Source organism: Blastomonas sp., from assembly GCF_030373265.1.
GTDB lineage: Bacteria > Pseudomonadota > Alphaproteobacteria > Sphingomonadales > Sphingomonadaceae > Blastomonas.
The window spans coordinates 1-57,671 of record NZ_JAUCZC010000012.1 but is presented as its reverse complement, the minus strand read 5'-3'; the positions used below and the strand labels follow the sequence as shown (position 1 = coordinate 57,671).

General features: G+C 66.1%; 45 protein-coding genes and 1 tRNA gene (1 of these 46 running past the window's edge). 28 read left to right on the top strand and 18 right to left on the bottom strand.

Going from position 1 to position 57,671, the window contains the following annotated elements:
* The 3 genes in view from QUV11_RS09025 to QUV11_RS09015 are tightly spaced (at most 4 nt apart) and all read left to right on the top strand, a layout consistent with a single transcriptional unit that may run on beyond the window.
* Positions 1-1,139, top strand: the 3' portion of a protein-coding gene (locus QUV11_RS09025; protein ID WP_300881819.1) for a TIGR03087 family PEP-CTERM/XrtA system glycosyltransferase. It extends 85 nt beyond the left edge of the window; 1,139 of the gene's 1,224 nt are visible here — the last part of the coding sequence; the start codon falls outside the window, past its left edge; its stop codon occupies positions 1,137-1,139.
* Position 1,140: 1 nt separating this feature from the next.
* Complete coding sequence (gene xrtA, locus QUV11_RS09020) at positions 1,141-2,685, top strand: exosortase A (protein WP_300881817.1); 1,545 nt, start codon at positions 1,141-1,143, stop codon at positions 2,683-2,685.
* A gap of 4 nt (positions 2,686-2,689) precedes the next feature.
* Positions 2,690-4,579 (top strand): XrtA/PEP-CTERM system amidotransferase, encoded by a 1,890-nt coding sequence (locus tag QUV11_RS09015; protein ID WP_300881815.1) that lies wholly within the window; start codon positions 2,690-2,692, stop codon positions 4,577-4,579.
* A gap of 160 nt (positions 4,580-4,739) precedes the next feature.
* Here QUV11_RS09015 and truA read toward each other — a convergent pair whose 3' ends face one another.
* Together truA and fmt are read right to left on the bottom strand one after the other, a co-directional pair.
* Positions 4,740-5,480: a tRNA pseudouridine(38-40) synthase TruA gene (gene truA, locus QUV11_RS09010; RefSeq protein WP_300881813.1), complete on the bottom strand. Its 741-nt coding sequence runs from the start codon at positions 5,478-5,480 to the stop codon at positions 4,740-4,742.
* A complete protein-coding gene (gene fmt, locus QUV11_RS09005; RefSeq protein ID WP_300881811.1) occupies positions 5,477-6,529 on the bottom strand; it encodes a methionyl-tRNA formyltransferase in 1,053 nt (350 codons plus the stop codon). The genes truA and fmt overlap by 4 nt, the downstream gene beginning before the upstream one ends.
* A gap of 56 nt (positions 6,530-6,585) precedes the next feature.
* Between fmt and recR the strand changes: the two genes are divergently transcribed.
* Positions 6,586-7,182 carry a recombination mediator RecR gene (gene recR, locus QUV11_RS09000; RefSeq protein ID WP_054134310.1) on the top strand — a complete coding sequence of 199 codons (597 nt, stop codon included), beginning with the start codon at positions 6,586-6,588 and terminating at the stop codon, positions 7,180-7,182.
* Between the two features lie 117 nt (positions 7,183-7,299).
* Here the strand turns inward: recR and QUV11_RS08995 are convergent, their stop codons facing one another.
* Positions 7,300-8,214 (bottom strand): metal-dependent hydrolase, encoded by a 915-nt coding sequence (locus QUV11_RS08995; RefSeq protein ID WP_300881804.1) that lies wholly within the window; start codon positions 8,212-8,214, stop codon positions 7,300-7,302.
* 60 nt (positions 8,215-8,274) lie between these two features.
* On the opposite strand from QUV11_RS08995, the gene QUV11_RS08990 reads away from it, so the two are divergent.
* The gene (locus tag QUV11_RS08990) at positions 8,275-8,871 is read left to right on the top strand and encodes a TetR/AcrR family transcriptional regulator (RefSeq protein ID WP_300881801.1); all 597 of its coding nucleotides are present in this window, start codon (positions 8,275-8,277) and stop codon (positions 8,869-8,871) included.
* Positions 8,872-8,878: 7 nt separating this feature from the next.
* On the opposite strand, the gene QUV11_RS08985 is transcribed toward QUV11_RS08990, so the two are convergent.
* Entirely contained in the window at positions 8,879-9,826 is a 948-nt protein-coding gene (locus QUV11_RS08985) for a complex I NDUFA9 subunit family protein (protein WP_300881798.1), read from the bottom strand.
* A 228-nt stretch (positions 9,827-10,054) separates the two neighbouring features.
* Here QUV11_RS08985 and QUV11_RS08980 point away from each other — a divergent pair.
* The 3 genes from QUV11_RS08980 to QUV11_RS08970 all read left to right on the top strand — a co-directional run bounded on the left by QUV11_RS08980 (position 10,055) and on the right by QUV11_RS08970 (position 14,914).
* A tRNA-Leu gene (locus tag QUV11_RS08980) sits at positions 10,055-10,141 on the top strand.
* Positions 10,142-10,417: 276 nt separating this feature from the next.
* A complete protein-coding gene (locus QUV11_RS08975; protein WP_300881796.1) occupies positions 10,418-13,534 on the top strand; it encodes a helicase-related protein in 3,117 nt (1,038 codons plus the stop codon).
* A 117-nt stretch (positions 13,535-13,651) separates the two neighbouring features.
* The gene (locus tag QUV11_RS08970) at positions 13,652-14,914 is read left to right on the top strand and encodes a sorbosone dehydrogenase family protein (protein WP_300881794.1); all 1,263 of its coding nucleotides are present in this window, start codon (positions 13,652-13,654) and stop codon (positions 14,912-14,914) included.
* Positions 14,915-14,948: 34 nt separating this feature from the next.
* Here the strand turns inward: QUV11_RS08970 and QUV11_RS08965 are convergent, their stop codons facing one another.
* Together QUV11_RS08965 and QUV11_RS08960 are read right to left on the bottom strand one after the other, a co-directional pair.
* Positions 14,949-16,652 (bottom strand): amidohydrolase family protein, encoded by a 1,704-nt coding sequence (locus QUV11_RS08965; protein WP_300881792.1) that lies wholly within the window; start codon positions 16,650-16,652, stop codon positions 14,949-14,951.
* A 36-nt stretch (positions 16,653-16,688) separates the two neighbouring features.
* Complete coding sequence (locus QUV11_RS08960; protein WP_300881790.1) at positions 16,689-17,273, bottom strand: helix-turn-helix domain-containing protein; 585 nt, start codon at positions 17,271-17,273, stop codon at positions 16,689-16,691.
* 182 nt (positions 17,274-17,455) lie between these two features.
* On the opposite strand from QUV11_RS08960, the gene QUV11_RS08955 reads away from it, so the two are divergent.
* The 7 genes from QUV11_RS08955 (at position 17,456) to QUV11_RS08925 (ending at position 27,869) form a co-directional block, all read left to right on the top strand.
* Positions 17,456-19,438, top strand: coding sequence for a serine hydrolase (locus QUV11_RS08955; RefSeq protein ID WP_300881788.1), 1,983 nt, complete (start codon positions 17,456-17,458; stop codon positions 19,436-19,438).
* Positions 19,438-20,445, top strand: a complete 1,008-nt coding sequence (locus QUV11_RS08950) for a dipeptide epimerase (protein WP_300881786.1) — start codon at positions 19,438-19,440, stop codon at positions 20,443-20,445. The genes QUV11_RS08955 and QUV11_RS08950 overlap by 1 nt, the downstream gene beginning before the upstream one ends.
* Before the next feature lie 282 nt (positions 20,446-20,727).
* A complete protein-coding gene (locus QUV11_RS08945) occupies positions 20,728-22,893 on the top strand; it encodes a TonB-dependent receptor (RefSeq protein ID WP_300881784.1) in 2,166 nt (721 codons plus the stop codon).
* Positions 22,894-22,910: 17 nt separating this feature from the next.
* Complete coding sequence (locus QUV11_RS08940; protein WP_300881782.1) at positions 22,911-23,951, top strand: DUF1611 domain-containing protein; 1,041 nt, start codon at positions 22,911-22,913, stop codon at positions 23,949-23,951.
* The gene (locus tag QUV11_RS08935; protein ID WP_300881780.1) at positions 23,948-25,087 is read left to right on the top strand and encodes a hypothetical protein; all 1,140 of its coding nucleotides are present in this window, start codon (positions 23,948-23,950) and stop codon (positions 25,085-25,087) included. Before QUV11_RS08940 ends, QUV11_RS08935 begins: the two co-directional genes overlap by 4 nt.
* Entirely contained in the window at positions 25,084-26,667 is a 1,584-nt protein-coding gene (locus QUV11_RS08930) for a serine hydrolase (protein ID WP_300881778.1), read from the top strand. Before QUV11_RS08935 ends, QUV11_RS08930 begins: the two co-directional genes overlap by 4 nt.
* Complete coding sequence (locus QUV11_RS08925) at positions 26,664-27,869, top strand: dipeptidase (RefSeq protein WP_300881776.1); 1,206 nt, start codon at positions 26,664-26,666, stop codon at positions 27,867-27,869. Before QUV11_RS08930 ends, QUV11_RS08925 begins: the two co-directional genes overlap by 4 nt.
* Here QUV11_RS08925 and QUV11_RS08920 read toward each other — a convergent pair.
* Positions 27,866-28,138 (bottom strand): hypothetical protein, encoded by a 273-nt coding sequence (locus QUV11_RS08920; protein WP_300881774.1) that lies wholly within the window; start codon positions 28,136-28,138, stop codon positions 27,866-27,868. The two genes, QUV11_RS08925 and QUV11_RS08920, sit on opposite strands and share 4 nt — an antisense overlap.
* Entirely contained in the window at positions 28,135-29,190 is a 1,056-nt protein-coding gene (locus QUV11_RS08915; protein ID WP_300881772.1) for a Glu/Leu/Phe/Val dehydrogenase dimerization domain-containing protein, read from the bottom strand. Before QUV11_RS08915 ends, QUV11_RS08920 begins: the two co-directional genes overlap by 4 nt.
* Positions 29,191-29,313: 123 nt before the next feature.
* Here QUV11_RS08915 and QUV11_RS08910 point away from each other — a divergent pair, with 123 nt between their 5' ends.
* Positions 29,314-29,787, top strand: coding sequence for an Lrp/AsnC family transcriptional regulator (locus tag QUV11_RS08910; protein WP_300881770.1), 474 nt, complete (start codon positions 29,314-29,316; stop codon positions 29,785-29,787).
* A 60-nt stretch (positions 29,788-29,847) separates the two neighbouring features.
* The gene (locus QUV11_RS08905) at positions 29,848-30,342 is read left to right on the top strand and encodes a DUF427 domain-containing protein (RefSeq protein ID WP_300881767.1); all 495 of its coding nucleotides are present in this window, start codon (positions 29,848-29,850) and stop codon (positions 30,340-30,342) included.
* A 30-nt stretch (positions 30,343-30,372) separates the two neighbouring features.
* Here QUV11_RS08905 and ppc read toward each other — a convergent pair whose 3' ends face one another.
* Positions 30,373-33,063: a phosphoenolpyruvate carboxylase gene (gene ppc / locus QUV11_RS08900; protein ID WP_300881765.1), complete on the bottom strand. Its 2,691-nt coding sequence runs from the start codon at positions 33,061-33,063 to the stop codon at positions 30,373-30,375.
* A 144-nt stretch (positions 33,064-33,207) separates the two neighbouring features.
* Between ppc and QUV11_RS08895 the strand changes: the two genes are divergently transcribed.
* Positions 33,208-34,719 carry an alkaline phosphatase gene (locus QUV11_RS08895; RefSeq protein ID WP_300881763.1) on the top strand — a complete coding sequence of 504 codons (1,512 nt, stop codon included), beginning with the start codon at positions 33,208-33,210 and terminating at the stop codon, positions 34,717-34,719.
* A gap of 434 nt (positions 34,720-35,153) precedes the next feature.
* Here the strand turns inward: QUV11_RS08895 and QUV11_RS08890 are convergent, their stop codons facing one another.
* On the bottom strand, positions 35,154-36,764 hold the full coding sequence (locus QUV11_RS08890; RefSeq protein WP_300881762.1) for an amidase: 1,611 nt from the start codon (positions 36,762-36,764) through the stop codon (positions 35,154-35,156).
* 100 nt (positions 36,765-36,864) lie between these two features.
* On the opposite strand from QUV11_RS08890, the gene QUV11_RS08885 reads away from it, so the two are divergent.
* A complete protein-coding gene (locus QUV11_RS08885) occupies positions 36,865-37,029 on the top strand; it encodes a DUF2256 domain-containing protein (protein ID WP_300881908.1) in 165 nt (54 codons plus the stop codon).
* Between the two features lie 4 nt (positions 37,030-37,033).
* Here the strand turns inward: QUV11_RS08885 and QUV11_RS08880 are convergent, their stop codons facing one another.
* Genes QUV11_RS08880 through QUV11_RS08865 form a run of 4 tightly spaced genes read right to left on the bottom strand, consistent with a single transcriptional unit; the run spans position 37,034 to position 41,332 of the window.
* A complete protein-coding gene (locus QUV11_RS08880; protein ID WP_300881760.1) occupies positions 37,034-37,915 on the bottom strand; it encodes a CoA ester lyase in 882 nt (293 codons plus the stop codon).
* A 7-nt stretch (positions 37,916-37,922) separates the two neighbouring features.
* Positions 37,923-40,001 (bottom strand): CHASE2 domain-containing protein, encoded by a 2,079-nt coding sequence (locus tag QUV11_RS08875; RefSeq protein WP_300881758.1) that lies wholly within the window; start codon positions 39,999-40,001, stop codon positions 37,923-37,925.
* Positions 39,976-40,950 (bottom strand): MBL fold metallo-hydrolase, encoded by a 975-nt coding sequence (locus QUV11_RS08870; protein ID WP_300881756.1) that lies wholly within the window; start codon positions 40,948-40,950, stop codon positions 39,976-39,978. Before QUV11_RS08870 ends, QUV11_RS08875 begins: the two co-directional genes overlap by 26 nt.
* A 28-nt stretch (positions 40,951-40,978) precedes the next feature.
* Positions 40,979-41,332 carry an STAS domain-containing protein gene (locus QUV11_RS08865; RefSeq protein ID WP_300881754.1) on the bottom strand — a complete coding sequence of 118 codons (354 nt, stop codon included), beginning with the start codon at positions 41,330-41,332 and terminating at the stop codon, positions 40,979-40,981.
* 117 nt (positions 41,333-41,449) lie between these two features.
* On the opposite strand from QUV11_RS08865, the gene QUV11_RS08860 reads away from it, so the two are divergent.
* Complete coding sequence (locus QUV11_RS08860; RefSeq protein ID WP_300881752.1) at positions 41,450-42,694, top strand: Coenzyme F420 hydrogenase/dehydrogenase, beta subunit C-terminal domain; 1,245 nt, start codon at positions 41,450-41,452, stop codon at positions 42,692-42,694.
* A gap of 110 nt (positions 42,695-42,804) precedes the next feature.
* Here QUV11_RS08860 and QUV11_RS08855 read toward each other — a convergent pair whose 3' ends face one another.
* Together QUV11_RS08855 and QUV11_RS08850 are read right to left on the bottom strand one after the other, a co-directional pair.
* A complete protein-coding gene (locus QUV11_RS08855; protein ID WP_300881750.1) occupies positions 42,805-43,482 on the bottom strand; it encodes a spermidine synthase in 678 nt (225 codons plus the stop codon).
* 15 nt (positions 43,483-43,497) lie between these two features.
* The gene (locus tag QUV11_RS08850) at positions 43,498-43,830 is read right to left on the bottom strand and encodes a DUF6481 family protein (RefSeq protein WP_300881748.1); all 333 of its coding nucleotides are present in this window, start codon (positions 43,828-43,830) and stop codon (positions 43,498-43,500) included.
* Between the two features lie 281 nt (positions 43,831-44,111).
* On the opposite strand from QUV11_RS08850, the gene QUV11_RS08845 reads away from it, so the two are divergent.
* From QUV11_RS08845 to QUV11_RS08830, 4 genes are all read left to right on the top strand, one after another.
* Positions 44,112-44,381, top strand: coding sequence for a GlsB/YeaQ/YmgE family stress response membrane protein (locus QUV11_RS08845; RefSeq protein ID WP_300881746.1), 270 nt, complete (start codon positions 44,112-44,114; stop codon positions 44,379-44,381).
* A gap of 324 nt (positions 44,382-44,705) precedes the next feature.
* Positions 44,706-45,929 (top strand): efflux RND transporter periplasmic adaptor subunit, encoded by a 1,224-nt coding sequence (locus QUV11_RS08840; RefSeq protein WP_300881744.1) that lies wholly within the window; start codon positions 44,706-44,708, stop codon positions 45,927-45,929.
* A gap of 188 nt (positions 45,930-46,117) precedes the next feature.
* The gene (locus tag QUV11_RS08835) at positions 46,118-49,300 is read left to right on the top strand and encodes an efflux RND transporter permease subunit (protein ID WP_300881742.1); all 3,183 of its coding nucleotides are present in this window, start codon (positions 46,118-46,120) and stop codon (positions 49,298-49,300) included.
* A 16-nt stretch (positions 49,301-49,316) separates the two neighbouring features.
* Positions 49,317-50,570, top strand: coding sequence for a DUF445 domain-containing protein (locus tag QUV11_RS08830; RefSeq protein WP_300881740.1), 1,254 nt, complete (start codon positions 49,317-49,319; stop codon positions 50,568-50,570).
* Positions 50,571-50,740: 170 nt separating this feature from the next.
* On the opposite strand, the gene QUV11_RS08825 is transcribed toward QUV11_RS08830, so the two are convergent.
* Positions 50,741-52,153: a protein adenylyltransferase SelO family protein gene (locus QUV11_RS08825; protein WP_300881905.1), complete on the bottom strand. Its 1,413-nt coding sequence runs from the start codon at positions 52,151-52,153 to the stop codon at positions 50,741-50,743.
* 37 nt (positions 52,154-52,190) lie between these two features.
* On the opposite strand from QUV11_RS08825, the gene QUV11_RS08820 reads away from it, so the two are divergent.
* From QUV11_RS08820 to QUV11_RS08805, 4 genes are all read left to right on the top strand, one after another.
* Complete coding sequence (locus QUV11_RS08820; RefSeq protein ID WP_300881738.1) at positions 52,191-53,093, top strand: alpha/beta hydrolase; 903 nt, start codon at positions 52,191-52,193, stop codon at positions 53,091-53,093.
* A 32-nt stretch (positions 53,094-53,125) separates the two neighbouring features.
* Positions 53,126-54,286 carry a glycosyltransferase family 4 protein gene (locus tag QUV11_RS08815; protein WP_300881736.1) on the top strand — a complete coding sequence of 387 codons (1,161 nt, stop codon included), beginning with the start codon at positions 53,126-53,128 and terminating at the stop codon, positions 54,284-54,286.
* An 830-nt stretch (positions 54,287-55,116) separates the two neighbouring features.
* Positions 55,117-56,418, top strand: a complete 1,302-nt coding sequence (locus QUV11_RS08810; RefSeq protein WP_300881734.1) for a hypothetical protein — start codon at positions 55,117-55,119, stop codon at positions 56,416-56,418.
* Between the two features lie 138 nt (positions 56,419-56,556).
* Entirely contained in the window at positions 56,557-56,919 is a 363-nt protein-coding gene (locus tag QUV11_RS08805) for a hypothetical protein (protein ID WP_300881732.1), read from the top strand.
* Between the two features lie 6 nt (positions 56,920-56,925).
* On the opposite strand, the gene QUV11_RS08800 is transcribed toward QUV11_RS08805, so the two are convergent.
* The coding region (locus QUV11_RS08800) for a succinylglutamate desuccinylase/aspartoacylase family protein (protein WP_300881729.1) at positions 56,926-57,671 on the bottom strand (746 nt) is incomplete at its 5' end.

Sequence of the window (57,671 nt, the reverse complement as noted above, 5' to 3'; positions counted from 1 at the left end):
CGCTCGCCGCGCGCGGGCCGGTGCATGTCGCAACCTTCGGCGAAACCGATGCCGACATGGCCGCCGAAACCGAACTCACCGGCGTCGCCGCGAGCCATGTCCTGGTGCACCGCACGATCTCCAACCTGCGCGCCGGGCTGGCTGCGCTGGCGAGCGGCAAGCCGGTCTCGCTGGTGGCGTTCGAAAGCCCGCAGATCGCCCACTTCGTCAGCCGCCTGATCGCGACCCGGCCGATCGACACGATCTTCGTGTTCTCCGGCCAGATGGCGCAGTTTATCCCGCAGAGCTTCGCAGGGCGGGTGGTGATGGACTTCGTCGACATGGATTCGGCCAAGTTCGCCGCCTATGCCGAGGCCGCGCACGGCCCGATGAAGCTGGTCCACGCGCGCGAGGCGCGGCTGCTGGGCGCGTTCGAGCAGATGGTGGCGCGCCGCGCCGATCTGTCGCTGTTCGTCAGCCCCGCCGAGGCCAGGCTGTTCCGCGATACGCTGAACGACCCTGCCGTGCGCGTGACAGGCATCAGCAACGGTATCGACACGGTGTCGTACGATCCCGCCGGGATCGCGCCTGCACCCTATGTCCAAAGCCCCGGGCCGCACCTCGTCTTCACCGGCCAGATGGATTACGCGCCCAATGTCGATGCGGTAACGCATTTCGCGCGCGCGGTGCAGCCGAAGGTCCGCGCGATGCACCCCGATGCCTGCTTCCATATCGTCGGACGCAATCCGACGCCTGCGGTGCAGGCGCTCGCGCGGCTCCCCGGCGTGGATGTGGCAGGCGCGGTGGATGACATCCGCCCGTGGATCGCGTCGGCCGATGTCGTGGTCGCGCCGCTTCGCATCGCGCGCGGCATCCAGAACAAGGTGCTCGAGGCGATGGCGATGGCGCGCCCGGTGGTCGCCTCCGGGGCCGCCGCCGAGGGGATCATCGCGAAGGACGGCGAGCATTTTGTGATCGCCGCCGATGACGCGACGATGGCCGCCGCGATCCACGCGCTGGTCGCCGATCCGGCGCGCGTCAAGGCGATGGGGCAGGCGGCACGCGATCATATGCTGCAAAGCTATCAATGGGATGCGCAGCTGGCGCCGCTGATGCGCTGGCTCGATACGCCGGCGCCTGCGCTGCAGAGTGCCGCCTGATATGGCCAGCATCGTCGCCGATGGCGCGCCTGTTCCCGCAGCGCCGCGGAGCACGGTCTGGCGCAGCGCGCTGATCCGGCTGGGCATCGCCTGGGCGGCGATCCTGCTGGTGTTCGCGCGCGACGCCGCGGATATGGTGATGATCTGGTGGGACAGTTCCACCTTCAACCACATTCTGCTGATCCCGTTCATCCTGGGATGGCTGGTGATGCAGCGCGAGCAGGACCTCAAACGTATCACGCCATCGCTCTGGGCCCCGGGGCTGGTGGTGATGGCCGCCGCTGCGGGTGGATGGGTGCTGGGCGAGGCGGCAGGCGTCGCGCTGGCGCGGCATCTGGCTTTGGTGATGTTCCTGCAGGGCAGCACGTTGGCATTGCTCGGCCCGCAGGTGGCAAGGGCGCTGCTGTTCCCGCTGGCCTATGCGTTCTTCCTGGTGCCCGTCGGCGAGGAGATTGTCCCGCAACTGCAGATCATCACCGCCGATATCTCGATGGCGCTGCTCGGCATCACCGGCATTCCTGCGCATATCGAGGGCGTGTTCATCTCGACCCCGACCGCCTTGTTCCGCGTCGCCGAAGCCTGTTCGGGGGTCAAGTTCCTGATCGCGATGCTGGCCTATGGCGTGCTCGTCGCCAATGTCTGCTTCAAAAGCTGGCCGCGCCGGATCGGGATCGTCGTGGTGGCGGTGATCGTGCCGGTGCTCGCCAACGGGGTGCGCGCGTTCGGCACGATCTATATCGCGCATCATCACGGGCTCGATTTCGCCGCCGGGTTCGACCACATCTTCTACGGTTGGGTGTTCTTCGCGTTGGTGCTGCTGTTGGTGATGGCGGTGGGCTGGCGGTTCTTCGACCGGCAGGTGACCGATCCGTTTATCGAACCGGCTCTGGCCGAGCGGCTGGCGGCGCAATCGCGCAGGGGTCGGTCGCCCGCGCGCCCGGTGCTGATCGGCGCTGCGTTGCTGGTCGCCGCACCGCTGGCCTGGTCGCTCGCCGGACTGCCTGCGCCGGCATCCTTGCCCGCGCGCGATACGCCGCCCGATATCGCCGGATGGCAGCGCGAAACCTATGCGCCTGCCGCCGAATGGACCCCGCGCGCCGATGGCAGCAACCGCACTTTGATCGCAAGCTATGTGCGCGATGGCCAGCGGGTCGATGTGTTCGCTGCCTTGTATGACGGCCAGTCGGAGGGCCGCGAGATCACTGGCTATGGCCAGGGCGCGCTCGATCCCGAGGGCAACTGGTCGTGGGTCGAGGCGGGTCAGCCGCTCGCCGATGGCCGCGCCGATGTCATCACCGGGCCGGGGCGGGTCGTGCGCGAGGTTGCCACTTTCTACCGCGTCGGTGATGTCCAGACCGGCAGCAACCTTGCGATCCGGCTGGAGTCGCTCAAGGCGCGCCTGCTGCGCCGCAGCCAGAGTGCGGTGCTGCTGATCGTCTCGGCAGAGCGCGGCGGCAACGGCCCGGCGCGCCCGGCGGTCGACGCGCTGCTCGAAGACGCCGGCGGTCCGCGCGCGCTGGCCGATGCCGTGCTGGCGGAGCGCTGAGCATATGTGCGGGATCGCCGGCATTTTCCATCTCGAGACCGCCAAGCCGGTCGACCCGGCGCGCATCCGGCTGATGACCGATGCGATGCTGCACCGCGGACCCGACGGCAACGGCTGCTGGACCGCGCCGGGCGTCGGCCTCGGGCATCTGCGGCTGTCGATCATCGACCTTGAGGGCAGCGCGCAGCCGATGCTGAGCGAGGACGAAGCCGATGTGCTGACCTTCAACGGCGAGATCTACAATTTTCAGGAAGTGCGCGCCGAGCTGGCCGCGCTGGGCCACCGCTTCCGCACCTCGGGCGATACCGAGGTGATCCTCGCGGCCTGGCGGCAATGGGGGGTGGGCTGTCTCGACCGGCTGAACGGCATGTTCGCGTTCGCGATTCACGACCAGCGCACCCAGCGGCTGTTCGTCGCGCGCGATCGGCTGGGGGTGAAGCCGCTGCATTATGCACCGCTGCCCGATGGCAGCGTGATCTTCGCGTCCGAATTGAAGGGCCTGCTCGCGCACCCCGCGCTGCGCCGCGCACCCGATCCGCAGGCGGTCGATGACTATCTGGCGTTCGGCTATGTCCCCGATCACCGCTGCTTCGTGGCGGGCGTCAGGAAGCTGCCCGCCGGGCATTATCTGATGCTCGAGCGCGGCAAACCGCTGCCTGCGCCGGTGCAGTATTGGGACGTCGATTTCTCGAAGCGTGCGCGCGGCAGCGTCGCCGATCTCGAGGCCGAGCTGATGCACCATATGCGGCAGGCGGTGGCGTCGCGGATGATCGCCGATGTGCCGCTGGGCGCGTTCCTTTCGGGCGGGGTGGATAGCTCGACCGTGGTCGCATTGATGGCCGAGCGCAGCACCCAGGCGGTCAAGACCTGCAGCATCGGCTTCGATGTCGCCGAACTCGACGAGAGCGATTACGCGCGCCGCATCGCCGAACGCTTCGCCACCGAGCACCGCAGCCGCACGGTCTCGCCCGACGATATCGCGATCATCGACCAGGTCGCGGCGCAGTTCGACGAGCCCTTCGCCGACGCCTCGATGCTGCCGACCTTCCGCGTCTGTCAGCTCGCGCGTGAGAACGTGACCGTCGCGCTGTCGGGCGATGGCGCCGACGAGGCGTTTGCCGGATACCGCCGCCACGTCTTCCACCACGGCGAGGAGCGTGTGCGCAATCTTCTGCCACAGGGTCTGCGCGGGCCGGTGTTCGGCGCGCTGGGGTCGCTTTATCCCAAGGCCGATTGGGCGCCGCGCCCGCTGCGCGCCAAGTCGACCTTGCTGTCGCTCGCGCGGACCGGGGCCGAAGGCTATACCGATGCGGTCGGTGTGACCAATTATGCGCAGCGGCACGCGCTGTATTCGGACAGCCAGATCAAGGCGCTCGGAAGCTATCGCGGCGAGGATCACATGATCGCGCTGATGGAGTCCGCGCCCGCGCGCACCGGGCTTGATGCTGCGCAATATGCCGACATGAAATTGTGGCTGCCCGGCGATATCCTGACCAAGGTCGATCGCACCAGCATGGCGGTGAGCCTCGAGGCGCGCGAGCCTTTGCTCGATTACCGTCTGATCGAGTTCGCCGCGACGCTCCCCGATGCGATGCGTGTGCGCGGCGGGCAGGGCAAGTGGCTGATGAAGCACGCGATGCGCGGGACGCTGCCCGATGACATTCTCTACCGGCCCAAAATGGGCTTTGTCAGCCCGATCGCGCAGTGGTTTCGCGGGCCGCTGGCCGAGCAGGCGCGCAGCATCGCGAGCGGCTCGGCATTGGCGCGCAGCGGCTGGTTCAACACCGCCAGGCTGAGCGAGATCGCCGAGGCGCATATATCGGGCCGCAGCGACCATGCGCGGCTGCTGTGGCAGTTGTGGATGCTCGACAAGGCGCTCGACCGGGTGTTTTGACGCGCTTGCATGGCGCTTTCATAGCGCCTCTCCCCTACCGCTTGCGGGAGGGGCAGGTCCGCTTGTCGGACCGGGGTGGGCCGGGAGCACGAATGGTTGCTGGCCCACCCCGTCTTCGCCTCCGGCTCAGCCACCCCTCCCGCAAGCGGTAGGGGAGAAATTACGGATACACTGCTCCCGCAAAATACAGCCCATCGGGCGGCGCGTTGAAGCCGAGCGCTGCGCGGTCTTTCGCCTCCAGCGCGGCCTTCAGATCGTCGCCCGACCATTTGCCGCGCCCGACCAGCACCAGGCAGCCGACCATCGAGCGCACCTGGTGGTGCAGGAACGAGCGCGCGGCGGCGTGGATGTCGATCTCGTCGCCATCGCGCACCACGTCCAATCGGTCGAGCGTCTTGATCGCGCTGGCCGACTGGCAGTGCACCGAGCGGAACGTCGTGAAGTCGTGATGGCCGACCAGATGCTGCGCAGCATGCTGCATCGCGGCAGCGTCGAGCGGCGCGGACACCTGCCATGCTCTGCCGCGCTCGAGCGTCAGCGGCGCGCGACGGTTGGTGATGCGATAGATGTACGATCGGCCGAGGCACGAGAAGCGCGCGTGCCAGTCGTCGGGGACGATATCGCACGCCAGCACCGCGATCGGTTCGGGGCGCAGTTTTGCGTTCAAGGCTTCCATCAGCCGGAACGGATCGATGGCTTTTTCGATGTCGACATGCGCGCGCATCGCCAGCGCATGGACGCCTGCATCGGTGCGCCCGGCGGCGTGCAGCGTGACCTGTTCGCCGGTGATCGCGCGTGCGGCCTCCTCGACATGCTGCTGGATGCTGGGGCCGTGCGGCTGGCGCTGCAGACCCATATAGGGGCCGCCATCGAACTCCAGCGTCAACGCGAAGCGAGTCATGCGATCACTGTGCCCGGGGAGACGGCAAAGCCGCGCAGGAAATCATCGAGCGGCATCGCCGGGCGGCCCGCACGCTGGATGACCACCGGACAGATCGCACCATCGCCGCACGCGATGGTGAGGCGCTCGTCGAGGATGGTGCCGGGTGCTCGACGGTCCCCTGCGAAGGCAGGGGCCCATCTCCCGCTGCTATCGGGATTGTGGGGCGGCAGTGGGCTGGGTGACGAGGGCGTTTGTGTTTCCAGCTCCTGTTGGCCTATTGCCGCACCGTCCGGAGATGGGCCCCTGCCTTCGCAGGGGACCGGGAGGATGATCTCCGCCGCGTGCACCCGCAACCGCTCGCCGTTCAATTCGAAGAAAGCGCCGGGCATCGGGTTGAAGGCGCGGACCTGCCGCTCGACCTCGACCGCGCTGCGCGAAAAATCGAGCCGCGCCTCCGCCTTGTCGACCTTGGCGGCATAGGTCACGCCGTCGTCCGGCTGGACCTCGGGCGGAAAGGTAGCAAGGTCGCCCAGCACCTGCACCATCAACCGCGCGCCCAGCTCGGCGATCTCGTCTGTCAGCTCGCCCGCCGTCTTGCCCTCGACCGGCGTTTCGCCCTTGAGCAGCATCGGCCCGGTATCGAGCCCGGCTTCCATCTGCATGATCGTCACCCCGGTCACCGCATCGCCGGCCAGGATCGCGCGCTGCACCGGGGCGGCGCCGCGCCAGCGTGGCAGCAGCGACCCATGAACGTTGAGGCAGCCATGCCGCGGCGCATCGAGCACCGCGCGCGGCAGGATCAGGCCATAGGCGGCGACCACACAGGCATCGAGATCGAGCGCGGCGAATGCGGCCTTTTCGTCCTCGCCTTTGAGCGACACCGGCGTGCGCACCTCCAGCCCCAATTGCTCGGCCAGCAACTGCACCGGCGAGGGCGTCAGCTTCTTGCCGCGATTGGCGGGGCGCGGCGGCTGGCTGTAGACCGCAGCGATCTGATGCCCGGCATCGACCAAAGCCTGCAGCGTCGGCTCGGCGAAATCGGGGGTTCCCATAAAGGCTAGGCGCATGAGGCGAGGTGACTTTTCTTTTGCAGGCGGTTCAGCACGCCCCTAAAGCTCACGCCATGGCATCGCAAGAGATTGAGGATCTGGCAACCGCGCTCGCCCGGCTTCCCGGGCTGGGGCCGCGGTCGGCGCGCCGTGCGGTGCTGTATCTGCTCAAGAAGCGCGAGACCGCGTTCACGCCTCTGGTCGACGCGATGGAGCGGGTGCGCGCCAACCTGTCGACCTGCGAGATCTGCGGCAACGTCGACACGCAAAACCCCTGCGGCATCTGCACCGACCCGCGCCGCGATCCGCGCAGTCTGTGCGTGGTCGAGGAAGTGTCGGACCTGTGGGCGCTCGATCGCTCGCGGCTGTTCGTGGGGCGCTATCATGTGCTGGGCGGGCGCTTGTCGGCGCTCGACGGCATCGGGCCCGAGGATCTGGGCGTCGCCTCGCTGGTCGCGCGCGTCGCCGCCGGCGGCATCGACGAGGTGGTGCTGGCGATGAACGCGACGCTCGAGGGGCAGACCACCGCGCATTACCTCGCCGAGCGGCTCGAGGGCTATCCGGTGCGGCTCACCCAGCTGGCGCAGGGTCTGCCGATGGGCGGCGAACTCGATTATCTCGACGAGGGCACGCTGGCCCAAGCGCTGCGGGCCAGGAAGCCGATGGTTTAGGGGCTGCAGATAGCGCCTCCCCCCGTTTGTCCCGAGCGTGTCGAGGGACGTATGCGCCACCGTTTCCGATCACGTCCCTCGACTTCGCTCGGGACCAACGGAACTGGGTATGAACCCTTACTCCGCCGGCACCAGCGTCGGTGCAGGCGCGGTCTTGTCGAGCACCGCGTCGCGATAATCGCTTTCGGCAAGCTGGATCAGATGCCGGTCGTCGTGCTTCCACGGGTGGAAGCCGGGCATGAAATAGCTGATCCAGGGCAGGATGATCTTGCGCGCCATGCCGGGGTTGCCCAGCGCATACCAGGCAAGCTTCGCCCACATCTTGGGGCCGGTCAGGCCGTCCTGCCGCAGCAGTTCGAGCATGCCGCGCCAGCGGTGCACGGTGAAGTTCTTGGTGACGATCAGCATTACCAGCGACTTGACCTTCCAGCGCTGCCAGCGGCTCCAGTCCTTGGTCGCGTGGTTCCAGGTGTCGAAGGCGACGCCCTTGTGCTCGATCTCTTCCATCGCATGCCAGCGCCACAGATCGCGTGATTCCGAATCGGCGTGTTCGAGATGCTTGGGGTTGGCGAGCAGCTGCTGCGCGATGATCGCGGTGAAATGCTCGAGCGCCATGGTCGAGGCGAGGTTGGCGATCTTGGGCTTGTCCTTGGTCAGTGCCAGCGCCTGATCGACATGCTCTTCCAGCGCGCGGACGTCATAGCCGGCATCGACCACGCGGCGGTTGAAGGCGACATGCTCGCGGGTGTGGTTGATCTCCTGCTTCACGAACGCCCGGATCTCGCCCGCAAGCCGCTCGGACGTACCCTCGCGGAACGCCTTCACGCTTTCGATGAAGAACGCTTCTCCTTTGGGGAAGGTGACCGAGAGCGCGTTGTAGAACGCGGTTGCGACCGGGTCTCCGCCCAGCCACCAGCGCCGCTGCGCCGAATCGCGGCCGAAGCGACGGTCGCGGATGACGAGTTCGAGATCGGTAGGGGTATGCTGGCGATCGAGCGGTGCAGGCGTTGAAAAGGATTGCGGAGCGTTCATGGCGGGGTCCATAATGCTGGAGTGTTGCTTACAGTCATGACAATAAGGTTACTTACATAGATGTCAATAGCGAAAAGACGGCTGAGTCCTGAAGAAAGCCGCTCCGCCGCTCTGGGCGCCGCCCGCGATCTGCTGATCGAAACCGGCCCCCAGGCGGTCACGCTCAAGGCGGTGTCCGGCCGAATCGGGCGCACCCATGCCAATCTTCTCCACCATTTCGGTTCAGCATCCGGCCTCCAAAAGGCGCTGGCGGAATATCTGGCGCAATCGATCTGCCAGACGATAGGGGCTGCGGTGGTCAAATTGCGCAGCGGCGAGGGCGCAACCCGCGAGATCGTCGACCTGGCGTTCGATGCGTTCGATCGCGAAGGGGCGGGGGCGCTGGCGTGCTGGATGCTGCTCTCGGGCAACGAGGATGCGCTCGACCCGATCGTCGAGGCGATCCATCAGCTCGTCGACGAGCTTGCCGAGCATGGCCCCGAAGGCCGCACGCTGCACGAGGACACGCTGGTTCTGTGCACCATGGCGCTGGGCGATGCGCTGATGGGGGCGCAGCTATCGGGGGCGCTGGGGCTGGACCGCGATACCGCGCGGGTTCAGGCCGAGCGGCAGCTCAGCGCCTCGCTCGCGCTGTGGGCGGCGGAGCAGACTGTCTGAGGCGGCTTCAGTCGGTCCTGGTCTTGGTGCGCGCGCCAAAGCGGCCGTGCTTGCGGAAGCGGACCAGATAATCGCCGATCACCGCTGCCATCGGGGTGGGGGCGATGCCGAACGCCGCAAAGCCTTCAGCGCCGTCGGCAACCACGTTGTCGGTCTGTAGCATCGCCCATTGGTCGCGCGTGATCGGTGCGCCGGGCAGCCAGCCGGTCAGCCCTGCCATCAGGCTGGAGATACCGTCGGGCATGGCGATGAAGCTCGCATCGACGCCGATCTCCTTGGCGATTCGCGCATTGAGCTCGGCCATGCTGACCGCCTCGGGCCCGCCCAGTTCGAACAGCTTTCCGCCAAAGCGCGCAGGATCGGCCAGGCTCATCGCCACCGCCTGTGCGACATCGTCGACATAGACCGGCTGGAACTTCGCCTTGCCGCCGATCACGGGGACCACCGGCAGCGCTGCAATCAATCCGGCAAAGCGGTTCACGAACTGGTCCTCGCGCCCGAACACGATCGACGGGCGCAAGATGGTGGCGGTGGGGAAGGCGGCGCGGACCGCGGCTTCGCCGTCGGCCTTGCTGCGGCCATAGGCGCTCTTGGAACTCGCGTCGGCGCCGATCGCCGAGACATGCACCATCGCCGCGCAACCCGCCGCTGCCGCCGCTTGCGCAACGTTGGCCGCGCCGACGTGATGGATCGCGTCGAAATCGCCCTTCAAGATCCCGACCAGATTGATCACCGCATCGGCGCCATGCACCGCGCGCGCCACCGATTCCGGTTTGGTGATGTCGGCGGCGACCAACTGGGTCTGGCCCAGATTGCCCAGAGGTTTGACATCCTGCGCGATGCGGATGTTGCGCTGGGCAATGCGCACCCGCGCACCCGCCGCCGTCAGCTGCTGGGTGATGTGCCGGCCAAGAAATCCGCCGCCGCCAAAGATCGTGATCAGTGTGTCGCGCATGTGTCTGTCCCGTGAGTTCTGTGCGTGTCTGCTGCAGCGCTGGCCTTGGTCGGCGCTGCCCTGCGTTGTCAGCATGCCTTTGCATCAGCCAACCGCCCGAGGCAACGGCCCAATTGCGCCAACCCCGATCCGGCCACCAAAGGCTTGTGCACAAATTCTTTTTGGCAAGAGCGTTACAGGCGGTTGACGGGTGCAAACAGTCAGGCTAGTGGCCCGCTCCTACCCCGTGCCCAGATGGCGGAATTGGTAGACGCACCAGCTTCAGGTGCTGGCGCTCGCAAGGGCGTGGAGGTTCGAGTCCTCTTCTGGGCACCATTCTTTCCTCCGGACATGTTCAGAAATGTCCGGAGAAATCCCGAAACTCAGCAGTCTATCTCAGGTTCGGTGCCATCGGCACTCGGCCCGATTTGTTGCCGTTGGCGGTATCAAGACCGACCGGCGGGGCGCCTTGCTGACTGATCTGGCTTCCGAAAAAGGCGGCTTCGCTGGCGACTGATCGCAAACCGCGGTTTGCGCTGGCACCTTTTTCGAACCGCTTGCGTATGTCTCCCGGATCGCATCGCAGCTGTGCTGGCGAACGGGAGGATTGGCATGACTTCGATTGCGTGGACCGCGGCTCAGATGACGCGCGCGCTGGAACGCGATGACATCGTCTACCTCGCCGACGACGACCAGCAGGCGCAGGCGCTGACCGCAGCCTTGCGCGCGATGCTGCCCGATACGCCGGTATTCTTCGTGCCGTCGAGCGATGCGCTGCCCGGCGATGTCGCGCCGGCGTCGCCCGCCAATATCGGGATGCGGGTCGCGGCGCTGCATGCGCTGCGCATCGCCCAGCAGAACCCGAAGCGCGGGCACCTTGCCTGCGTGATGAGCGGCGAGGCCGCAGCGCGGCTCTATCCCCCGCCCGAGTCCTTCGATGTGGCGCTGCCGCGCATCTCGGTGGGCGATCCACTCGCGATGGACGCGCTTTCGGACATGCTCGAGCAGATCGGGTATGTCGCCGACGACTGCGTCGACGAGCCGGGCGAGATGGCGGTGCGCGGCGAGGTCGTCGACGTCTTTCCTGCCGATGCCGGACTGCCCGCGCGGATCGAGATCGCCGACGGCAAGGTGGGCGCGATCCGCTCGTACGATGCGATCACCCAGCGCAGTGTCGGCGACCTTGCAGCGCTCGAGATCGGGCGCGCTTCAGAGCCATCGGGAGACACCAGCGCCTCCATCCTCGCGCATCTTGCGCCGGGCGTGGCGGTGGTGTCGGAGAAAGCCGACAAGCGTCGTCGGCGGTTCCTCAGGCTCGCCGCCGATGCCGCGCGCGGAAAGGTCGGAAAGATCGACGCGGTCGAAGGGGACGCCTGGACGCAGGCGCTGGCGCAATGGCGGATGACGGAACCGGATACGGCGTTCGAGCCGGTTCCACGTTTCGCCGAGGGTAGCGCGCCGCTTGCAGCGCTGGGCTGCTTTGCCAAACCGTTGCTGGAGACCCGCGCATGCGTGCTCGCCGGAGCGCCGCGCGACTTGCGTTTCTTGCGCGCGCGGATCGCAAAGCGCCTCGGTGTGGAGATTGTTCCGCTCGCCGACTGGAGCGAGGCCCTGGCGCTGGCGCCCGGAAGCGCCGGTTATCTCGAGATGCCCGTCGACAGCGGCTTCGTCTGCGATACGACGATCCTGATCGCCGCCGCCGATCTGCTTGGCAGCCGCGCGCTGAGCGAGGGCGTGGTCACCGCCAGCGCCAAGCCGTTTACCACCGGCGGCAGCGAGATCCGCATCGGCGATGTCGTCGTCCATGAAGATCATGGTGTCGGCATCGTTGCAGGGCTCGAGCCGGCGCCCGCAGGCGGCGAAGGCGGCGAGATGATCGCGCTCGAATATGCCGGCGGCGCGCGGCGACTGGTCGCAATCGACGATGCCGACCGGATCTGGCGCTATGGCGCCGATGCCGAGGCGGTGACGCTCGACAAGCTCGACGGCTCGTCGTGGATCCGGCGCCGCGGCGAGATCAACGCTGCCATCGCCGAATCCGCCAAGGGTCTTGCCGCGCTCGCCGATGCGCGCGCGCGGCTGACCGCGCCGGTGCTCGATCCCGATCCGGCCGTCTATGAGACGTTCGCGAGCGGCTTTCCCTATAACGAGACCGCGGATCAGGCGCGCGCGATCGCGGCGGTGCGTGCCGATCTTGCGAGCGGCAAGCCGATGGACCGGCTCGTCGTCGGCGATGTCGGCTATGGCAAGACCGAGGTCGCATTGCGTGCTGCTGCGCTGGCTGCGCTGGCGGGCCATCAGGTGATCGTCGCGGCACCGACCACGGTGCTGGTGCGCCAGCATCTTGCAAGTTTCACGCGCCGCTTCGAGGGATCGGGGCTCACGGTGGCCGGATTGTCGCGGCTGTCGAGCGCGGCCGAGAAGAAGGCGGTCAAGGCGGGGCTCGCCGACGGATCGATCGACATCGTCATCGGCACGGGCGCGGTGATGGCCAAGGGCATCGAGTATGCGCGGCTGGGCCTGGTGGTGATCGACGAGGAGCAGCGCTTCGGCGCCGGCGACAAGGCCAGATTGCGCGGATCGGGTGAGACGCATCTGCTCGCGCTGACCGCGACGCCGATCCCGCGGACGCTGCAGATGGCGCTGGTCGGGCTCCAGCAGATATCGATCATCGCCACCCCGCCGGCGCGGCGCCAGCCGATCCGCACCAGCCTCGATCAATATGACGACACCCGCATCCGCACCGCGTTGCTGCGCGAAAAAGGGCGCGGCGGGCAGAGCTTCGTCGTCGTCCCGCGGATCGAGGACATGGCCAGCCTGGCCGCCAGACTGCGCCGTGCCGCGCCCGATCTGACGCTGGTCGAGGCGCACGGCAAGATGCCGCCGGCCGAGATCGACGCGGCGATGGTGGGCTTTGCCGAGGGGCAGGGCGATATCCTGCTCGCCACCAACATCATCGAGGCCGGACTCGACGTGCCGCGCGCGAATACGATGATCGTCTGGCGCGCCGATCGCTTCGGGCTGGCGCAGCTCCACCAGTTGCGTGGGCGCGTCGGGCGGGGGACGCGGCGCGGGCAGGTGATCCTGCTGACCAGCGAAGAGGAGACGATCGGCGAGCGCACGCTCAAACGGCTGCGGACGCTGTCGACCTTCGACCGTCTGGGCGCGGGGTTCGATATCAGCGCGCAGGATCTCGACATGCGCGGCGCAGGCGATCTGCTTGGCGAAACCCAGGCTGGGCACATGAAGCTGATCGGCATCGATCTGTACCAGCACCTGCTGGGTCAGGCGCTGCGCGAGGCGCGCGGCGAAACCATTGACCGCTGGACACCCGAGCTCAACCTGGGCGCGCAGGGTGCATTGCCTCCTGCGTGGATTCCCGAAGCGGATATCCGGCTGACCCAGTATGTGACCCTCGGCCGGCTGGTCGAGGAGTGCCAGATCGACGCGTTCGAGGAGGAGCTGATCGACCGGTTCGGACCGTTGCCCGAAGCGGCGGCGATGCTGATGGCGCACGCCCGGCTGCGGCTCGCCGCCCGGACCGCGTGCGTCGCGCGCATTGATGCCGGGCCGTCGGCGATCGCGCTGACACCGCGACCGGACTTCAGCGGGGACGCCGAGCGCCATGGTCTGGTCGCGCGCAACGCGCGTCTGATCCTCGCCGAGACCACCGAGATCGACCAGCGTTTCGAGCGGGTTCAAACGCTGATGGAGGCACTCGCAGCCTGAGCGGGGAATGACCAGCGCGCACGCGCCGCATCACCCCATGATATGGGGATTTTGAACCAATCCGGGATCGCTGCGTAGGCAGGGGCAAATCCAACCGCCAGATCAAGGACACCATTCATGCGCGCCAGCCTCATTGCCTTCACCCTTCTCGCCACCAGTGGCATGGCGCTCGCGCAGACTCAGGTGAAGTTGGGCGTTCCCGATCAGGACGATCCCTACGCCACGCCGGCGGTGGTGAACCACCCGGTGGTGATCGGCTGGCCCGAGGGCAAGACGCCGCGCGCGCCGAAGGGCTGGGAGGTCGTCAAGTTCGCGGGCGGGCTGGAAAATCCGCGCCAGTTGCTCGAGCTGCCCAATGGCGACGTGCTGGTCAGCGAGGCGCGGCAGAAGCCCAAGCTCGATGCCGATCCCGAAACCGCGCGAGGATTTGCGCGCTCGAACGTCACCGGATATTCCGCCAACCGGATCACGCTGCTGCGCGACACCGATGGCGATGGCAAGGCCGACCAGACGTTCGTGCTGCTGGAGAACCTCAACCAGCCGTTCGGCATGGCGCTGGCGGGCGAGCGGCTGTATGTCGCCAACACCGACGCGGTGGTCAGCTATCCGTTCAAGCCCGGACAGACCAGCATTACCGCTGCGCCGCGCAAGCTGATGGCGCTGCCCGCGGGCGGTTACAACAACCACTGGACCCGTAACCTGCAGCTCAGCCCGGATCAGCGCACGCTGTTCGTATCGGTCGGCTCGGCGAGCAATGTCGGCGAATACGGCATGGAGGAAGAAGAGCGGCGCGCGGCAATCCTGGCGGTCGATCTGACCACCGGGCGCGAGCGGACCTATGCCACAGGACTGCGCAACCCGGTCGGCATGGATATCGCATCCGACGGCACATTGTGGACTGCGGTCAACGAGCGCGACGATTTCGGCGACAACATCTCGCCTGATTATGTCACAAGCGTGCAGGAAGGCGGGTTCTACGGCTGGCCCTACAGCTATTGGGGCAAGCAGGATCCCCGCCACGCCAACACCAAGCGCGAGCTGCTGGCGACGACGATCGTTCCCGAACTCGCGGTCGGACCCCATGCCGCCGCGCTCGGCCTGGCGCTGTCACGCCCCGAAAACGGACGGCAGTTCGGCTATATCGCCCGGCATGGCTCGTGGAACCGCTCGGACATGTCGGGCTATGACGTGCTCGTCGTCCCGTTTGCCGACGGCAAACCGACCTCCGACCCGCAGCCTTTCCTCACCGGCTTCATCGCCGATCAGCGCGAAGGCACGGTGCACGGCCGCCCGGTGAGCGTGCGGGCACGGGCCGACGGATCGGTGTTCGTGGTCGACGACAACGCCAACACCGTCTGGCTCGCCCGCCGGGGTCGCTGAGGCGCCCTCCGACGATCGGTCGGCAGGCAGACTGTCAGTTGCAGCGGTTGAACCCGGGTCCGCGCACCGCGCGGCCCGGCGTCTCCCCGGTGGGTTCGCCGTTGCGCAGCGCCGCCACGCCATTGACGAAGACGTCGCGCATGCCGACCGCATAGCGATGCGGATCCTCGAACGTCGCGGTATCCGCAATGGTCGCCGGATCGAACACCACGACATCGGCGAAATGCCCGGGTTTCAGCGCGCCGCGTTCCGCAATCGACAGGTTGCGCGCGGGCAGGCCCGAAAGACGATGCACCGCCTCCTCGAGCGGGATCAGCTGTTCGTCGCGGACGTAGCGGCCGAGCAGCCGAGCGAAATTGCCATAGGTGCGCGGGTGGGCGCCTGACTTGAGAAACACGCCCTCGGCCGATTGCGATGCCGCGTCCGATCCGAAGCTCATCCACGGCAGCTTGACCTGCTCGCGCACATTGTCCTCGGACATCAGGAAATACACCGTGCCGACGCGCGATCCGTCCTCGATCACCAGATCCATCGCGGCCTGCTCGGGCGACTGGTTGCGCATCGCGGCGACCTCGGCCAGCGTCCTGCCGGTGAGCGATTTGAGCGCGGGGTTCTTGAAGCCGGTGAGGATCATCTTGTCGGCGCCCGCACCATGATACAGGTTCTCCCAATCGCTGCCGGGTGCCTTCATCTCGGCCGCAACGCGTGCGCGCATTGCGGGGTCCTTGAGCCGCTCGATCCAGGCTTCGACCCCGCCGGCCTGCACCCAGGTCGGCATCGCGGCGTCGAGCCCGGTCGCCCCTGCGGTATAGGTGTACATGTCCGCGGTGATCCTGAGGCCTTCGCTGCGCGCCGCCTCGATCTGCCGGACCACGGCCTCGCGCTTGGCGTGGTTGTCGCGCCCTGCCATCTTGAGGTGATAGATTTCCGCAGGGGCCCCCGAGCGGCGCGAGATTTCGATCAGCTCGGCGATCGCCTGCTCGATGCGGTCGCCTTCGGAGCGCATATGGCTGATGTACATGCCGCCGCATCGCGCCGCCTCGCTGGTCAGCGCGACCAGCTCGTTGGTCTCGGCATAGGAGCCCGGCGCATAGATCAGCGAGCTGCCGACGCCCATCGCGCCCTCGTTCATCGCCTCGCGCACCAAAGTGCGCATGCGCGCGAGCTGCTCGGGGCTGGGATCGACATCGCCTTCGCCGAGCTCGTGGACCCGCACCGTGGCTGCGCCGACGAAGCTGGCCACGTTGGTGGCAACACCGCGCGTTTCGAGATAGGTCAGGTAATCGCCGAGCGTGGTCCATTCGATCGGGAATTTGAGGTCGCCCTGGCGCGCGATTTCGTCCGCCTTCATCTTGGCGTTGACCGGTCCCATCGACCAGCCTTCGCCCATGACCTCGAGCGTAACCCCCTGGCGGATGTCGCTCTGGCTGCGCGGATCGACGATCAGCGATTCGGTGGCCCAGCTGAGCATGTTGATGAAGCCGGGCGCTACCGCCATGCCGCGCGCCGAGATTTCGCTGCGGCCTGCGCCCTCGACCGTGCCGACCGCGACGATCCGGTCGCCGTTGATCGCGACATCCCCCATCACCGGCGCCGCACCCGTGCCATCGTAGAGGGTGCCGCCGCGGATCACCACGTCATAGCGGGCAGGGGGCACCTGCGTGCTCGCGCATCCCGCCAGGGCAAGCGGCAGGGCGGCGGTGAGCATATATCGCGTTATCAGCCGACGCAGTTTCATGGCACCATCTCCGCAATTTCCGCGGCGCGCGGAAGGTCAGCCGTGCAGGCTCATCAGCGAGTCCATCAGCCCATCGTCGGCGCTCGAACACACCCCCAGCACCAGCGCTTCTTCGCACCCTTCGGCGACGACATAGGCATGGCCCATCGACGAATCGAGATAGATGCCCTGGCCGGCGGTGAGCGCGACGGGATCGTAGAATTCGGTGTGGATCTCGATCTCGCCCTCGATGACGTAGATGAATTCCTCGCCATGGTGGCGCACCAGATCGCCGAACTCGCTGGCGCTGCGTGCGCGGATGCGAGTGATGATCGGGATCATCCGCTTCTGCCGAAGGTCGGTGCACAGATAATGGTAATCGTAGTTGTCGGTGGTCACCCGCACCGCCTTGTCGATGGTGCCGATGCTGCGGCGACCGGTGACCCGCGGCGAGGGTTCTTCCTGCGATTCGGCGAACAGATCGGACATCCGGATGTTGAGCCGCTGGCTGAGCTGCTGCAGTTTGTCATAGCTCAATGTCAGCCGGTCGTGCTCTACCTTGGAGAGGGTCGATACCGGAATGCCCGACTTGGCGCTCATCTGCTTGAGCGTCCATCCGTTGCGCGAGCGAATGTCGCGCATCACGGTCCCCAAGGTCGGCGGGGAGGAGCAATCCGCCATCAAAAAATCCAATCGCTGTTTGACAATTTTCTAATCAGGATCATTATGTCCCTATCGGGCTAACATGTGTTGGCTATTGGTAAGCCGTCGCGCCGCAAGCTGCAAGCGCAGACGCGCGGGTCCAGGGACAAAAGGGGAGAGCAATGCGTTTCATCCGCAAGGCAATGATCGGGCTGGCGGCTCTGGCGGCGCTGCCGCTGGTCGCGCAAGGCCCGGCGCCGCAGCCGAAAGCCGCGCAGCCGGGGGCGGGGGCCGCCATCGACGCCAATGGCGGCTCTGCATCCGCCAGCCCGCTGAACAAGGCCGATGTCGAAGCCTGGCTCGACGGTTTCCTCCCCTATGCGCTTGAAAAGGGCAAGATCCCCGGCGCGGTCGTCGTGGTGGTGAGCGGCGACGGCGTCGTGCTGCAAAAGGGCTATGGCTATTCGGACGTTGCCAAGCGCACCCCGGTCTCGCCTGAAACGACGTTGTTCCGGCCAGGTTCGGTGTCCAAACTGTTCACCTGGACCGCGGTGATGCAGCAGGTCGAGGCTGGAAAGCTCGACCTCGACCGCGATGTCAACGCATACCTTGATTTCAAGATTGCGCCTTATGATGGCAAGCCGATCACGCTACGGCACATCATGACGCACACCGCAGGCTTCGAGGAATCGGTGCGCCACCTGATCAGCAGCAATCCCGATGCGGCGATGACGCTCAAGCAGCAGATGCCGCTGGCGCTTCCCGAACGGGTGTTCGCCCCCGGCACCACGCCTGCCTATTCGAATTATGCCACCGCGCTGGCGGGGTACATCGTCGAGCGCGTGTCGGGCCAGACGTTCGATGACTATATCGACACCAACATCTTCACGCCGCTCGGAATGATGAACTCGTCGTTCCGCCAGCCGCTGCCGGCACGACTGCAGCCATTGATGTCGAAGGGCTATCCCGACGTCACGCAGAAGCCCGAGCCGTTCGAGATCGTCATTCCCGCACCCGCGGGCAGCCTGTCGGCGAGCGGCGCCGACATGGGCAAGTTCATGATCGCGCATCTCAACCAGGGCGGGGTGCTGCTCAAGCCCGAAACCACGCGGATGATGCACGACTTCCGCGCGCCCAGCATGGCCAATCTCAACACCATGGCGCTGGGCTTTTACGAGCAGTGGGTCAACGGCCAGCGCGCGATCGCGCACGGCGGGGATACCGTGTGGTTCCACAGCTATCTGTGGCTGTTCCCGCAGGCCGACATCGGCCTGTATATCTCGATGAACAGTGCAGGTACCGAGGGCGCCGCCGGCGGAATCCGCAGCGCCTTGTTCCACAAGTTCGCCGACCGCTATCTTCCTGGCGACGAGCCGATGGGGCGGGTCGATGCCGAGACCGCCCGCGACCATGCCGCACTGGTCGCAGGGACCTATGTTTCCAGCCGCGGATCGTTCACCAACTTCCTCAGCCTGCTCGGGCTGCTCGGCCCGACCAGCATCGTGGCGACCGAAGACGGTTCGATCAGCCTGCCTTCGCTCGACGGCCTCAGCGCCGCCGCGCGCGACTGGGTCGAGGTCGAGCCTTTCGTCTGGCGTGACCGCAACTCGGGTGAGCGGCTGGTGGCCGAGGTCAAGGACGGCAAGGTCGTCCGGGTGAGCATGGACGCGATCTCGCCGTTCATGATGCTGACGCCCGCGCCTGCCAGCGTGAGCACCGACTGGATCAACCCCGCGATGACCTTCGCGCTGGTTATCGTGCTGTTGACGGCATTGGCCTGGCCGGTGCGCGCGCTGGTCCGGCGCAATTTCGCCGCTGCGATGCCGTTCGAGGGCAGGGCGCGGACCGCCTATCGGCTGTCGCGCGTGTTCGCCTGGCTGGTGATCGCGGCGGTGGTCGGATGGATGGCGCTGATCCTGACCTTCTCGGCCGATATCGGCGCGATCGGCGGGCCGCTCGACTGGCTGATCCATTTGCTGCGGATTCTGACCCCGCTGGCAAGCTTCGGCCTGCTGCTGACCGCGGGCTGGTATGGCTGGCTGGTGTGGACCGGCAAGCGGCGCTGGACGACCAAGCTGGGCGCTGTGCTGCTGGTGCTTGCGGCGCTACCGCTGGTCTGGGTGACCGTTGTGTTCAACCTCTATGGCTTCAACATGGTGTATTGATGATCCTGCAGACCAAGACGGCACTCACGCTCGACCTTCGGGTCGAGCGCTTCGCCTACCACCAGCCGTTCCGCATCTCGGGGCACGTCTTCACCGAAACCGCCTTGCTGGTCGCAACCTTGTCCGACGGGCAGCATACCGGGCGCGGCGAGGGCGCGGGGGTCTATTATCTGGGCGACGATATCGACCAGATGCTCACGCAAGCCCAAAGCGTGCGCGGTGCGATCGAGGGCGGGGCTAGCCGCCAGGATCTGCAGGACCTGCTTCCGGCGGGCGGCGCGCGCAACGCGCTGGACTGCGCCTACTGGGAGCTGGAGGCGAAGCAAGCCGGGCGCCCGGCTTGGGAGCTGGCAGGGATCGAATCTCCCCGGCCGTTGCTCTCGACGCTGACGTTGGGGGCGGACAAGCCCGCAGCGATGGCAGCGGCCGCGCAGGCGCTCGATCCGCTGGCGCCGGTCAAGGTCAAGCTCACCGGCGATCTCGACGACGACATCGCGCGGCTCGAGGCGATCCGCAGCGCGCGGCCCAAGGCCTGGATCGGCGTCGATGCCAATCAGGGCTATGATATCGGCACGCTCGCGACGCTGATGCCGGTGCTGATCGATCTCAAGATCGCGCAGCTCGAACAGCCGCTCCAGCGCGGACACGAGAGCGATCTCGACGGGTTCAAGCGGTCGATCCCGTTCGTCGCCGATGAAAGCGCGGTCACGCTTGCCGACACCGCCAGCCTCGTCGGCAGGTTCGACATGGTCAACATCAAGCTCGACAAATGCGGCGGGCTGACCGAGGGGTTGGCCATCGCGCGCGAGGCGCGGCTGCTGGGGCTCGGCGTCATGGTCGGCAACATGATGGGCTCCAGCCTGTCGATGGCGCCATCGTTCGTGCTCGGCCAATTGTGCGACATCGTCGATCTCGACGGCCCGACCTTCCTGGCCAAAGATCGTGTGCCCGGCGTGAGCTATCGCGATGGCCGCGTGCACTGCCCGTCCGAAATCTGGGGACGATGATCCTCTCACACTGTCCCAATGGCAAATCTGACCATTGTCGGTTTTCTTCGCTCGTGCCTTTGGAAGGGTTGACAAGTTTCCAATTAGAGTAAATTATCTCTAATAAGAAAATTAGGGTAAGGGCGGACACAAAGTGGCATGAACTTGAGCATCCTGAAGGCCATCTGCTGCCGGGGGGCTCGGCCAGCGTAAACGCCGAAAAAAGCATCGTTCAATCGGGAGCGCGCGCGCCGGACGGAAAAATCCGCCCGGAGGCGACGAGCGTTTAAAGGGGAAGATATCATGACGAAGTTCGCACTGTTGGCCGCCGCAAGCACCTTGGCGATGTCCGCCGCGCACCCTGCCTTTGCTGAGGATTCGATGGATGCCACGGCGCGCGAGGGCAACGAGATTGTCGTCACCGCCCAAAAGCGCAGCGAACGGCTGCAGGATGTTCCGATCTCGATCAGCGTCGTCACCGGCGAACAGATGCAGCAGAGCGGCGGATCGCAGCTGGTCGACTACGCCGCCTATGTCCCCGGCCTGCAGGTCGATAATGCGGGTTCTCCTGGCCGCTCCACGCTGTCGTTGCGCGGCGTTGCACCGATCGGCCCCAGCGCCACGGTCGGCATCTATCTCGACGATGCGCCGATCGGATCGAGCGGCATCTACAACCGGTCGCAGACGTTCACGCTCGACCTGCTGCCCTATGACATCGAGCGGCTCGAAGTGCTGCGCGGGCCGCAGGGCACGCTGTATGGCGCAAGCTCGATTGGCGGCTTGTTCAAGTACGTCACCGTCCAGCCCGATCTTCGCGAGCTCAAGGCCAAGGCGAGCGGAGAAGTGTTCACGATCTCGAATGCCGACGATCTTGGCTGGGCGGCCAGTGCGATGATCAGCGTGCCGATCATCCAGGATCAACTGGCGATCAGCGGCAGCTATTCGCGCCGCGAGACCCCAGGGTTCATCGACAACATCCTGACCGGCGAGAAGGATGTGAACGATGCGGTCCAGCAGGGTGGCCGCGCCGCCTTGTTGTGGCAGCCCGATCCTGCGCTGACGATCAGGCTGAGCGGAATCTGGCAGAAGGTCGATTCGGACAATCTGGGCATCCTGTACGAAGGCCTCGGCAACACCCCGCTGGCTGCCGGTGCAGGCTTCCTGAGCACCAACACGCAGTTGGACGAGCCTTTCCGCAGCGAGTTCCAGTATTATTCGGGGTCGATTGCGTATGATTTCGGCTTTGCCGAACTGAGCTCGACCACGTCGTACAGCAAGCTCGACATTCTCGAGGTCAGCGATGCCACCCGCATCTTCGGCGGCCTGTTCGGTGGTCTTGCGCCTTATCCTGCAGAGCTGCGTCAGAAGAAATTCACCGAGGAGCTCCGCCTGACCTCGGCGCCGAGCACCAGCTTCGAATGGATGGTCGGGTTTTTCTACACCGATGAAGACAACAACCACACCCAGATCGTCCGTGCGCTCACGCCCGCGGGTGCGCCGATTGCGGGGGTCGATCCGTTCGCTACCGTCGGCCTGCCCAACACCTACAAGGAATATGCCGCATTCGGAAACGCCACATTGAAGCTTAGCGAGGCGTTCCACCTGACCGGCGGCCTGCGCTGGGCGCGCAACGACCAGACCTTCACCCAGATCACGCAGATCCCGCTGGCGGGCCTGAACATCGCGGGTGACGGCACTTCGCGCGAAGAGGTGGTGACCTACAGCGTCAGCCCGCAGTTCAACATCAACCGCGACGCGATGATCTATGCGCGCGTCGCCACCGGCTATCGTCCGGGCGGCCCGAACGTCGCCTTGCCCGGCTTCCCGACCACGGTGGGCTCGGAGCGCGTGACCAGCTATGAGGCGGGCGTCAAGGCCTCCTTCATGGACCGCGCAGTGACGATCGATGCCGCGGTGTTCATGCTCGACTGGAAGGACCTGCAGACCTCTGCGCCCTTTGCCGGCGGTATCAATGGCCTGGTCAATGCCGGCACCGCGCAGAGCCAGGGGGTCGAGGCCGCCTTGCTGATCCAGCCGGTCGCAGGGCTCAGCGTCGGCTGGAACTTTGCCTATACCGACGCGAAGTGCACCGAGACGACCGCTGCCTGCAACGATGGCGACCAGTTGCCCAACGTTCCCAAGGTCTCGACCGCGATGACGGCGGACTATGCCTTTGCACTCGGCGAATCGGCTGGTGCGCGGATCGGCGGAACGGTGCGGATCGTCGGGGATCGCGTTTCGGATGTCGCCGCGTCCGGTCTTGCGGTACCAGTGGAAGGCTATGCGACGGCGGATTTCAACGCAGCCATCACATTTGCCGAAAAATGGACCGTCCGCGCCTATGTCCGCAACCTCACCAACGCCCAGGGGCGGGTGACCAGCAACGTCGCGACGACCAATCCCGGGTTCCTGGCAACCGCACCGCTCCAGCCTCGCACAATGGGCCTCGCGCTCGACATGTCGTTTTGACGCACGGAGTTTGAAGAATGAATGCGCCCATGATGCGTCTGGCTGAAACGCTCGCCCTGCCGCAGCCCTATCTGCTCTTTCTGGGCGACACCACCGAGCGCGGCTATGCCAAGACCGCGTTCGGGCTCGCCGACTGGGCGGCGGACCGCTGTGTCGGCGAGTACTCGGTCGCCGGGTGCACGGTGAGCACCGGGCTGCCGCAGCGTAATCCGGCAGACGCGGTTGCCGCCGGCGCCAAGGCACTGGTGATCGGCGTGGCCAACCAGGGCGGGCTGATCGGCGCGAGCTGGATAGCCGCCTTGGTCGAGGCGATGGAAGCCGGGCTCGATATCGTCAGCGGCCTGCATGTCCGGCTGGCGAGCATCCCGGCGCTCGCCGAGGCGTCGCGGCGCACCGGCCAGCGGTTGATCGATGTGCGCACGCCGCCTGCCAACCTGCCGATCGGCAACGGCCGCAAGCGCACCGGAAAGCGGTTGCTCACCGTGGGCACCGATTGCGCGCTCGGCAAGAAATACACCGCGCTGGCGCTGCACCGCGCATTTGTGGCGCGCGGGTTGGATGCCGATTTCCGCGCCACCGGCCAGACCGGGATCATGATCGCGGGCGGCGGTGTGCCGATGGATGCAGTGATCTCCGATTTCGAGGCGGGCGCCGCCGAGATGCTCAGCCCCGATGCCGCCCCTGATCACTGGGACGTGATCGAAGGCCAGGGCTCGATCTTCAACCCCGCTTATGCCGCAGTCTCGCTCGGCCTGCTCCACGGCAGCCAGCCCGATGTCTTCGTGGTCTGCCACGATCCGTCGCGCAAGGTGATCCTGGGGATGGAAAGCTTTGCGTTGCCGAGTATCGAGGAGGTCATCGATCTCACCATCCGGCTGGGCAGCCGCACCAATCCCGCGATCCGCTGCACCGGGGTCAGCCTCAACACCTCGAGCATGACCGCCACCGATGCCTATGCCTATATGACCGCCGAAGCCGACCGCCTGGGGCTACCGGTCGCAGACCCGATCCGTGGCGGCGCCAGCTTCGATGCGCTCGTGGACAGTTGCCTGGCATGACCAATGCGACCCCGGTCAGCAGGTCCAGCTGGTTCCAGCGCTTCCTGCTGCCCGGCTTCGCGCTCAAGGCGGTGATCATCGGCGGCGGCTATGCCACCGGGCGCGAGCTGGCCGAGTATTTCGTGCCTTCCGGCCCCTGGGGCGGGCTGGCGGCGATGCTGCTGGCGACCTTGATCTGCACCACGGTCGCGGCGATCACCTTCATGCTGGCGCGCGCGCTCAACGCCTATGACTATCGCAGCTTCTTCCAGCAGCTGCTCGGGCGCGGCTGGATCGCGTTCGAGATTTCCTATCTGATCTTCGTCATCCTGATCCTGGCGGTGTTCGGCGCGGCGGCAGGCGCGATTGGCGCGGCCACCTTCGGCTGGCCCGAACTGCTGGGCTCGGTGGTGCTCGCGGTCGCCATCGTCGGCACGACGTCACTGGGAACAGGGGCAGTCGAACAATTGTTCAAATACGCCTCGATGCTGATCTATGCAGTCTACGCGCTGTTCATCGTCTTTGCACTGTCGAGCTTCGGCGACCGGATCGGCGCGTCTTTCGCGGCGGCGCCCGCGCCTTCGGGCGACTGGATGGCGGGCGGGCTGACCTATGCCAGCTACAACATCGTCGGCGCAGTGATCATTCTGCCGGTGCTGCGGCATCTGACCAGCCAGCGCGACGCGCTCATCGCCGGGCTGATCGCCGGGCCGCTCACCATGCTGCCAGCGATCCTGTTCTTCGTCGCGATGATGGCGTTCTATCCCGGCATCGGCGGCGAAACCTTGCCGTCCGACTTCCTGCTGCGGCAGATGGCGGTGCCCGGCTTCCAGATGGTGTTCCAGCTGATGATCTTCGTCGCCTTGCTCGAAAGCGGCGTCGGCGCGATCCATGCGATCAACGAGCGGATCGCGGGCGCACTCAAGACCCGCTCGCGCCCCGCGCCCGGCGCTTTGGCGCGCGCCGCGATCGGCGCTGTCATCCTGACCGGCTGCATGTTCGTCGCCGCGCGCATCGGGCTCGTCGATCTCATCGCCAGCGGATACAGCTTTCTCGCCTGGCTGTTTCTTGCGGTCTATGTCGTGCCGCTGCTGACCTTCGGCGTTTACCGCCTGATCCGTACCCCGCGTCCTGCGCAATCGGAGTTGCCCGCATGAAACCCCTCCACCTGCTCGCGGGCGCGCTGCTCGCTGCCGCCGCGCCTGTCTGGGCCGAACCGCCCAAGGATATCGACCAGAGCGTCGAGGCGCTGCGCCAGAAGGTCGGCGCGCCAGGCGTGTCGATCGCGATCGTCGAGGGCGGCAAGACCACGCTGTCGCGCGGCTGGGGCGTGCGCAAATTGGGCGACAAGGCGCCGGTCGATGCGGCGACCCTGTTCCAGACGGGGTCCACCGGCAAGGCGCTGACCGCCGCCGCGCTCGCGATCCTGGTCGACGAGGGCAAGATCGCGTGGGACGATCCCGTCATCCAGCACATGCCGTGGTTCCGGATGTACGATGCTTGGGTGACGCGCGAGATCACCATCCGCGATCTGCTGGTCCACCGCAGCGGACTGGGGCTGGGGCAGGGCGATTTGATGTTCGTGCCGCGCAGCAACCTCACCCGCCGGCAGACGGCGGAGCGGGTTGCCTTTCTCAAGCCCAGGACCAGCTTTCGCTATGCGTATGCCTATGACAACATTCTCTATGCGGTCGCGGGGCAGCTGATCGAGGAGGTCACCGGCCAGACCTGGGAAGTGTTCATGCGTGACCGCGTGCTCAAGGCCGGCGGCATGAAGCACGCGACCAGCGACAGCGAAGACCGCTTCCGCATCGCCAACCGCTCGTGGCCGCACGCGCGGCTTTCGGGGCCGTTGCGCGGGCTTGGCGACCAGCAGGTGCTCGACGAACGCGACGAGCTCGGCCGCAACGGTGCGCCCGCAGGTGGCCTGGCGATGAGCGCCGACGATATGGCGGCGTGGCTCAAGATCCAGCTCGCGCAAGGCAAGATGCCGGGCGGCGAGCCATTGTTCAGCGCCGAGCAGGCGCGCGAGATGTGGACCCCGGTGACCCCGATGGAGGTCACCCCGCTGCCGCCCGAGCTCAAGCCCGCGCAGCCCAACAATCAAGCCTATGCCTTGGGCTGGCAGGTGCAGGACTATCGCGGCCATCAGATCATCAGCCATGGCGGCGGCGTGTTCGGATCGATCACCCGCGTGGTGATGATCCCCGAGCTCGATGTCGGCTTTGCGATCATGCTCAATTCCGAGGAAAGCGGCATGCTGCTGGGCCTCAGCTATGATCTGATCGACCATTATCTCGATGTGCCCGACTTCGACTGGACCACCAAATGGCAGGACTGGTATCTCGCGCGGCTCGAGGACGGACGGCAGTATCTCGAGCAGACCAAGGCTGCCACCGCATCGGCGGCGAAGGTTGGCCCTTCGCTCGATGTCGCGCTTTATGCCGGGCGCTATCGCGACCCGTGGTACGGCGATGTCGTCATCGCCGCGACGCCTGCCGGGCTGACGATCGACTTCACTTCGACCCCGAACATGGCCGGGCGATTGAAGCACTGGCAGTATGACAGCTTCGTCACCGAGTTCGACGACAAGGCGATCGAGCCTGCCTATGTCACCTTCGCGCTCGATGCCGACGGCAAGGTCACCGGCGTGACGATGAAGGTGGTCAGCAAGATCGCCGATTTCAGCTGGGATTATGGCGATCTCGATCTCAAACCCGTGGAGCCACAGCAATGAACCGGATCACCATCCTCCTCGCCGCCAGCGCGCTCACCGCGCTGGGCGGCTGCACCACCACCACCGCGACCAGCAACCCCGGGGCCGATGCCGCGGCGCTGCACGCCCGCATCCTGACGCTCGACACCCATCTCGATACGCCGCTGCACTTTGCCCGCGAAGGCTGGAGCTTTGCCGACCGGCATGATCTGGCGACCGATCTGGCGCAGCTCGATATCCCGCGGATGGACGACGGCGCATTGGATGGCGGGTTCTTCGTCACCTATACCGAACAGGGCCCGCTGACCGCTGAAGGCTATGCCGCCGCACTGGCGCACGCGCGCGCGCGCTCGGACCTGATCGATCGCACGATGGTCAAGCATGCCGACCGCATCGGCCCCGCGCGCACCGCCGCCGATGCACGCCGTCTCAATCGCGCTGGGAGGCTGATCGCGTTCAAGGCGATCGAGAACAGCTATCCTCTGGGGGACGATGTCTCGCTGCTCGTCGAGTTTCACGCCAAGGGCGTGCGGATGGCGGGGCCGGTGCATTCCAAGAACAACCAGTTTGCCGACAGCGCCACCGATACGCCGCGCTGGAATGGGCTGAGCCCGCTGGGCAAGGCCTGGGTTGCCGAGATGAACCGGCTCGGCATGGTGATCGACGCCAGCCACGCGTCCGACGCCGCGTTCGACCAACTGCTGGAATTGTCGAAATACCCGATCATCCTGTCGCATTCGAGCCTGCGCTCGGCCAACGATCATCCGCGCAATCTCGACGAGGGCCGGTTGCGCGCGCTCGCTGCGAAGAACGGCGCGATGTGCCTCTCGACGATCTTCCTGTCCGAGATGAACCTCTCGCCCGCGCGCGCCGAACTGTTCGCGATGTACGAACAGATCGGCACGATGTCGCCCGCCGAGCAGGCCGACCTGACCCGGCGCTGGCGGGAACTCGATAAGACCGAGCAGATGTGGGACGCTGATTTCGAAAAGTTCATCGCCATGGTGCTGCGCGCGATCGAGGTCGCCGGACCCGACCATATCTGCTTCGGCGCGGATTGGGATGGCGGCGGCGGGCTGGTCGGGATCGAGGATATCTCGGCGCAGCCCAAGATCACCGCGCGGCTCAAGGCGGCGGGCTATTCGGACGCCGACATCGCAAAGATGTGGAGCGGCAATGTGCTGCGCATTCTCGAGGCGCAGGGCAGGGGAGCGGCTCGCTAGGCCGCGACCTGCTGCCTTTCGCCCTGCTCCAGCGCGTCCAGCCTCACGCCGTCCACCAGCACGATCTGCTCGAGCTTGGCCGCGATGATCATGGCCTGGGCTTCGGGCAGGTCGGGGGCGGTGAGGCAGATCGTCATCCGCCCGCCCCCGACGCGCATCTGGAGCGCATCGGGGACCACACTGCGCTGAGCGAACAGGCCCAGCACGCGCAGCAAGGATTGCGGATCGACCATCGCCTCGACCTCGAACCGCCAGTTTTCGTGGCTCATGCCGGTTGCAACGCCCGGGCGTTGGCGATCACCTGCTCGGCCATCGCGTCGGCGACCTCGGCAGGCGAGCGGCCTTCGGCAGCCGCGCGCGCGATCAGCGCGGCGACGCGCGGCGCGATCGCGGCGACCCGCTGGCCGACATGGCCTGCATCTTCGCCGAGATACTCCGCCGAGACGCTGATGATGCCACCGGCGTTGACGACATAATCGGGCAGATAGACGATGCCGCGCTCCAGCAGGACGGCGGCGACATCGGGCGTGGCGAGCTGGTTGTTGGCCGCGCCGCACACCAGCCTGGCCTTGAGGTTGCTGACAACGCCGTTATCCAACGCGCCGCCCAGCGCGCAGGGCGCGAACACATCGGCCTCGACCGAGGCGATTTGGTCGACCCCGACGACGCTGGCGCCGACCTGCTTGGCCAGCGCGAAGCAGCGTGCAGCATCGGTGTCGGCGATCACCAGCCGTGCGCCGGCGGCGTGCAGGCGGCGGCACAGGTCCGCACCGACATTGCCGACGCCCTGGACGGCAACCGTCACGCCTTCAAGATCGCGGCCCAGGACCGCAGCGACGCCGACCTGCATCGATTCGAACACACCTTGCGCGGTCCAGGGCGAAGGATCGCCGCCCGCGCATCCTGCTTCGGGGGGCAGCCCGGCGACGTGGCGCGACATCGAGGCAACGACCTGCATGTCGGCGACCGAGGTGCCGACGTCCTCGGCGGTGACATAGCGGCCATCGAGTTGCGCAACCGCGCGGCCGAACGCCTGGAACAATGCGGCGCGGTCGAACGCGCGGTCGGGACGCCGCAGCACCGCCTTGCCGCCGGAAAACGGCAGGCCGGCCAGCGCGTTCTTGTAGGTCATGCCGCGCGCCAGCCGCACCGCGTCGGCCCTGGCGTCCTCGCCATTGGCATAGCTCCAGAACCGACAGCCGCCCGCTGCCGGCCCGAGATCGGTCTCGTGCAGTGCGATATAGCCATCGAGCCCGCTGGCAGGGTCGTGCAGCCGCACGCATTCGACGGATGGGGAGTGGAGGTCAAATTGATCGGACATGGTGCGCTCCTGAAATGGTGCGCGGCTTATGGCAGGGAGCGCGAGGGCAATCTCGGTCTGGTTTGATGGATTTGACCGATCATCAGGATGGCGTGATCGCCAAAAAGCCGATATGCGAAACGGATGACCCTGCTTGATCGATTCGAGATAAAGATCCTCCGCGAAATGCAGCGCGATGCGACGCAGACCACCGCGCAGATCGCCGAGCGTGTCGGGCTGTCGGTGTCGCCGTGCTGGCGGCGGATCGACCGGCTCCAGCGCGAGGGCTTCATCCGCAAGCAGGTCGCGATCCTCGACCGGCGCAAGGTCGGGCTCAACGCGCACGTCTTCGCGCAGGTCAAGCTCAACGCGCATGGCCGCGCCAATCTCGACGAGTTCAGCGCCGCGATCCAGGGCTTCCCGGAGGTGATGGACGCCTATGTGCTGATGGGGACGACCGACTTCATGCTGCGCATCGTCACCGCCGATATCGACGCCTATGAACGCTTCTTCTTCGACCAGCTCAGCAAGCTGCCCGGCGTGCAGGAAATCAACTCGACCGTGGCGCTGTCGGAGATCAAGTCGACCACCGAATTGCCGCTGACATTGCCGGGGTGACCCGATAGGCTTGAGCAAAGGCCGCCCTCCGGCTTCGTTCGAGACACAGGGACACACCTTATGCACCCCGACCGCGATCCCGTCGCCCCCGGCCAGCGCAGCGTCTGGGATTTTCCCCGGCCAGCAATTGCCGAACCGTGCGACGCGCATATCCGGATCGAGCATGCCGGGGTGATCGTCGCCGAGACGCGGTCCAGCGTGCGCACGCTCGAGACCAGCCATCCGCCGAGCTATTACCTGCCGCCCGAGTGCTTCACGCCGGGGGTGCTGCGGCGCGCGGCGGGCAGTTCGTTCTGCGAATGGAAGGGCGCTGCGGCGTATTGGGACGTGGTGATCGGCGACATCGTGCTGCCCCGGGTGGGGTGGAGCTATCCCAGCCCCACCGCCGGCTTTGTCAGCCTGCGCGATCATGTTGCGTTCTATGCCGGGCCGTTCGACCGCTGCACGGTCAATGGCGAGACCGTGGTGCCGCAGGCCGGAGGCTTTTACGGCGGCTGGATCACCTCGGGCTTTGCCGGTCCGTTCAAGGGCGGACCGGGCAGCATGGGCTGGTAGGGTGGCTTCCCGCTGCGGAAGCCACATCCCTTATCCGGAGTTGCGCAGCGCGGTGGCGATCGCGTTGATCGAAAGCTGAATGCCCTCGGGGATGCGCTCGTCGGCCTCGCCCGCGCGGTGGCGCTTGATCAGTTCGATCTGCAGCAGGTTGAGCGGCTCGATATAGGGCAGGCGCAGCCGGATCGAGGCATCGAGCGCGGGGTTGTCGGCGAGCAGCCGCGATTGCCCGGTGATGCTCAGCAGATTGTCGTGCGCCGCGTCCCAGCCCGAGCGGATCTGGCCGAACACCTGCTCGCGCAAGCCCTCGTCGGTCACCAGCCCGGCATAACGCCGGGCGATGCCCATGTCGGACTTGGCAAGCACCATCTCCATGTTGCCGAGCAGCGCCTGGAAGAACGGCCAGCCCTGCGCCATCGTGGTCAAAAGCCCCTTGTCGGAAAAGCCTTCGAGCGCCTGGCCCACGCCATACCAGCCCGGCAGCATGATGCGCGCCTGCGCCCAGCTGAACACCCAGGGAATGGCGCGCAGATCCTCGATCTTCTGGCTCTTGGAACGGCTCGCGGGGCGTGATCCGATCTTGAGCCCGGCGATCTCGGTGATCGGTGTGGCGGCGCGGAAGAACTCGTTGAACCCCTCGGTGCCATAGACCAGACCGCGATAGGCGCGGAACGCATCGCGCGAGATCATGTCCATCGCCGCGGCGAAGCGCGCCTCGTCGGCCTCGCTGAGGTCGTCATGGTCGAGCGTCGCGATCAACGCTGCCGAGGTGATCGCCTCGAGATTGAGCTCGGCGCTTTCGATCGTGCCGTATTTGGCGGCGATGACCTCGCCCTGTTCGGTGATGCGGATGCGGCCCTGCACCGTGCCCTTGGGCTGCGCGCGGATCGCGGCAAAGCTGGACCCGCCGCCGCGTCCGACCGCGCCGCCGCGGCCGTGGAACAATTGCATTGCGATCCCGGTATCAGCAAACACCTTGGCCAGCGCGCGGCTGGCGTGGTTGAGGCTCCAGGTCGAGGTGAGGTAGCCGCCGTCCTTGTTGCTGTCCGAATAGCCGACCATCACTTCCTGATAGCCGCGCGCCTTCACCAGAGCCGCGATCTCGGGAAGCGCGAAATAGGCGCGCATGATCTGCGGCGCGGCTTCCAGATCGCCGATCGTCTCGAACAAAGGCACGGCCATGATCGTGGCGTGCGGCGTCGGGCCTGGACGGTAGAGCCCGGCTTCCTTGAGCAGCAGATTGACCTCGAGCATGTCCGACACGCTTTCGGCCTTGGAGATGTTGTAGGCGGTGATCGATTGCGGCCCGTAAGCCTCATGCGCTTGCGCCGCCGCCTCGACGATGGCGAGCTCCTTGGCGGTTTCCTCGCTGTAATCGTGCCAGCGGTTGACCAGCAGGCGGCCATGGCCAAGTTCGGCGCGCAGCAGGGCGACGCGTGCCGCCTCGTCGAGCGCGGCATAGTCCGGGCAGACGCCTGCCACCGCGAGCAGCTCGGCCACCACGCGTTCGTGGACGTCGCTGTTCTGCCGGAGGTCGAGCGTGGCCAAGTGGAAGCCGAAGATCTCGACCGCGCGGATCAGCCGCCCCAGCGCGCCGCCGCTGGCGAGCAGCCCCGATCCGTCCTGCGCGAGCCCGTTGGCGAGCACCGCGAGGTCATGCCGCAGATCGCCGGGCTTGGCATAGGCCTCGCCCGACAGCGCCGAGGGGCGCGGGGGCTGCTTGCCGGTGAGGCGGACATGCGTGGCGCAAAGCTGGGCGTAGATTCCCGCGAGCGCGCGGCGATAGGGTTCGTCGGACCGGCTGGGCGAGGTGTCCCCGCTGCGCTCGGCCAGTTCCAGCACCGCCTCGGGCGTGCCCGACAGGCCGGTGGCGATCGACAGGTCCTGGCCCAGCGCGTGGACCCCGTCGAGATAGTGCACCAAGGCGGTCTCGCACTGCCGCGCCAAGGCGTGGCGCAGCGCATCGGCGGTGACGAACGGGTTGCCGTCGCGGTCGCCGCCGATCCAGCTGCCCAGCCGCAGGAAGGCGGGCGGGCGGTGGCCGAGCACGCGTTCCCAGCGCGCATAGAGCATCGGCAGCGCGGGCAGGAACACCTCCTGCATATAGGCCCGCGCGTTCTCGACCTCGTCGGCGACGAACAGCCGTTCGCGGCGCAGCGGCCGGGTCTGCCACAGCAGCGCGATCTGGCGGTGCAGCGCTTCGTCGATGCGGTCGCCGCTGGGGGTTTCCTCGAGCCCGGCGTCCTTCATCTTCATCAGATCGGCGACGCGGTTCTTGTGGTCGATCATCGATTTGCGGCGCACCTCGGTGGGGTGCGCGGTGAGCACCGGCACGATCAGGCTGTGCTCGAGCAGATCGGAAATCGCCTCATCGGTGACGCCATGCTCGCGAAGCCGTTCGACCGCTTCGGCAACGGTCGCGCCGGCTTCCTGCGCCACGCCCTGCCGGTCCTCGGCGAGGTTGGCGAGCATCGAGAAGTGCATGAAGCCGCGCACGAAGGCGAGCGTGTCATCAAGGCTCAGCGCCTCCAGCCCGGTATCGATCGCGTCGGCACCAGCGATGCCGCGATGCCGGTCGACGCTGGCCGAGCGGATATATTCGGTCTGGCGAAACAGCTTTTCGCCGCCATAGGCGCGGATGACATCACCCAGGATCCTGCCAAGATAGCGGATATCGGGGTTCTGGCTGATGGGGGCGGGGGGCGTGTTATCGTTTTCAAGCATAGGATCTTATGCTGCGCTGCAAAAATCGCGCGGTCAAGTCGCGGATCGACTTCTCGCAATCGATTGCAGGTATCCGCGTCCGAAAAGTCTCGAAATTGTCACGCCATCATGAAAGAGAGGCGCAGCTTTCAAGGAGATGCCCCCGTGACCCGTTCGCTCGCCCTGCTTCTGTGCCTGTCTGCCGGCCTCGCCGCGCCCGTCCTGGCCCAGCATAACGCACCGAAGGAGGCCGCGCCCGACAAGGAGCCCGGCGAGCAGACCGCCGCCGATTATGCCGCGCAAGGCCGGGCACAGCTCGAGGCGCGGCTGGCGATGCCGGTCAATCAGGGCAAGGCCAAGAACCTGATCATCTTCATCGGCGATGGCATGGGGGTCAGCACGCTGACCGCCGCGCGCATCTGGCAGGGGCAGAAGGCCGGACAGGATGGCGAATCGGTCGAAACCGCGATCGACGCGATGCCGCATGCGGCGATGGTGAAGACCTACAGCCACGATTTCCAGGTGTCGGACTCCGCCGCCACCGCGACCGCCTTGGTGACCGGGATCAAGACCCGCTCGGGCATGCTCTCGGTCGCGCCGGCAGCGCAGCGCGGCCAGTGCGACACGGCTGGCGGGCAGGACGTGCCGACGCTGTTCGAACAGGCCGAAAGCGCGGGCAAGGTGCTGGGACTGATCTCGACCGCGCGGATCACCCATGCGACGCCCGCATCGGCCTATGCGCACAGCGTCGACCGCAACTGGGAGACCAACAGCGAACTCCCCGAAGGCGCCAGCTGCCGCGATATCGCGCGGCAACTGGTCGAATGGCCGCACGCCAAGGGCCTCAAGCTTGTGCTGGGCGGCGGCCGCGCAGCCTTCATCCCGCGCGATCAGACCGACCCCGAATATGCCGAGGGCAAGGGGGGCCGCACCGATGGCCGCGACCTGATCGCCGAATGGAAAGCGAAGCACCCCAAGGGCCAGTATATCTGGAACGCCGCGCAGTTCGGTGCGCTTGATGCCGCAAGCGACGCGCCGGTGCTCGGGCTGTTCGAGCCGAGCCATATGCAGTTCGAGGCCGATCGCGCGAGCGACAAGGCGGGTGAACCGTCGCTGGCCGAGATGACCGCGCTGGCGATCACCAAGCTGGGATCATCCGACACCGGTTATGTGCTGATGGTCGAGGGTGGGCGCATCGATCATGCGCATCACGGCGGAAATGCGCACCGCGCGCTCGATGACACGGTCGCGTTCGAAGCCGCGGTCGCCAAGGCGCTCGAGATGGTCGATCTGGCCGATACGCTGGTGCTGGTCACCGCCGATCACAGCCATGTCTTCACCATCGCCGGCTATCCGCCGCGCGGCACCTCGATCTTCGGTCTCGCCAGCGTCACCGAGGATGGCGAGCCGCTCAACGCCAAGGACGACAAGCCCTACACGACGTTGGGCTATGCCAACGGCCCCGGCGCCAAGGTCAATGAAGCGCGTGCCGATCCGTCGCAGGAGGACACCACCGCGCTGAACTATCGCCAGCAGGCGACCGTCCCGACCTCGGGCGAAACCCATGGCGGCGAGGACGTCGTGCTCAAGGCCGCCGGCCCCAGCGCGCACCTGTTCACCGGCACGCTCGAGCAGCACAGCATCTATCATATCGCCAAGCATATTCTGGGGATGTGACCTCTGTCTCCCCTCCCGCTTGCGGGAGGGGCAGGTTCAGCTTGCTGAACCGGGGTGGGCCTGAGGTTTACGCCCGCTCAGGCCCACCCCGGCCTTCGGCCACCCCTCCCGCATGCGGGAGGGGAGAGGATCAGCGCCCGCCGCGGCCTGCAATAGCCCTCCCGCTTGATGGGGGAGGGTTGGCAGGGGGTGTCATTTTAAAAAATCCTCCCACAGCTTGTCTGGGGGAGGGGGACCGCCCGCGCAGCGGGTGGTGGAGGGGCAGCGGGTGCGTACGGCCCTTCAACGTGCGTGCCACCCCGCTTCCCCTCCACCCCTGACCTGCGGTCAGCGGTCCCCCTCCCCGAGGCAAGCTCGGGGAGGATTTTTGTTGGCTGGCATTGCGATGCTGTCAGCTGAATGAGGATGGGAGCGCAGAACGTGAACCCGATCGATCAGCGCCGGATCGGATCGGCCGCTGCCTCTGCGCTCGGCGCATAGCTCGGGGCGACGCGGGCTTGGCTGGCCTGTTCGAACGCATACCCCGCCTTGATCACCTCATGGTCCTGCCACTTCCCGCCGATGATAGACATCCCCACCGGCAGCCCAGCCACGTATCCCATCGGCACGGTGATGTGGGGATAGCCTGCGACGGCCGCCATCTGGCTTTGGCTGGGGCCGACGCCGTGATCGCCGTTGACCAGATCGCTGACCCAGGCGGGCGCATTGCTCGGGCCGACGAGGAAGCGCACGTCGTGCGTTTTCAGAAGCTTGTCGATGCCCTCGGGCCCGGCGAGCCGCCTGGCCTTGGCCAGCGCCTCGAGATACGCGGGATCGTCGAGCCCGTTCTGGCTCTCGGCGAGATCGAACAGACCCTGGTCGAACCAGGCGAGCTCGATCGGGGCGTTGGCGGTGTTGAACGCGATTACGTCCTTGAGCGTGCGCGCCGTCACCGTTGCGGGCGTGTTCGCAAGATAGGCGTTCATGTCAGCCTTGAGCTCGACCATCAGCACCTTGAACTCGGCCTCGCCCAGACCCTCGAGCCCGGTGCGGCTGTCGGTGATCTCGACCAGCTCGGCGCCGGCAGCGGCCAGCCAGTCGAGCGCGCCGGCGAACACCGCCTGCACCCGCGCATTGCTGCCGGTGCGGTCCTTGAGCACCCCGATGCGCACACCCTGCAGATAGCCGGGCGAAAGGCCCGCGGCATAATCGGTCTTGCGCGCGTCAGCCTCGGCGGTGGCGGGATCGGCAGGATCGCTCCCCGCCAGCGCGGTGAGCACCAAGGCGGCATCGCTGACCGAGCGCGCCATCGGGCCAGCGGTATCCTGGCTGTGGCTGATCGGCACGACATGGGTGCGCGAAACCAGGCCGAGCGTGGGCTTGAAGCCGACCAGCCCGTTGATCGACGAGGGGCAGATGATCGATCCATCGGTCTCGGTGCCGATCGTCGCCGCCGCCAGGCTTGCCGCGGCCGCCGCACCGCTGCCCGACGACGAGCCGCACGCGTTGCGATCGAGCGCATAGGGGTTCTTGACCAGCCCGCCGACGCTCGACCAGCCGCTGGTCGCATTGTCCGAACGGATGTTGGCCCATTGCGACAGGTTGGTCTTGCCCAGGATGATCGCGCCTGCCGCGCGCAGCTTTGCCACCAAAGGCGCGTCGCGGTCGGTAACGTTGGCGAGCAACGCGGTGGATCCGGCGGTGGTGGGGACGGGGCCCATCGCCTCGATATTGTCCTTGATCAGCAGCGGGATGCCGTGGAGGGGCCCGCGAACATCGCCCCGCCTGCGGTCCGCATCGCGCGCCTGCGCTTCGGCGATCGCGCCGGGCATCACCGCGATGACGCTGTTGAGCGTTGGCCCCTTGCGGTCGAGCGCCTCGATCCGGTCGATATACGCGCGGGTCAGCTCCTCGCTGCTGATCGTCCCCGCCGCCAGCATCGCGGCCAGTTCGGGGATCGATTTTTCCTCCACCTGCACCGCCATGCGGGCGATGCGCGGCGGTTCATCCTGCGCGAGGGCGGGGAGCGGGGTGAGGGCGGCCAGCGCCAGGGCAAGGGTTCGCATGATGGCCACGATAGCGCGGCGTTTGAGCCCGGCAAGATGGCGCGCGCAAATTGTGCGGCGCTCTCTGGCCAAGTCGTGCGGCGGCGCCCATATCCCGTTGATGCCTGACAAACGCTACACCAAGTCGAACCTGCCCGAAAAGATCTGCGCGGCGTGTGGGCGGCCGTTCGCCTGGCGCAAGAAATGGGCGCGCGACTGGGACAATGTGAAGACCTGCTCGGAGCGCTGCAAGGGCGACCTGCGCGCCAGGAACCGCTCCGCCTGAAGGCTCAGCCCTGCGCGGCGATCGCTTCGGCGATGGCCACCTGCAATCGCGCCTGCTCGAGATGGAGCAGCTCGACCATCCGGCCATCGACCCGGATCGCGCCTTTGCCGGCATTCTCGGGCAAGGCGAACGCGGCGATCACCGCCTCGGCGTGCGCCAGCTCGTCTGCGCTGGGCGAGAACACCGCGTTGCACGCAGCGATCTGGTCGGGGTGGATCAAGGTCTTGCCGTCGAAGCCGAACAATAGCCCTTGCCGCGCCTCGGACTGGAACACCGCGAGGTCGCGGAATTCGTTGCACACCCCGTCGAGGATCGCGACGTTGTGCGCGCGCGCCGCTGCCACCGCGAGCGTCAGGATCGGCAGGAACGGCGTGCGCTCGGGCGTCAGCCTGGCGCGCATTTCCTTGGCAAGATCGTTCACCCCCATCACGAACAGCGACAGTCGCGTTCCCGCCGACAAGGCCGCCAGCGCATCGAGGTGCGGCACCACCGCGCAGGTCTCGATCATCGCCCACAATTGCAGCCGCGACGGCGCATCGGCGAGCGCGGCGTTGCACGCGGTGATGTCCGACGGGCGGTAGACCTTGGGCACCAGCACCGCGTCGATATCGGCGTGCGCGACCGCGGCGAGGTCGTCCTTGCCCCACGGCGTGTCGAGCGCGTTGATGCGGATCACCAGCTCGCGATTGCCGAAGCCGCCCTCGGCGGCAGCCGCGATCGCAGCCTCGCGCGCGCTCTGCTTGGCCTCGGGTGCGACCGCGTCTTCGAGATCGAGGATGATGACATCGGCGGGCAGGCTGCGCGCCTTGGCGATCGCGCGCGGGTTCGAGGCGGGCATATACAGCGCGCTGCGCCGGGGGCGGACGGTGTCGGTCATTGTGGTCATCCCGCTGTCAGTTCGCAGCCGGATTAGCACCCAGATAGCGGAAGGCAACCACGGTGAGGTCATCGCTGGGGTCGGTGCCCGCCTCGAAGGCGCGCACCGCGTCGCACAAGGTGGCGACCATCGCAGCGGCGCTCGACTGGTCGGCGATCAGCGCCTCGCGGGTGCGCTGGGTGCCGAACAACTGCTCCCCGGCGTTCTGTGCCTCGGTGACCCCATCGGTGATCAGCACCAACGCCTCGCCCGGCAGCAGGGTGAGGTGCTCGGCGGGCCAGGGATAGTCCATGATGCAGAACGGTGGGCCACCCTCGAGCGGTTCGTCGACCACCGCGCCCTCGTTGGTGATGCGCAGCGGGTTGTCGTGCCCGGCGTTGACCATCTCGACCCGCCCGGAGGCCAGATCGATCAGGCACAAAAGCATCGTGAGTCCCAGCGCATCGCCGCTGTCGCGCATCAGTTCGGTGTTGAGCATCGCGGCGGTATCGGCAAGGTCGCCGGGGCTGCGCAGCATCACGCTGCGCGACAGCGCCTTGGACAGCGCCATGAACAAGGCGGCGGGCACGCCCTTGCCGGTGACATCGGCGATCAGGATCATCACCCGGTCGTCGCCGAGCGGGATGATGTCGTAGAAATCGCCGCCCACCGACTTGGCCGCTTCGAGCTGCGCCGCGATGTCGATGCGCGGATCCAGCGTGGCCAGCGCCGCCCGGTCGGGCAGCATGCCCAGCTGGATCGCGCGCGCGGCGTCCAGCTCACCTTCGGTCCGGTTCTGCGCATCGCGCAGCGCCGCGCGCTCGCGCCGCGCCTCGCGGAACAGCGCGCCGAACACCGCCAGTGCCGCGCCGCTGCCCAGCAGCAGCGGGCGGATCGGGTCGAACAATGTGTCGGCAAAGCGGAACAGCGTCCAGCTCGCCAGCGGCAGGATCACCACCGCGGTCGCCAGCACAGTCCAGGTCATCCGCCCGCGCGTCTGGCGTGCGGCGAGCAGCAGCAGGAGGACTGCCAGCACGCCGCCGGTGATCCATTCGGCCGCGTGGCTCCACACCGGACGCACCAGCCAGCCGCCGCGCTGGATCGCGTCCGCCGCCTGCGCCTGCACCAGCACGCCGAACATCTCGGACCCTAACGGCGTCGCGACGATGTCGGGCGATCCCTCGGCGGTCAGCGAGACGATCACGGTCTTGCCGCGCAGCTGGGTCAGATCGAAGTCTTCGGACAGGATCTCGATCGCGGAATAGACATGGCTTTGGGGGATTTCGGCAAAGTGCAGCCGCAGGCGGCCTTCATTGTCCACCGGGATAGTGCGGTCGGCGATCCGCAACTTGCCGGGGGTCAGCGTGATCTCGGCGGGCGCACCGGTCTGCTGTTCCCGCGCCACCCGCGCCAGTTCCAGCGCCAGCCCCGGCACCAGCGCCTCGCCGGTCTGCGCCACCAGCGGCACGCCGCGCACCCGGCCGTCGCTGTCGGGCTTGCCGTTGAGCAGCCCGAAGCCCGGCGCGCGCTGTTCCAGCGTCTCGAGGTTGCGCTGGACCAACGGAAAGCGCGGCAGGGCGGCGGGCGGCGTGCCGGTGATCGTCGCCCATACGGTGAGGTCGGCAGGGTCCGCACCGCCCAGTGTAACCCCGGCACGGCCCAGCACCACCGGCGCGGTGCTGATCGCATCGGCAAACTCGTCGTCCATGCTGCCAAGCTGGTCCAGCCAGGCCTCCACCGCCGGGCTGTCGGGCGGGTACAGCCGCGCAAAGCGCGACGGGCTGACCGCATCGGGCTCGGCAAAGATGACGTCGAAACCGATCGCGCTGGCGCCGCCTTCGGTCAGCCTCTGGGTCAGCGTGGCGAACACCCGGCGCGGCCAGGGCCAGCTGCCGATGACATCGAGGCTTTCATCACCGATCGCCACCACGCGGACATTGCTGGCGGTCAGATCGCGCGGGCTCAGCCACTGCCAGCCATCGAAGACGGTGTTCTGCGCGCGCGGGCTGAGCGCCAGGCTGAGCAGGGCGGCTGCGGCAAACCCCGCCAGCGCCGCCAGCCACAGGCTGCGCGAGGGAAGCGCCGCCGCGCTAGAGGACGACTTCAAGGCCGTCATAGGCGCACAGCACCTCCAGCGGAGCGTGCTCGCGGGTCAGTTCCTCGTAGCGGATGCTCTCGGCGTGCATTCGCGCGATATCGGCGTCCGAATAGACCGGTTCGTGGTGGAACAGCGCCAGCCGTTTGGCGCGCGCGCCATGGCACAGGTCGATCGCGACGACGTTGCTCGAATGGCCCCAGTCCTCTTTCATCGAGACGCTGTCGGCGAGCGAATACATCGTGTCGCAGATGACGAGATCGGCGTTGCCGAAGAACGCTTCGACATCGGCCTCGCCGTGCATCTTCTCCATCTTGTGCTCGCTGTCGGTGCTGAACACCGCGATCTTGCCGTCCGCATCGGTAAAGCGGTAGCCGAAGCTGCTGTGCGAATGGTGCTGCTCCATCACCTCGACCTGCACCGCGCCGATCTGATAGACTTCGCCGGGTTTCAGCGTGCGGAATTCGATCTTCGCGCGCAGCCAGTCGAACGCGACCGGGAAGGAGATTTCCTCCTGCTGGCGGCGCAGCGCGGTCTCCGCATCCTCATGCCCGGAATGGATGACGATGTGCGCATTGGGGTCGAACGCCGGCACGAAGAACGGGAAGCCCATGATATGGTCCCAGTGCAGGTGCGACATGAAGAAGTGATAGACCCGGGCATGGCCAGCGGCGCAGCGACGCATCGCATCGAGCCCGAAGCTGCGCAGGCCGCTGCCCATATCGCAGAGGATGTAGGGATCGCCGGCGTCCGGATCACCCGCCGCGATCTCGACGCAGGTGGTTGCCCCACCAAAGGTGCCGCCGGTGGCGAAGTCCAGCTCGTTGCGGGTGAAGGCGCGCGCTTCGTCCAGATCGGCAAAGCTGCGGCCCGAGGCGGCGAGCAGGGCGCCTGCGACCTTCTCCTGCACGATCGAGGCCGTTGCCGCGACAGGCAGCGACCCGCGCGTGCCCCAGAACCGGATCAGCATTGACACCCCCCTTGGTTCAAGCTCCCCGCTAGAGCGCACCCTCAATCGTGTCGCTCACCGGGAACAGTTTGTCGTACCGGCTGATCGCCAGAATTTCGCGCATCACCGCGTTGGGCCGCGCCAGGGCCATGGTGACGCCTGCGGTATCGGCCTGGCGCTTGGCGAGGGTCAGCGCGCGCAGGCCGCGCGACGACATGTAGTCCAGCCCGGCAAAATCGACGACCAGCTTGCGGCCGGGTGATTCGGCGGCGAGGGTCACGCTGCTGGCGAGATGATCGGCAAAGGCCTGGGCGGTTGCCTCGTCGACCCGGCCATCGGGGCTCGCGACAACGCATCCCTGCCGCTCGGTGCTGGACCACTGCATGTCTTCTGCCTTTCGCATCTCCGGCAAATCCTAGCGTCAAATTAACATCGTGGGAAGTTGCCGCGAACGTGCGCTTGATGGGCCTCCCAAGCGAGCGTTTGCGGATCGGCGGAGCCCGGGCTAGTGTAAACCTTGATGGACACTTTACCCGCGCCAAGCCCGCACATCCCGACGGTGGATTTCGCCCCAGCCGTCCCGCGCACCCTGTGCACCGATTGCGGCATTTCGCGCACCAGCGACCCCAAGGCCTGCGGCCGCGCCTGCCAGTTCATACAGCCCGATTATCCGAAGCTGGAACGCCAGGTGCATGGCCGCGCGCGCGATGCGGACAAGGGCGACGAGCGGTTCTTCGGCCCCTACCGGCGCATGGTGCAGGCCGAACTCGTGCCCGCATCCCCGGGCGCGCAATGGACCGGGATCACCACCCGCATCGGCGCGCGGCTGCTCGAAACCGGCGCGGTCGATGCGGTGCTGGCGATCGGGCCGCATCCCGATGACCGCTGGCGGCCGCTGCCGATGCTGATTACGCGGGCCGACGACATGGCAAAGGTGCGCGGCATGCGCATGGGCTATGCGCCTTTGCTGGCGCTGCTCGAACCCGCACGCGCCGCCGGCCACCGCCGGGTCGCGGTGATCGGCATCCCGTGCCAGATCCACGCGCTGCGCGCGCTCGAGGCCGAACTGGGCTTCGAGCGGATCTACGTCATCGGCACGCCGTGCTCGGACAACACCACCACCGAGAACTTCCATACGTTCCTGGGGCTGCTGTCGGATGCGCCCGAGACGATCAGCTATCTGGAGTTCCGCGCCGACTATCACGTCGAACTGCGCTTCGACGATGGCGCAAGCCGCGAAATCCCGTTCCTGCAGCTGCCGATCTCGGACCTGCCGGGCGATTTCTTCCCGCTGACCTGCCGCACCTGTGTCGATTACACCAATGTGCTTGCCGACATCACGGTCGGCTATATGGCGGGGCGCGGCCAGCAGTGGCTGGTGGTGCGCAACGAGCGTGGCGAGGAGCTGGTGGCGCTGCTGGGCGATGAGCTCCGGACGGCGGAGGTGACCAGCGCCGGCAAAAGGGCAGGGCCGGTCAAGGGATTCATGACCAACACCGAGCTCGCCGCCGGAGGCTTGCCGCTGCGGCGGATGCCCAAATTCATGCGCAAGGTGTTCGGCTGGCTGATGCCGCGAATCGGTCCGCGCGGCATCGAGTTTGCGCGCGCACGGCTTGAAATGAAGGCGGTCGAGACCGTGCTCCACCTCCGCCGCGCCGCGCAGCCCAAGATGAAGACGATGATCCCCGACCATGTCTGGGCTTTGGTAAAGCCCTATGGCATCGAGCCGAAGCCCGGAGAACGGCACGAGCAGAGTGACACCTAGCGCTATTTGATCGTCACCCCCGCGCACGCGGGGGTCCCGCTTCTTTGCTACCGTGGCGCACAAGCGGGATTCCCGCGTTCGCGGGAATGACGGGGTTGGCTGTGGATTGGCTAGCCGCCCCGCACCGCGATCCAGATGGTGTGGCGTGCACCGCGGCCTGATTTGGTCGCGCGGACCGTCTCCTCGCGCACATCGAACCCTGCCTTGCGCAGCCGTGCAGTAAAGCGCGGATCGGGGCCGCTCGACCACACGGCAAGCACGCCGCCGGGGCGCAGTGCCGCATGGGCATGAGCAAGGCCCGCCAGCGTGTAGAGCGCATCATTGCCCTCGCGCGACAGCCCATCGGGGCCATTGTCGACATCGAGCAGGATCGCATCATATAGCCCGCGTCCGGCGCGGATCAGTCCGCCGATATCGGCCACTTCGATCTGCACCTGCGCGCTATCGAGCGTGCCCTCGTGCAGATGCGCCATCGGGCCACGCGCCCAGTCGACGATCTCGGGCACCAGTTCGGCGACGGTGATCCGCGCCTGCGGGCCGAAGGCTGTGAGCGCGGCACGCAGCGTGAATCCCATGCCCAGCCCGCCGATCAGCACGCTAGGACCGGTGACATTCGCCAACCGTGCCTGCGCCAGCGTCGCCAACGCCTCTTCCGATCCGCTCAGCCGGCTGTTCATCAGCTCGTTGGCGCCAAGCATGATCGAATATTCGGCGCCCCGCTGGATCAGCCGCAGGGGATCGCCGCCGCCGGGCACGTCAGCGGTGGCGAGGAGTTCGCGCGGGATCATGGTTAGGAGCGGGTCTTACCTGCGCTTCTTGCGCGCGGCATAACGGGCATCGCGCTTGAGCTTCTTTTCGGCTTCGGTCTCGACTTCCTGCAGCGCAGCGTTTTCGGCCTCGGCTTCGGCAGCCGCAATCTTCGCGGCGGCGTCGAGCTTGGCCTGCTCGCGCTCGGCGATCTTCTCGGCGCGCTTGGCAGCCTGAGCTTCTTCCTTGGCGGCCTGGGCTGCCAGCCGCTGGGCGACCACTTCGGGGTCGGGCGCAGGCTTGGCTTTCAGCTTGTCGAGCGCTGCCTGACGCGCTTTCTGCGCCAGTGCCTGACGTTCCTGAAAGCCTGGGTCCTTGTAGCCTGCCATGTTATCTCAATTCTTCATTCTGGTTCGGGAAGGTGCCGCGCACGAACAACCCGATATGCCGCGCAGACCATCTGCACGGATCGTTGAAGTCGCCGCCTTAGTCGAGCAGGCCACAAAACGCAAAGAATGAAGCGTGATCAACGGCAAAACCGCTGTCGGCGCAATGGCTGCCCCACCCGATCCCTGCAGTGTTCACCGCAGCTTGGAACCACTTCAACGCTTCGTCGTAATCTGGCCCAAGGTGACCGCAGATCGGCATCGGGCTAACAAGGGAGATTATCATGGGTTTGATTCTGGCGCTGATTATGGGCGGCATCATGGGCTGGTTGGCCAGCAAAGTTATGAACCGCGATGCCCAGATGGGCATCTTCTGGAACGTCGTCGTGGGCTGCGTGGGATCGGTGCTCGGGCACTTCCTGCTCGGCGGCCTGCTGGGCGGTCAGGGGCTGCGCGGCAATGCGTTTGATCCGTTGACACTGCTGACCGCGTTCATCGGTGCAGTCATTCTGCTGGCGATCGTGAACCTGGTTCAGCGTGGACGTGCCCGGTAACACATCACCGGTCTTTTAATTTCTTCTGCACCATTGGTGCCATCGCGGGGAGCAGCGGGCGACAGCGCCTTCTGCTCCCCGTTTTTGTATCCGCCCGCCCTCGACAATTGCCATGGACGCTGTGACGTCATAAGGAGCCCCGTCGCGTGCCGCATTATGGCTTGCGCGCGGTGCCTTAATTGGATAACACAGTGCCATGAAAACCGGGGGCTGCCGATGCGGCATTCCGGGAAAAAGCTTCCGATGACCGTCCGTCTCCGCCTGCCTTTTTAAGGGCAAGGTGGCGTAAAACGGGGAGGAGGCGTGGTTTGGACGGATCGTGCGATGAATTACGAAAGCAGCTTTGGCGGGGATGCGATTACCGCACGCAGCGAAGACCTTTATGGGTCGGAAGTGGACGAGTCCGCCAAGAAAAAGCGGCGCAACATCATCATCGCCGCGATCATTGCGATTGCACTGCTGATCGCCGCTGGCGCCTATTTCCTGGGCGGTGATGGCGAGACCGCTGCCGGTGAAGGCGCGCAGACAGGGGCTGGCGGCAGCGATTCGCAGGCACCTGCCGTCACTGTCATCGTTCCGGGCTCGGGATCGGTCGAGCGCGTGATCAACGCCACCGGCACGCTGGCGGCCCGCCGCGAAATGCCGATCGGCATCGCAGGCGAGGGCGGGCAGGTGGTCCGCGTGCTGGTTCAGCCGGGCGACTGGGTGAAGAGCGGCCAGGTGCTGGCGATCATCGATCAGGACGTCCAGACCCAGCAGGCCCGTTCGCTCGCGGCGCAGATCCAGGTCAACCAGGCCGATGCCGTGCTGGCACAAAACGAACTCGAGCGCGCGCTGCAACTGGTCGATCGCGGTTTCATCTCCAAGGCCGACGTCGACCGCCGCCGGGCGACGCGCGATGCCGCCGAGGCGCGGGTCGAGATCGCGCGCGCCCAGTTGCGCGAAGCGCAGGCCCGCAATGGTCGCCTCAACATACGCGCGCCCGAAGCCGGGCTGGTGCTCGAGCGCAATGTCGAGCCCGGTCAGGTCGTCGGTGCCGGCACCGGGGTGCTGTTCCGTATGGCTGCAGGTGGCGAGATGGAATTGCGCGCGCAGATGGGCGAGGCCGATCTGGCCAATCTTTCGGTCGGTGTTCGCGCCGAAGTCACCCCCGTGGGCGCGGGCCGCACCTTTACCGGGCAGGTCTGGCAGCTGCTGCCGGTGATCAACGAAACCTCGCGCCAGGGCATCGCGCGGATTGCGCTCACCTATGACAAGGCGCTGCGTCCCGGTGGATTTGCCAGCGCGGCGGTGATCAGCGGTTCGTCGCAATCGCCGGTGTTGCCCGAATCGGCGGTGCTCAGCGACGACAAGGGCAGCTATGTCTATGTCGTGGGCCAGGACAACAAGGTCGAGCGGCGCGATGTCACCACCGGCACCGTAACCCCGCGGGGCATTGCGATCGCCAGCGGAATCACCGGCAAGGAACGCGTCGTGCTCTATGCCGGCGGCTTCCTCAACCCGGGCGAGACCGTTCGGCCGCAGATGCAGGGTGCCAACGCGGGCTGACCCTGTTTCAGGCAATGGTTGTGCTGCTATGGCGTGCCGGTTGTCGAACAGGGCCATGCGTTGGTCGAGCCATGGCCTAGGGTACGCTGGTGTTTGGATGGCATTGCTTGCATGGCCCATGCATCTGGCCGTATTGACGTGGCGTAACTGATAACATGCCGGATATCCGGCGGGTTGAGGATTGAGCGATGAACTTCCGGAACATGTCGGCCTGGTCGATCCGCAACCCGATCATCCCGCTCGTCTTCTTCACCGGCCTGCTGTTCGCCGGCATCCTCAGCTTCATGCGGATGGACGTCGTCAACCAGCCCGACATCGATTTTCCCGCTGCGCAGATCATGATTTCGCAGCCGGGCGCTGCGCCGACCGAGATCGAAAACCAGATCACCCAGCGGATCGAGGCTGCGGTGCGTGGCATCAACGGCGTCAAGAACATCAGTTCGACCGCCAGCGAGGGCAGCTCCAGCACCTTTGTCGAATTCGAAATCGGCACCGATACCATCGAGGCGGTGAACGAGGTCAAGAATGCGGTCGATCAGATCCGCGGCAACCTTCCCGAAGGGATTCTCGAGCCGTCGGTGATGAAGGTGGATGCGACCGGTGAACCGATCGCCTATTTCGCGGTCGAAGCCGATGACATGACGATCGAGCAACTGAGCTGGTTCGTCGATGACACGGTGACCAAGCGGTTGCTGTCGATCGACGGCATGGCGGAGGTCGATCGCTTTGGCGGGGTCGATCGCGAAATCCGGGTGATCCTCGATCCTGCACGGATGCAGGCGCTGGGGGTGACCGCAAGCGTGGTCAACAATGCCCTGCGCCAGATCAACGTCGATGCTGCCGGTGGCCGTGCCGATGTCGGCGGGACCCGCCAGTCGCTGCGCGTTCTGGGCAATGCCGATACCGCCTTCGAGCTGTCGCAGATTCAGGTGCCGCTGGGCGGCGGGCGCACGATCAAGCTGACCGATGTCGCGACCGTCAGCGATGGTTTCGGCGAGCCGACCTCGATCAGCAAGGTGCGCAACAAGGAAGTCGTCAACTTCGCGATGACGCGCTCGAGGGGGGCATCGGACGTCACCGTCTATGACGACGCGATCCTGGCGATGGAAGAGATCAAGGAGCAAAATCCCGGGGTCAGGTTCATCCGGCTGGGTTCGAGCGTCGATTACACCAAAAGCCAGTATGAAAGCTCTATCGCCTCGATGATCGAAGGCGCGGTGCTCGCGGTTGTCGTGGTGTTCTTCTTCCTGCGCGACTGGCGCGCGACGATCATCTCGGCGATCGCGATCCCGTTGTCCGCGATCCCGACCTTCTGGTTCATGGATCTGCTCGGCTTCAACCTCAATTTCCTCTCGCTGCTCGCTTTGGGGCTGGTGGCAGGCGTGCTCGTCGATGACGCGATCGTGGAGATCGAGAACATCGTCCGACACATGCGCATGGGCAAATCGGCCTATCAGGCCTCGATCGACGCTGCCGACGAGATCGGCCTCGCGGTGGTTGCGACCTCGTTCTGCATCGTCGCGGTGTTCCTGCCGGTGGGCCTGATGCCCGGCATCTCGGGCCAGTTCTTCAAGAATTTCGGGGTCACCGTGGTGATCTCGGTGCTGATGAGCCTTGCCGTCGCGCGCATGATCACGCCGATGGTCGCGGCGTACTTCCTCGAGGCCAAGGGCCACGCCGAACATGGCGGGGGCAAGATGATGGACCGCTACATGCGCATCCTGAGCTGGTCGCTCGACCAAAGCAGGGCGAAGGCATATCGTGGCGAGAACCCTGGATTGGGTCGGAAATTCGCCGCCATCTTCCTGGATCATCGCATGTGGATGATGGGTGTCGGCCTGTTTGCGTTCGTCCTCACTGTCGTTCTGTTCGCGGTCACCCCGGTGCAGTTCCTGCCGAAGACCGACGAAGACAACAGCCGCATCCAGATCGAGATGGTTCCCGGCACCACGCTCGAGCAGACCGAGGTCGTCGCCGACAAGGTCGCTGCGATCATGTACCAGCAGCCCGAGGTCGAACGTGCGCTGATCCGCATCCGCGAAGGCAACGGCACGATCTTCGTCACGTTGAAGGAAAAGCGCGAGAAGACCTCGATCGAGTTCGAGCGTGATCTGGCTGAGACGCTGCAGGCGGTTCCCGATGCGCGCGTCAGCTTTGCCTCGCAATCGGGCGGTGGCGGCACCAACCGCGATATCTCGATCATGCTCACCGGGTCTGACCCCGAGAAACTGTACGAGACTGCAGGCACACTGGTCGAGCAGATGAAGGGCATCAAGCTCATCACCGGCCCGCGGGTGAATGCCGACATGCGGCGTCCCGAGATCATCATCAAGCCGCGGGCCGATCTGGCCGCCCAGTTGGGCATCACGACGGCAGCGCTCAGCCAGGCGATCCGTATCGCGACGTTGGGCGAGATCGAGCAAAACTCGGCGCGCTTCTCGCTGTCCGATCGGCAGATCCAGATCCGTGTCGTGCTGCCCAAGGAATCGCGAAACGATTTCAACACGATCCAGAACCTTCCGGTGCAGACGGCCGCAGGCGGCTCGGTTCCGCTCAACCGCGTGGCTGACATTTCCTTCGGATCCGGGCCGACGACGATCCAGCGTTACAACCAGGAACGTCGCGTCTTCGTCGGCGCCGACCTGGCACAGGGCGTGGTGACCGGCGAGGCGATGACCGCGATCAACAACCTGCCGATCATGAAGAACCTGCCCACCGGCGTCGGCAACAAGCCGTTTGGCGAGCAGGAATGGCAGGCGGAGCTCGCAGTCAACTTCGTCATCGCCCTGGTTTCCGGCATCCTGCTGGTGTTTGCGGTGCTGGTGCTGCTGTACAAGAGGTTGATGTCGCCGCTGGTCAACATGGGTTCGCTGGCGCTTGCGCCATTGGGCGGCATCTTCCTGGTGTGGGTCGTCGGCCAGCCGGTGTCGATGCCGGTGCTGATCGGGGTGCTGATGCTGCTGGGCATCGTGTCCAAGAACTCGATCCTGCTGATCGACTTTGCCATCGAGGAAATGCAGCGCGGCGTACCCAAGCTCGAGGCGATCCTCGAGGCCGGGCACAAGCGTGCGCAGCCGATCGTGATGACCACCGTCGCGATGACCGCGGGCATGGTGCCGACGGCCCTGTCGCTGTCGGGCGATGGCGCGTTTCGCGCGCCGATGGGCACGGTGGTGATCGGCGGGCTGATCGTCTCGACGCTGCTGACCCTGGTGATCGTGCCTGCCGGCTTCAGCCTGGCCGATGGCGTCGAAAAGCGCGTCGGTCCGTGGCTGAGCAGGAAGCTGCTGACCTACAAGACCGGTGATAACGCCGATGACGAGGCGATGATGGCCGGTGGCAAGCCGCGCGGAATTCAGCCTGCGGAGTGAGCGGCAGGCGTCTGTCATGACCGCCACGGCATTGCCGAGAAGCGCTGACCCAGCGTGGCGTATCCGCGCCATCGCCACCGGCATGCTGGTGGTGATGGCGGGGGTTTTCATCGCCACGCACTGGGCCGAAGACAATGTCGACGCGCGCTGGGGTTATGTCCGCGCCTTTGCCGAGGCCGCGATGGTCGGCGGGTTGGCGGACTGGTTCGCGGTCACCGCCCTGTTCCGCCATCCTTTGGGCCTGCCGATCCCGCACACCGCGATCATCCCGCGCAACAAGGACCGCATCGGCGACACGATGGCGCAGTTCCTGCGCAGCAATTTCCTCACGCCTCTGGTCGTGGCGCGGCGGATGCGGCACATGAATGTCGCAGGCGCGGCTGGGCGGTTCCTCGTCGAGCCGACCGGCGGGGAAGGGCGGCTGCGGCTGGGCGCATCGAACATGGTCGCCGATGTTCTCGAATCGCTCGACCAGGACCGGCTCGGCGGCAACGCCAAGGAAGCGCTGCGGGTCCAGCTTGAAAAGCTCGACGTCGCGCCGCTGCTCGGCCAGATCCTCACCGCAGCGATCGCCGACAATCGCCATCTGCCGCTGATGGACGGCATCATCAAATGGACGCAGCGCACCCTGTTCGCCAATGAGGAGCTGCTGCGCGAGATGGTGCGCACCCGCGCCAACACCATCATGCGCTGGACCGGGCTCGACGAGCGCCTCGCCACCGGGATCGTCGATGGCCTGCACAACCTGCTGTTCGACATGGCCGAGGACACCAGCCACCCGCTGCGCGGCAAGGTCGAAGAGGGGCTGGAGACGATGGCGCACCGTCTGCTCCACGATCCCGAGATGCAGGGCAAGGTCGCCGACATCAAGGCCGAGATGCTCGCCAACCCGGCGATGGCGCGCTGGCTCGAGGGTCTGTGGGAACGCAGCCGCACCGCATTGATTCGCGCCGCGCGCAATCCCGATCATGCGCTCTCGGGCCAGTTCGGCGACGGCCTCCGCCAGATCGGCGAGGCGCTGCAGACCGATGCGCGGATGCAGACCCAGATCAACCGCTTCGCGCGGCGCACCCTCGTCGGCATCGCCAACCGCTATGGCGACCAGATCGTGCGGCTGGTGTCGGAAACCGTGCACCGCTGGGACGCGCGCACGATCACCGACCGGGTCGAGTCCGCGGTCGGCAAGGACCTCCAGTTCATCCGCATCAACGGCACCCTGGTCGGCGGTCTGGTCGGGCTGACGATCCATGCCGTGGTGGTTTGGTTATAGCCTGTTAAATCCTCCCCGAGCTTGTCTCGGGGAGGGGGACCGCCGACCGCAGGTCGGTGGTGGAGGGGAAGCGGGATGGCACTTCGCCTCAAGCATTAACGAGCAACGCTGCCCCTCCACCACCCGCTGCGCGGGCGGTCCCCCTCCCCCAGCAAGCTCGGGGAGGATTTTTACGTTCGCAAAGCCTCGCCCATCGCCCGCACAGCATCGACCTTGGCGCTCAGCGGCCCCCAGTCGTCGCGTTCGGCGATCGCGGCCCAGATGCTTTCCACCTCGTCGATCAGCATCGATTGCGCGCCATCGCCCTGCCAGTACGCATGCTCGCGATCCCGCGCCGTCGCATACCCCGCCTTGACCGTACCGAACGCCGCCCAAAGCGCCTCGCCTTCGGTGCCGACCAGCTCTGCCGGGCAGCCCGGCATGGCATCGCCCATCCACGCGAAGAAGAACGCGTCGATGCCGACACCGCCCTGCATCATCACCGCTTCGGCGGCGGCGACCAGATCGCGGTCGGTGTCCAGCCCCTGGCTCACCACCCCCAGCCGCCAGCAGAAGCGCTTTGCCAGCGCCTGCTGGTACAGCGGCCCGAAGCGTTCGAGCGCGGCGATCAGCGGCGGGGCATCGCTGATCAGCCGCAGCGCCACCGCGAGCTGGCCGAGGTTCCAGTGGATCGCCTCGGGCTGGCGCGCGAAAGCATAGAGCCCCGAATGATCGAAATAGGCCGCGGTGAACCCCGGCTCCCAGGTCGGCGCGAACCGCCACGGGCCATAATCGAAGCTCTCGCCGGTGATGTTCATGTTGTCGGTGTTGAGCACGCCGTGGACAAAGCCCGCGACCATATAGCTCGCCGCCAGATCGGCCATCCGCTCGACCGCCAGATCGAGCAGCCGCGCCGCATCGTTCTCGCCCGCGCGCCCATCACTCTGGCCATCGTACAGCGTGTCGAGCGCATAGCGCACCACGCGGCGCATCTTGTCGGCATCGTCCTCGTACGCGATCCGCTGGAAGGTGCCGAAGCGGATATGGCTGTGGCTCAGCCGCACCAGCACCGCCGAGCGGGTGGGCGAGGGCTCGTCGCCGCGCCACAGTTCCTCGCCGGTCTCGATCACCGAGAAGGTCTTGGAGGTGTGGACCCCGAGAGCCTCGAGCATCTCGGTGGCCAGGATCTCGCGCACCGCGCCTTTCAGCGTCAGCCGCCCGTCGCCATCGCGGCTGAACGGGGTCTGCCCCGAACCCTTGGTGCCCAGATCGAGCAGCCGCCCGGCATCATCGCGGACCTGTGCGAACAGGAACCCGCGCCCGTCGCCGATCTGCGGATTGTAGCTGCGGAACTGGTGGCCGTGATAGGCCAGCGCCAGCGGCTGCGGCAGGTTGCCGGGCAAAGGCTCGAACCGCCCGAAATGGCGCGCCCAGGCTGCGTCATCCAGCGTGTCGAGGCCGACGGTGGCGGCATGCCGGTCGTTGCGGAAGCGCAGCACGGTCTGCGGGAAATCCGCCGCCTGGACCGGGTGGGCGATGGCATCGGCGATGGCGAGGATCGCGGGATCGGAGCGGGGCGATGTGGCTTGCGGTTCTGCTGTCATCCCGCGATAGTGGGGGTCAAAGGGAGCCTGCGCAACCATGTCCAAGTCCGATCTGCCTTATAGCGATGGTTTCTGGTGGTCGAACGACGGGCTTCGCCTGCATTACCGCGATTATCCGGCGCGCCCCGAAAACGCGCACCGTCCGCCGGTGATCTGCATCCCCGGGCTCACCCGCAACGCGCGCGATTTCGAGCAGGTCGCCGCGCGCCTGGCGGGCGACTGGCGCGTGATCTGCGTCGACCTGCGCGGGCGCGGCGACAGCGCCTATGCCAAGGACGCGATGAGCTATGTCCCGCTGACCTATGTCCAGGACATGGAGGCGCTGCTGCGCGAGCAGGCGATAGAGCGGTTTGTCTCGATCGGCACCTCGCTGGGCGGGCTGATCACGATGCTGCTCGCCTCGACCCGGCCCGGCCGCGTGGTCGGGGCGTTGCTCAACGATGTCGGCCCGCAGATCGAGGCGGCGGGGCTGGCGCGGATCCGCGATTATGTCGGACAGGGCCGCTCGTTCCCCACCTGGATGCACGCCGCCTGGGCGCTGGCCGAGGTGCAGCGCCCGGTGTTCCCCGATTATGCGATCAGCGACTGGCTCGATCTTGCCAAGAAGACGATGAAGGTCGGCGCGGGCGGGCGGATCGTCTATGATTACGACATGCGCATCGCCGAGCCGTTCGCGGTGCCCGGCGGCGAGGCGGGGGTCGATCTGTGGCCCTCGCTCGCCGCGCTGGCGCCGGTGCCGGTGCTGATCGTGCGCGGCGCGCTGTCCGATCTGTTCAGCACCGCGACCGCCGAGCGGATGCTGCAGATGTTGCCGCAGGGCCGGCTGCTGACGGTGGAGAACAAGGGGCATGCGCCCTCGCTCGAGGAGCCCGCGGTCGCCGAGGCCATCGCGGCATGGCTCGCCGAGGTCGACGCCGCCGCGCTTGCGACCACGGCCTGAGCAGCTATAGCTCCGTCGCGATGAAACAGCCGATGAAGCCAGCGAAAACCGCGCTTAACCCCGCGCGCATCCTGCACCTGCACAGCACCTTCGATCTGGGTGGCAAGGAGGCGCGCGCGGTGCGGCTGATGAACCATTTCGGGGCGTCCGCGCACCACACCATCCTCACCGCGGTGCCCGATGCGCTGGGTGCGCGCGGGGCGATCGCGCCGGGCATCCGCGCCGATTTCCCGACCGATGCGCCTTCGCTCGCGGGCAAGCCCGGCATCGCGCGCTACCGGGAATTCGTCGAGTATTTCAAGCGCTTCGACCTGATCTGCAGCTACAACTGGGGCGCGATGGATGGCGTGATGGCGCGTACGCTGTTTGCCGGGCAGACCAGGCTGCCGCCGGTGGTGCATCACGAGGATGGCTTCAACGAAGACGAGGCGGTGCGGCTCAAGCGCAAGCGCAACTGGTTCCGCATGGTCGCGCTGGCTCGCACCGATGCGTTGGTGGTGCCGTCCTACACGCTCGAGCGGATCGCGCTCGATGTGTGGAAGCAGCCCGACAGCCGGGTGCGGCGCATCCCCAACGGCATCGATATCGCAGCCTATGCCAAGCGTCCGCAGCGCGGATCGATGCCCGGCTTCCAGCGCCGCGATGGCGAGATCGTCATCGGCACGCTCGCCGGCCTGCGCGCAGTCAAGAACCTGCCGCGGCTGGTGCGCGCGGTCGCCGCGCTCGACGTGCCGGTGCGGCTGGTGATCGTCGGCGAGGGGCCCGAGCGCGCGGCGATCGAGGCCGAAGCGGCGCGCGTCGGCCTGGGCGACCGGCTGCTGATGTCGGGCTTCCTCAAGAACCCTGCGCGCTATGTCGGGCTGTTCGATATCTTTGCGCTGTCGTCGGACAGCGAGCAGCAGCCGATCTCGGTGATGGAAGCGATGGCGGCGGGGCTGCCGGTGGCCGCGCCGATGGTCGGCGACATCGCGCACATGGTCGCGCCGGACAATGCGATCCTGCTGGGCGAGCCGGGCAGCGAGGCGGGTCTGATCGACTGCCTCCAGCGCCTCGCCGCCGACCCCGCACTGCGCGCCTCGCTCGGCGCGGCGAACCGGGCCAGAGCCGAGGCCGAGTTCGACGAACGCCGCATGCTCGACCGCTACGCCGCGCTCTACGGCCGCGCGATGGGACGGCCTGAATTCGGCAGGTGAGGGGGCGGGGGGCGTCGCGCCCAATCCAGCTCGACCTGCACCCCACCCCGCTCAGCCGCACCCAACATCCGCTCAGCCCGAGCCGAAGCCCCGCGCTCCTACATCCGCTCAGCCTGAGCCTGTCGAAGGCCCCGCGCGAACGCCAGCCCAACACACTCGTCAGCCCCGCGAAGGCGGGGATCCCGCTGCTGCGCGAACGTCCGCGCAAAAGCGGGATTCCCGCGTTCGCGGGAATGACGGAAGAGGGGAGGAGGACAGAGGCCAAACCCCTGTTGGATTTGCGCCTGCACCCCTCCCGCTCCTGAAACCATGCAGGCGAACGCGCGCACCAGAAAGGCGCGCGAGGGCGGCGGGCCGGGGACGGTCCGGTCGAAACCGGATGCGTGCGGCGGACTGGCGGGTGATTGGTGCAAAGCCTCATTCCGCCAAGGGCTGATGGTCCTTCCATCTTGCGCTTTCGGTGGCATTATGCGGCGAGGAAGGAAATCCAAAGCTGCCGCACGCTGACCGACTGCCGCCTGGGTTCGGCTTGTCCGATGGGGTGTCCGGCTCTCGCGAAAAGCCCGCCCACCAGCCCCAACCCGCCGCCCCCGGATGATCCCGGGAAAGCACATGCCTTAAGTCCGCACCGGGCAGATTTGGTACGGAGGCGGATAGTATTTAACCGATTTGGCTATTAAACTCAAGCCCTTTTATGGTTCCGTGCGACGCCTCTTGACCGATCGCGAAGTGGTTTACCAATTGACACATATTTGGCATGAGGCACGATGAAAGCATCGCTATCCTTTATTTTATTAATGGTGTTATAAGCCGAGCATAGAAAGTAATTAATGATGATGCTAGCATTTGAGGAGATGATTGCCCGCTGTGTAGATGATGAAGCTAAGGTGCACATCCGGGAGGCCGTCAGGTGCTATGAAGCTGGCGCTTATCGCGCCGCCATCGTCTCGACATATATCTCAGTCTGTTTCGATCTGATTGCGAAATTGCGTAGCTTATCGTCAGGTGGAGATGGATATGCAAGAACGATGATTGCATTGCTGGACAACTTTCAGCAACAACTCGGTTCGGGAAATCAAGCTGCCATTAAAGGGCTGCTCGAGTTTGAAAGAGAATTGCTTGAGGCTTTTCGTGACAAATTTGATTTTTTTGGAAGTCAAGAATTCGAAGAACTCTCCCGGCTGCGGGCAGACCGCAATAGGTGCGCGCACCCAAGCTTTACACATGATACGTTGCCTTACGCACCACCGGCAGAGCTTGCGAGGCTTCACCTGCGGTCTGCATTGACTTATGTTTTGTCCCAGCCGCCTCGGCAAGGTAAAGCGGCTATTGCTAGCTTGCGCGCTACAGTAACTTCGCCTTACTTTCCAACTAATTCTGAAGAAGTAGTTGAGCGGCTACGCGGAGCAGAAATTGGTACTGCTCGCGCGCCGCTCGTGAAAGCCTTTATCGACGATTTAATGCATGGTTGGCCGAGCCCCGGCCATATGTATCATAAGCATAGCAATGTTCTGCCAGCGATGGAGGCGACTCTCGAGTTGGATCGGCCTGTAGCCCTGCCTCGACTCATTATCGCGATACAGAAGCTTGCAAAAAGCGGCGATGCGGACGCAGTGCTCTTTGCCGGCGCAGCAGCATTGCGGGTCCAAGAAGCTGCGGAGCAGCTGGACGATGCTGCCAGAACCGTACTCAAAGTCTGGCTGACGGAAGAAAAATCACCGAACAAGGGAAAGGCAGTTAAACGCGCTTTACAAATTGGTTGGTGGCGGGACAGAGCAATTGACGCTCTGGAGTCTCTGACTGCTGACCAACTGGGTGCGGTTGTGGACCCTCCCGCGGAAATGGTCACCAAGGCAGCCCAGCTATATACTACCGCCCGGAACTGGGAATCCGCAAACATGCTTGCAACGAAGCTTGCACTACCACTGGCTGACCGCTTTAGCTTGGCGGATATCGAGCTTGTATTGAAGGCGACTCAGGCAGGCGCGGATCTTCCTGGTAGCCACGGCTTTCGCGAATTTATTGACGTCCTATACGACAAGAACGCAATTTCAGAAGAGGATCTCGAGGCCCTGCTGGAAGCACATGGCCTCGACCACTACAGACGAGAACCACAGGTCGAGGAAGCTTGACGCGGACTGACGTGGATTATTTAGCCACGTCTTGGTCATCTGGTACACCCAAATCCCTCTTGCCCACCCCACCAATTCTCGACACACTGCCTCATCCCGACGGCGCCCATCAGCCCGGCATACAGGGAAGGAAACGTCGTGCAAGATCAGGCGGCCCCACCTGTCGTCATTGCGCAGCCCGCCGAAACGATCGAGCGGGCTGCGGGGTTTGATCTGGCGCGGCTTGGTCGCACGGAGCTGGCGCAAAAGCCTGTCGTCACGCTGCCGCGGTGCAACCGCAATGCTCAGGGCGAGATTGTCGTGTGCGCGATGCGGCCCGAGGAGTTTCTGCCCAAGACCCATGATCCGCACGACTTTGCCGCCAAGCTTGACGAGGGCATGGGGCTGGCGGCGGTCGGCCTTGGCGATGGAGTGGTTCTGGCCGCCGAGGTCGAGCAGGTCGATATGGGCAATGGCGTGGTCAGCAATCGCGTTATGGTGCGGCTCAAGCTGAAGCAGTAGACCCCCTCAAATCAACTCGTCCTCATCCAGCAGCCGGTCATTCAGCAACCCGTCGGTGATCTGATCGACCCGCTCCTCGACATCGCCAAAGCGCATCACTTCGGCGATATGCACCAGCGCGTCGCCCTGGTTGACCACGGGCAGCACCGCGTGGCCGATGATGATGCCGTCGATCGGGGCGCGGAATTCCTGTCCGTCGTCGCCGAAGATGCCGGCGACGCGACCGATGACCTGGCCCTTCGTCACCGCGTCGCCCGATTTGGCGGCGAGCACGCACAGCCCGCCGCGCGGGGCGCGGACCCAGATCGAGCGGCGCGAGCGGGCAGGGATGGTGACTTGGGTTGCTTCCGGGTGCGGCTGGATCATGCCGAGATGCGCCATCACGTTGAGCACGCCGTTGACCCCGCAGCGCACCGACAGCTCGTCGAAGCGCAGCGCCTCGCCCGCCTCCATCAGCAGCATGTCGACGCCTTCGCCGCGCGCGATGTCGCGCAAGGATCCGGGGCGCAACGGACTCTCGATCACCGCATGCGCGCCGAACAGCATCGCGAGCTCGCGCAATGTGTCGTTGTCCGGCGCGATGCGGATCTGCGGCAGGTTGTAGCGGTGGACCGCGGCGGAGTGGATATCGATGCCCAATGAGCAGTGGCAGATCACCTCCTTGAGGAAGATGTTGGCGAGCTGCGCGGCGAGCGAGCCCCTGGCGCTGCCGGGGAAGGAGCGGTTGAGATCGCGCCGGTCGGGCAGATAGC

Coding starts and splice junctions, on each gene's coding strand:
- xrtA (WP_300881817.1), top strand. CDS start 1,141: ATGGCCAGCATCGTCGCCGATGGCGCGCCTGTTCCCGCAGCGCCGCGG.
- QUV11_RS09015 (WP_300881815.1), top strand. CDS start 2,690: ATGTGCGGGATCGCCGGCATTTTCCATCTCGAGACCGCCAAGCCGGTC.
- truA (WP_300881813.1), bottom strand. CDS start 5,480: ATGACTCGCTTCGCGTTGACGCTGGAGTTCGATGGCGGCCCCTATATG.
- fmt (WP_300881811.1), bottom strand. CDS start 6,529: ATGCGCCTAGCCTTTATGGGAACCCCCGATTTCGCCGAGCCGACGCTG.
- recR (WP_054134310.1), top strand. CDS start 6,586: ATGGCATCGCAAGAGATTGAGGATCTGGCAACCGCGCTCGCCCGGCTT.
- QUV11_RS08995 (WP_300881804.1), bottom strand. CDS start 8,214: ATGAACGCTCCGCAATCCTTTTCAACGCCTGCACCGCTCGATCGCCAG.
- QUV11_RS08990 (WP_300881801.1), top strand. CDS start 8,275: ATGTCAATAGCGAAAAGACGGCTGAGTCCTGAAGAAAGCCGCTCCGCC.
- QUV11_RS08985 (WP_300881798.1), bottom strand. CDS start 9,826: ATGCGCGACACACTGATCACGATCTTTGGCGGCGGCGGATTTCTTGGC.
- QUV11_RS08975 (WP_300881796.1), top strand. CDS start 10,418: ATGACTTCGATTGCGTGGACCGCGGCTCAGATGACGCGCGCGCTGGAA.
- QUV11_RS08970 (WP_300881794.1), top strand. CDS start 13,652: ATGCGCGCCAGCCTCATTGCCTTCACCCTTCTCGCCACCAGTGGCATG.
- QUV11_RS08965 (WP_300881792.1), bottom strand. CDS start 16,652: ATGAAACTGCGTCGGCTGATAACGCGATATATGCTCACCGCCGCCCTG.
- QUV11_RS08960 (WP_300881790.1), bottom strand. CDS start 17,273: ATGCGCGACATTCGCTCGCGCAACGGATGGACGCTCAAGCAGATGAGC.
- QUV11_RS08955 (WP_300881788.1), top strand. CDS start 17,456: ATGCGTTTCATCCGCAAGGCAATGATCGGGCTGGCGGCTCTGGCGGCG.
- QUV11_RS08950 (WP_300881786.1), top strand. CDS start 19,438: ATGATCCTGCAGACCAAGACGGCACTCACGCTCGACCTTCGGGTCGAG.
- QUV11_RS08945 (WP_300881784.1), top strand. CDS start 20,728: ATGACGAAGTTCGCACTGTTGGCCGCCGCAAGCACCTTGGCGATGTCC.
- QUV11_RS08940 (WP_300881782.1), top strand. CDS start 22,911: ATGAATGCGCCCATGATGCGTCTGGCTGAAACGCTCGCCCTGCCGCAG.
- QUV11_RS08935 (WP_300881780.1), top strand. CDS start 23,948: ATGACCAATGCGACCCCGGTCAGCAGGTCCAGCTGGTTCCAGCGCTTC.
- QUV11_RS08930 (WP_300881778.1), top strand. CDS start 25,084: ATGAAACCCCTCCACCTGCTCGCGGGCGCGCTGCTCGCTGCCGCCGCG.
- QUV11_RS08925 (WP_300881776.1), top strand. CDS start 26,664: ATGAACCGGATCACCATCCTCCTCGCCGCCAGCGCGCTCACCGCGCTG.
- QUV11_RS08920 (WP_300881774.1), bottom strand. CDS start 28,138: ATGAGCCACGAAAACTGGCGGTTCGAGGTCGAGGCGATGGTCGATCCG.
- QUV11_RS08915 (WP_300881772.1), bottom strand. CDS start 29,190: ATGTCCGATCAATTTGACCTCCACTCCCCATCCGTCGAATGCGTGCGG.
- QUV11_RS08910 (WP_300881770.1), top strand. CDS start 29,314: ATGACCCTGCTTGATCGATTCGAGATAAAGATCCTCCGCGAAATGCAG.
- QUV11_RS08905 (WP_300881767.1), top strand. CDS start 29,848: ATGCACCCCGACCGCGATCCCGTCGCCCCCGGCCAGCGCAGCGTCTGG.
- ppc (WP_300881765.1), bottom strand. CDS start 33,063: ATGCTTGAAAACGATAACACGCCCCCCGCCCCCATCAGCCAGAACCCC.
- QUV11_RS08890 (WP_300881762.1), bottom strand. CDS start 36,764: ATGCGAACCCTTGCCCTGGCGCTGGCCGCCCTCACCCCGCTCCCCGCC.
- QUV11_RS08885 (WP_300881908.1), top strand. CDS start 36,865: ATGCCTGACAAACGCTACACCAAGTCGAACCTGCCCGAAAAGATCTGC.
- QUV11_RS08880 (WP_300881760.1), bottom strand. CDS start 37,915: ATGACCACAATGACCGACACCGTCCGCCCCCGGCGCAGCGCGCTGTAT.
- QUV11_RS08875 (WP_300881758.1), bottom strand. CDS start 40,001: ATGACGGCCTTGAAGTCGTCCTCTAGCGCGGCGGCGCTTCCCTCGCGC.
- QUV11_RS08870 (WP_300881756.1), bottom strand. CDS start 40,950: ATGCTGATCCGGTTCTGGGGCACGCGCGGGTCGCTGCCTGTCGCGGCA.
- QUV11_RS08865 (WP_300881754.1), bottom strand. CDS start 41,332: ATGCGAAAGGCAGAAGACATGCAGTGGTCCAGCACCGAGCGGCAGGGA.
- QUV11_RS08860 (WP_300881752.1), top strand. CDS start 41,450: ATGGACACTTTACCCGCGCCAAGCCCGCACATCCCGACGGTGGATTTC.
- QUV11_RS08855 (WP_300881750.1), bottom strand. CDS start 43,482: ATGATCCCGCGCGAACTCCTCGCCACCGCTGACGTGCCCGGCGGCGGC.
- QUV11_RS08850 (WP_300881748.1), bottom strand. CDS start 43,830: ATGGCAGGCTACAAGGACCCAGGCTTTCAGGAACGTCAGGCACTGGCG.
- QUV11_RS08845 (WP_300881746.1), top strand. CDS start 44,112: ATGGGTTTGATTCTGGCGCTGATTATGGGCGGCATCATGGGCTGGTTG.
- QUV11_RS08840 (WP_300881744.1), top strand. CDS start 44,706: ATGAATTACGAAAGCAGCTTTGGCGGGGATGCGATTACCGCACGCAGC.
- QUV11_RS08835 (WP_300881742.1), top strand. CDS start 46,118: ATGAACTTCCGGAACATGTCGGCCTGGTCGATCCGCAACCCGATCATC.
- QUV11_RS08830 (WP_300881740.1), top strand. CDS start 49,317: ATGACCGCCACGGCATTGCCGAGAAGCGCTGACCCAGCGTGGCGTATC.
- QUV11_RS08825 (WP_300881905.1), bottom strand. CDS start 52,153: ATGACAGCAGAACCGCAAGCCACATCGCCCCGCTCCGATCCCGCGATC.
- QUV11_RS08820 (WP_300881738.1), top strand. CDS start 52,191: ATGTCCAAGTCCGATCTGCCTTATAGCGATGGTTTCTGGTGGTCGAAC.
- QUV11_RS08815 (WP_300881736.1), top strand. CDS start 53,126: ATGAAGCCAGCGAAAACCGCGCTTAACCCCGCGCGCATCCTGCACCTG.
- QUV11_RS08810 (WP_300881734.1), top strand. CDS start 55,117: ATGATGATGCTAGCATTTGAGGAGATGATTGCCCGCTGTGTAGATGAT.